The organism is Undibacterium sp. Xuan67W (assembly GCF_049340165.1).
In the GTDB taxonomy this organism is placed as follows: domain Bacteria; phylum Pseudomonadota; class Gammaproteobacteria; order Burkholderiales; family Burkholderiaceae_D; genus Undibacterium.
Genome location: NZ_JBMPPN010000026.1, coordinates 1 through 46,618, shown reverse-complemented (window position 1 = coordinate 46,618; position 46,618 = coordinate 1). Strand labels below are relative to the sequence as shown.

The 46,618-nt window shown below is 47.8% G+C and carries 42 protein-coding genes; 20 read left to right on the top strand and 22 right to left on the bottom strand.

The features are described 5' to 3' along the window. Nucleotides 1-93: 93 nt before the first annotated feature. From ACO0LE_RS18055 to ACO0LE_RS17980, 16 genes are all read right to left on the bottom strand, one after another. Nucleotides 94-849, bottom strand: a complete 756-nt coding sequence (locus ACO0LE_RS18055; RefSeq protein WP_422961729.1) for a substrate-binding periplasmic protein — start codon at nt 847-849, stop codon at nt 94-96. Nucleotides 850-913: 64 nt separating this feature from the next. After that, nucleotides 914-2,470: a sensor histidine kinase gene (locus ACO0LE_RS18050; protein ID WP_422961728.1), complete on the bottom strand. Its 1,557-nt coding sequence runs from the start codon at nt 2,468-2,470 to the stop codon at nt 914-916. A gap of 224 nt (nt 2,471-2,694) precedes the next feature. Continuing rightward, nucleotides 2,695-4,263, bottom strand: a complete 1,569-nt coding sequence (locus ACO0LE_RS18045; RefSeq protein WP_422961727.1) for a DHA2 family efflux MFS transporter permease subunit — start codon at nt 4,261-4,263, stop codon at nt 2,695-2,697. Continuing rightward, a complete protein-coding gene (locus ACO0LE_RS18040; RefSeq protein WP_422961726.1) occupies nt 4,263-5,465 on the bottom strand; it encodes an HlyD family efflux transporter periplasmic adaptor subunit in 1,203 nt (400 codons plus the stop codon). The genes ACO0LE_RS18045 and ACO0LE_RS18040 overlap by 1 nt, the downstream gene beginning before the upstream one ends. Then, nucleotides 5,465-6,988 carry an efflux transporter outer membrane subunit gene (locus tag ACO0LE_RS18035; protein ID WP_422961725.1) on the bottom strand — a complete coding sequence of 508 codons (1,524 nt, stop codon included), beginning with the start codon at nt 6,986-6,988 and terminating at the stop codon, nt 5,465-5,467. Before ACO0LE_RS18035 ends, ACO0LE_RS18040 begins: the two co-directional genes overlap by 1 nt. A 46-nt stretch (nt 6,989-7,034) precedes the next feature. Next, nucleotides 7,035-7,514: a MarR family winged helix-turn-helix transcriptional regulator gene (locus ACO0LE_RS18030; RefSeq protein WP_422961724.1), complete on the bottom strand. Its 480-nt coding sequence runs from the start codon at nt 7,512-7,514 to the stop codon at nt 7,035-7,037. 174 nt (nt 7,515-7,688) lie between these two features. Beyond that, entirely contained in the window at nt 7,689-9,404 is a 1,716-nt protein-coding gene (locus ACO0LE_RS18025) for a PhoH family protein (protein ID WP_422961723.1), read from the bottom strand. A 118-nt stretch (nt 9,405-9,522) separates the two neighbouring features. Beyond that, on the bottom strand, nt 9,523-9,999 hold the full coding sequence (locus tag ACO0LE_RS18020) for a peroxiredoxin (protein ID WP_422956819.1): 477 nt from the start codon (nt 9,997-9,999) through the stop codon (nt 9,523-9,525). Nucleotides 10,000-10,068: 69 nt separating this feature from the next. Next, on the bottom strand, nt 10,069-11,010 hold the full coding sequence (locus ACO0LE_RS18015) for a polysaccharide deacetylase family protein (RefSeq protein ID WP_422961722.1): 942 nt from the start codon (nt 11,008-11,010) through the stop codon (nt 10,069-10,071). Between the two features lie 9 nt (nt 11,011-11,019). Then, complete coding sequence (locus ACO0LE_RS18010; protein ID WP_422961721.1) at nt 11,020-12,060, bottom strand: bifunctional UDP-4-keto-pentose/UDP-xylose synthase; 1,041 nt, start codon at nt 12,058-12,060, stop codon at nt 11,020-11,022. A gap of 115 nt (nt 12,061-12,175) precedes the next feature. Next, nucleotides 12,176-13,105, bottom strand: coding sequence for a formyltransferase (locus tag ACO0LE_RS18005; protein WP_422961720.1), 930 nt, complete (start codon nt 13,103-13,105; stop codon nt 12,176-12,178). A 1-nt stretch (nt 13,106) separates the two neighbouring features. Further along, nucleotides 13,107-14,072 (bottom strand): glycosyltransferase, encoded by a 966-nt coding sequence (locus ACO0LE_RS18000; protein ID WP_422961719.1) that lies wholly within the window; start codon nt 14,070-14,072, stop codon nt 13,107-13,109. A gap of 15 nt (nt 14,073-14,087) precedes the next feature. Continuing rightward, entirely contained in the window at nt 14,088-15,215 is a 1,128-nt protein-coding gene (locus ACO0LE_RS17995) for a DegT/DnrJ/EryC1/StrS family aminotransferase (RefSeq protein WP_422961718.1), read from the bottom strand. A 144-nt stretch (nt 15,216-15,359) separates the two neighbouring features. Further along, on the bottom strand, nt 15,360-15,731 hold the full coding sequence (locus ACO0LE_RS17990) for an EamA family transporter (RefSeq protein WP_422961717.1): 372 nt from the start codon (nt 15,729-15,731) through the stop codon (nt 15,360-15,362). A 1-nt stretch (nt 15,732) separates the two neighbouring features. Continuing rightward, the gene (locus ACO0LE_RS17985) at nt 15,733-17,502 is read right to left on the bottom strand and encodes a glycosyltransferase family 39 protein (RefSeq protein ID WP_422961716.1); all 1,770 of its coding nucleotides are present in this window, start codon (nt 17,500-17,502) and stop codon (nt 15,733-15,735) included. Further along, nucleotides 17,499-17,876 (bottom strand): Mth938-like domain-containing protein, encoded by a 378-nt coding sequence (locus tag ACO0LE_RS17980; RefSeq protein WP_422961715.1) that lies wholly within the window; start codon nt 17,874-17,876, stop codon nt 17,499-17,501. Before ACO0LE_RS17980 ends, ACO0LE_RS17985 begins: the two co-directional genes overlap by 4 nt. A gap of 374 nt (nt 17,877-18,250) precedes the next feature. Between ACO0LE_RS17980 and ACO0LE_RS17975 the strand changes: the two genes are divergently transcribed. The 4 genes from ACO0LE_RS17975 (at nt 18,251) to ACO0LE_RS17960 (ending at nt 23,317) form a co-directional block, all read left to right on the top strand. After that, nucleotides 18,251-19,480 carry a pyridoxal phosphate-dependent aminotransferase gene (locus tag ACO0LE_RS17975; protein ID WP_422961714.1) on the top strand — a complete coding sequence of 410 codons (1,230 nt, stop codon included), beginning with the start codon at nt 18,251-18,253 and terminating at the stop codon, nt 19,478-19,480. 143 nt (nt 19,481-19,623) lie between these two features. Further along, on the top strand, nt 19,624-20,934 hold the full coding sequence (locus ACO0LE_RS17970; protein ID WP_422956809.1) for a homoserine dehydrogenase: 1,311 nt from the start codon (nt 19,624-19,626) through the stop codon (nt 20,932-20,934). A 302-nt stretch (nt 20,935-21,236) separates the two neighbouring features. After that, nucleotides 21,237-21,947, top strand: coding sequence for a queuosine precursor transporter (locus ACO0LE_RS17965; protein ID WP_422961713.1), 711 nt, complete (start codon nt 21,237-21,239; stop codon nt 21,945-21,947). Nucleotides 21,948-22,024: 77 nt separating this feature from the next. Next, entirely contained in the window at nt 22,025-23,317 is a 1,293-nt protein-coding gene (locus ACO0LE_RS17960; protein WP_422961712.1) for an MFS transporter, read from the top strand. A gap of 57 nt (nt 23,318-23,374) precedes the next feature. On the opposite strand, the gene ACO0LE_RS17955 is transcribed toward ACO0LE_RS17960, so the two are convergent. The 3 genes from ACO0LE_RS17955 to ACO0LE_RS17945 all read right to left on the bottom strand — a co-directional run bounded on the left by ACO0LE_RS17955 (nt 23,375) and on the right by ACO0LE_RS17945 (nt 25,666). After that, entirely contained in the window at nt 23,375-24,160 is a 786-nt protein-coding gene (locus ACO0LE_RS17955; protein ID WP_422961711.1) for an NRDE family protein, read from the bottom strand. Further along, nucleotides 24,151-24,438 carry a DUF4936 family protein gene (locus ACO0LE_RS17950; RefSeq protein WP_422961710.1) on the bottom strand — a complete coding sequence of 96 codons (288 nt, stop codon included), beginning with the start codon at nt 24,436-24,438 and terminating at the stop codon, nt 24,151-24,153. Before ACO0LE_RS17950 ends, ACO0LE_RS17955 begins: the two co-directional genes overlap by 10 nt. A 172-nt stretch (nt 24,439-24,610) precedes the next feature. Beyond that, on the bottom strand, nt 24,611-25,666 hold the full coding sequence (locus ACO0LE_RS17945; protein ID WP_422961709.1) for a YgfZ/GcvT domain-containing protein: 1,056 nt from the start codon (nt 25,664-25,666) through the stop codon (nt 24,611-24,613). 86 nt (nt 25,667-25,752) lie between these two features. Between ACO0LE_RS17945 and mltG the strand changes: the two genes are divergently transcribed. The 15 genes from mltG (at nt 25,753) to ACO0LE_RS17870 (ending at nt 42,041) form a co-directional block, all read left to right on the top strand. After that, nucleotides 25,753-26,739: an endolytic transglycosylase MltG gene (gene mltG / locus ACO0LE_RS17940; protein WP_422961708.1), complete on the top strand. Its 987-nt coding sequence runs from the start codon at nt 25,753-25,755 to the stop codon at nt 26,737-26,739. Between the two features lie 103 nt (nt 26,740-26,842). Beyond that, nucleotides 26,843-27,520, top strand: coding sequence for a dTMP kinase (gene tmk / locus ACO0LE_RS17935; protein WP_422961730.1), 678 nt, complete (start codon nt 26,843-26,845; stop codon nt 27,518-27,520). Then, complete coding sequence (locus tag ACO0LE_RS17930) at nt 27,517-28,551, top strand: DNA polymerase III subunit delta' (RefSeq protein WP_422961707.1); 1,035 nt, start codon at nt 27,517-27,519, stop codon at nt 28,549-28,551. Before tmk ends, ACO0LE_RS17930 begins: the two co-directional genes overlap by 4 nt. 10 nt (nt 28,552-28,561) lie before the next feature. After that, nucleotides 28,562-28,951 carry a PilZ domain-containing protein gene (locus ACO0LE_RS17925; protein WP_422961706.1) on the top strand — a complete coding sequence of 130 codons (390 nt, stop codon included), beginning with the start codon at nt 28,562-28,564 and terminating at the stop codon, nt 28,949-28,951. Nucleotides 28,952-29,053: 102 nt separating this feature from the next. Next, nucleotides 29,054-29,560 (top strand): GNAT family N-acetyltransferase, encoded by a 507-nt coding sequence (locus tag ACO0LE_RS17920; RefSeq protein WP_422961705.1) that lies wholly within the window; start codon nt 29,054-29,056, stop codon nt 29,558-29,560. A gap of 197 nt (nt 29,561-29,757) precedes the next feature. Further along, complete coding sequence (locus tag ACO0LE_RS17915) at nt 29,758-30,672, top strand: 23S rRNA (adenine(2030)-N(6))-methyltransferase RlmJ (RefSeq protein ID WP_422961704.1); 915 nt, start codon at nt 29,758-29,760, stop codon at nt 30,670-30,672. Nucleotides 30,673-31,072: 400 nt separating this feature from the next. Further along, nucleotides 31,073-32,725 carry a 3-(methylthio)propionyl-CoA ligase gene (locus tag ACO0LE_RS17910; protein WP_422961703.1) on the top strand — a complete coding sequence of 551 codons (1,653 nt, stop codon included), beginning with the start codon at nt 31,073-31,075 and terminating at the stop codon, nt 32,723-32,725. 117 nt (nt 32,726-32,842) lie between these two features. After that, on the top strand, nt 32,843-34,078 hold the full coding sequence (locus ACO0LE_RS17905) for a branched-chain amino acid ABC transporter substrate-binding protein (RefSeq protein WP_422961702.1): 1,236 nt from the start codon (nt 32,843-32,845) through the stop codon (nt 34,076-34,078). Nucleotides 34,079-34,173: 95 nt separating this feature from the next. Next, the gene (locus tag ACO0LE_RS17900) at nt 34,174-35,121 is read left to right on the top strand and encodes a branched-chain amino acid ABC transporter permease (RefSeq protein ID WP_422956797.1); all 948 of its coding nucleotides are present in this window, start codon (nt 34,174-34,176) and stop codon (nt 35,119-35,121) included. A 3-nt stretch (nt 35,122-35,124) separates the two neighbouring features. After that, complete coding sequence (locus ACO0LE_RS17895; RefSeq protein WP_422961701.1) at nt 35,125-36,411, top strand: branched-chain amino acid ABC transporter permease; 1,287 nt, start codon at nt 35,125-35,127, stop codon at nt 36,409-36,411. Then, nucleotides 36,408-37,184, top strand: a complete 777-nt coding sequence (locus tag ACO0LE_RS17890; RefSeq protein WP_422961700.1) for an ABC transporter ATP-binding protein — start codon at nt 36,408-36,410, stop codon at nt 37,182-37,184. Before ACO0LE_RS17895 ends, ACO0LE_RS17890 begins: the two co-directional genes overlap by 4 nt. Beyond that, a complete protein-coding gene (locus ACO0LE_RS17885) occupies nt 37,181-37,882 on the top strand; it encodes an ABC transporter ATP-binding protein (RefSeq protein WP_422961699.1) in 702 nt (233 codons plus the stop codon). The genes ACO0LE_RS17890 and ACO0LE_RS17885 overlap by 4 nt, the downstream gene beginning before the upstream one ends. Before the next feature lie 298 nt (nt 37,883-38,180). After that, nucleotides 38,181-40,262: a 3-hydroxyacyl-CoA dehydrogenase NAD-binding domain-containing protein gene (locus tag ACO0LE_RS17880; protein WP_422961698.1), complete on the top strand. Its 2,082-nt coding sequence runs from the start codon at nt 38,181-38,183 to the stop codon at nt 40,260-40,262. 9 nt (nt 40,263-40,271) lie between these two features. Next, nucleotides 40,272-40,400 (top strand): hypothetical protein, encoded by a 129-nt coding sequence (locus ACO0LE_RS17875; RefSeq protein WP_422961697.1) that lies wholly within the window; start codon nt 40,272-40,274, stop codon nt 40,398-40,400. 39 nt (nt 40,401-40,439) lie between these two features. Then, a complete protein-coding gene (locus ACO0LE_RS17870) occupies nt 40,440-42,041 on the top strand; it encodes an ABC-F family ATPase (RefSeq protein ID WP_422961696.1) in 1,602 nt (533 codons plus the stop codon). 140 nt (nt 42,042-42,181) lie between these two features. Here ACO0LE_RS17870 and ACO0LE_RS17865 read toward each other — a convergent pair whose 3' ends face one another. The 3 genes from ACO0LE_RS17865 to ACO0LE_RS17855 form a co-directional block, all read right to left on the bottom strand. Further along, nucleotides 42,182-42,763, bottom strand: coding sequence for a hypothetical protein (locus ACO0LE_RS17865; RefSeq protein WP_422961695.1), 582 nt, complete (start codon nt 42,761-42,763; stop codon nt 42,182-42,184). 417 nt (nt 42,764-43,180) lie between these two features. Next, complete coding sequence (gene feoB, locus ACO0LE_RS17860; protein ID WP_422961694.1) at nt 43,181-45,070, bottom strand: ferrous iron transporter B; 1,890 nt, start codon at nt 45,068-45,070, stop codon at nt 43,181-43,183. After that, on the bottom strand, nt 45,070-45,360 hold the full coding sequence (locus ACO0LE_RS17855) for a FeoA family protein (protein ID WP_422961693.1): 291 nt from the start codon (nt 45,358-45,360) through the stop codon (nt 45,070-45,072). The genes feoB and ACO0LE_RS17855 overlap by 1 nt, the downstream gene beginning before the upstream one ends. Before the next feature lie 526 nt (nt 45,361-45,886). Between ACO0LE_RS17855 and ACO0LE_RS17850 the strand changes: the two genes are divergently transcribed. Beyond that, entirely contained in the window at nt 45,887-46,219 is a 333-nt protein-coding gene (locus ACO0LE_RS17850; protein ID WP_422961692.1) for a hypothetical protein, read from the top strand. The last annotated feature ends 399 nt before the right edge of the window (nt 46,220-46,618 follow it).

Below are 46,618 nucleotides of genomic sequence, written 5' to 3'. Positions count from 1 at the left end.
CTCGGCCTGCTTGAGGATGGCGATGATCTGACTGTCGGTGTAACGGGAAGGCTTCATGCAGAACTTTCAAAAATCATATTTAGAAAATTCTACTCATTTCAACGCTTGTTTGCAGGGGGGATTACCAATGGTCTCTATTGCAGCATTCATTTTTTCAATAAAATCAGTTTTATACAGTGGATTGCTATGGATGCTATAGCCAATAAAAGTATCTTCGCCAGATAATTCAAGCGCCTCTTGCAACTTGAAATTCGTCAGATCAGGATCCGACTGAAGTTTTCTCGCCGTATAAAAAGCAGCACCTCTGTCTGTGGCGTAGCAGGCAATTCTCTTCAGTGCTAATTTTTTTAAATTCGCCTCGTTTCCTTTTGCTTCGGATAAGCTGATTTTTCCTGCATTGGCAGCGCTGATTAACCGTCCGGAGAGTAAAAAACCTGCGTTGACGCCAATAGTCAGACCATTAAAATCCTCAGGAAACTTTTTTCGGGAAGTTTTCATGACGTCGGAATTGCAAAACAACACGACGGTCTCGGTGTAAAGTACGACCGAATACGGCGCAATATAAGGCCTCTCTTTTTTCATCCCCGGTGGAAATAGGGCAAATGCAGTTCCGTTCTCCAGATCTGCCAGACTGCGCTTCCAGGGGCGTGGTTTGAGCTCTACCTCATAGGCTGGCTTCAATAATTCCGATGCTTTATTTAGAAGTTCCACATACATACCTTTGAATTGCCCATTCTCAACATAAGAATAGGGTGCATAGTCATCGTCACCCAATAAGACGACTTTTTCTCCCGCAAAAACTGCGGTGCTACAAAGTACGATCATGATGCATAGAAGTTGGCGTTTCATTGTCACCTCCTTGATTCAAGCTTGAGATTAAATACTGAATATAGGATATTTATTTTATAGATTATTATTTTTGCTCATTGGCATACGGCGCTACTTTAGGGAGGCGTACTATAAATCTGGTGTAAGTGTCAGTATGGCTTTGGCTCTCGACTTCGATTGTCCCGCCAAGAATATCGTGCACAATGTTGTAGACTATATTGAGTCCTAAACCGCTGCCTCCCTGGCCAAATTTAGTCGTAAAAAATGGATCGAAGATACGATTGATATTTTCCGGCGCAATACCGCTGCCGTTATCACTAAAACTAAATTCAAGTTCCTTATCCGATAAGTTACGCAGCTGAATACGGATCACGCCGGCTGCATCTGATTCAAAACCATGCGACAGTGCATTCGTAAAAAAATTGGTAATCACTTGTCCCAACGCACCAGGATAACTATCCATGATGATGTCAGCCTCTAGTTCTACCTCAATGTTATGTGGCGTTTTTTTGATCAGATGATGTAATGTCGCTAGTACTTCGTTGATAAACGATTTAGTGTCGAATCTGCGACGTTTGTCGCTAGACTGGTCAACTGCGACCTGTTTAAAGCTACTGATCAGTTCGGCCGCATTATTTAAATTTTGAATGATCAGCTGCCCTGCTTCAATCGAGTTAGCCGAATAGTCTTCGAGGCTAGAACGTTTTACTAAACCCGCCTGATACATCTCTGAGAATTTTTGGCTTCGGTCCAGGAATGATGTTGATACCAACAAGGCATTACCTATAGGTGTGTTGAGTTCGTGAGCGATACCCGCCACCAATGATCCCAGAGCAGCCAATTTTTCAGAGCGGACTAATTCACTTTGCGATTGATTTAATTCTTGGGTTCTGACTTCGACTTTACGCTCCAGCGATTCATTCAGGTCCAGTATCAGTTGCTCTGTTTTTTTTCGTTCCAATAGTTCGTGATGTAGTTGTATATTTTTTTCGGCTAGTTTTGCAAGTAATTGATTCAGCGTATTGCGGGTGACTTCCAGGCGTTCTGCGAGATAGCCTAGCTCATCGTCTCTTGCCCATCTGATCGGTGTAGAAAAATTACCCAAAGCCAGTCTGTCTGCATCGATTGCTAATTGATGTAAAGGTTTGACGAAACGATAGTAGAGCAAAATTAAAATAATGATGAGCGAGAAAATCACTTGCAGGGCAATGCTGCCGCTATAGTTTTTAATCCGTCTCAAAAAATCAGCATCCAGATAACCGCTGTCCAGCGCGACTTCGACGCGCCCAAGTAATTCACCCTGATACAGAATCGGTTGCGCTGTCGTGACGACGCTGCCTATTTTTCGACTGGACAGGTCTTTAAGGAAAATCGATTTATTTCCTTCGAAAATTTCGATTTTATTGATGTCTGGCGAAGTGAAGGCGGCTTCAACCAGGTCTTTAATTGCAGATGGATTTTTATTCCAAACAGGATCGCGTAAATTGAGTGCAAGAGTATTGGTAATTCTCTGGAGGTCGAGTTTTTGCTGTTCTACGGCGAGATGTCTTTCTTTGCCCCAAATTACTATCCAGCCACTGATCAGCGCTGGCAACGTGAGTCCGGCAAGGATTGCCAGCAAAATAGCTATCTGAATACTCAAGCGAGTTTTTTTTCATCTGAAAATTACTTTGACGTAGGTCAATCAAAAGGATAAATCAGAAGCGTAGATTGCATCATACCAATTCTATAAGCACTGAATATTAAAAAACTTACTTTTATCGAAGCAAAAAAATACCACTCATCAATCACCGGAGGTTCATAAACATATGACCTTTAGCGACAGATGAGTGGCGGGCCGGATGGTACAGGCGTCATTAGTAAAATTTAATGCGCTCCGCCGGCATCAACCGGTGCGGCTGATTTTTTCGGCTTTGTCACCCAGACCAATCCGATCAGGCTTAGAAACATAAACGACGATAGCCAAAAAATATCCGTCGCAGCCATTGTGCTTGCCTGCACCGAAATTGCTCGGTCAATCACGGCCCATGCGCCTTGCTCCGGCATTCCCTGTTGCATCAGAGATTGCACGCTCTGAACAAAAGCAGGGTAGGCACTACCGGTGCTCTCAGTTAGCTGGGCATGATGAAGACTGCTGCGGCTATCCCATAAGGTTGTCGTGATTGACGCACCCATGCCGCCACACATGATGCGTACAAAGTTAGACAATCCGGATGCTGCCGGAATCTTTTCCATAGGCTGACCGGACAGAATAATTGACGACAAAGGAATAAAGAACATCGACATTGCTGCTCCCTGGATCAAGGTCGGGATCAGCAGAGTTACCGTGTCAACGTCCGTCGTAAATTGTGCACGCATATAAAAAACCAGCGCGAACAAAATAAACGCCATCGTTGCTACTTTACGTGTATCTACTTTCGGTAAAATTTTTCCGATGATCGGTGACAACAAGATCGCAAATACGCCAACAGGTGCCATTACCTTGCCAGCCTCTGTAGCGGTGTAACTCAATTGCGTTTGTAGCCACAAAGGCATAATCACTAGACTACCGAAGAACAAACCGTAACCGATAGAAATGGCAATTACTCCTCCAGTAAAATTACGGCCCTTGAACAGGGATAAGTCGACCACAGGATGATCGTGACCCAGTTCCCAGATGACGAAGTAAATTAATCCAACGACCGCAATCACACTCAACAGAATAATCTCACCTGAATTAAACCAATCAAGCTCTTTACCCTTGTCGAGGGTCAATTGCAATGCGCCAACCCAGATGACCAGCAGTGCTAGTCCGACAGTGTCAATTGGCAGACGTTTAATTTGTGATTCTCGTTTGCGATAGATTGACCAGGTCGCCCATGCTGTAAATAAACCGACAGGAATATTGATGTAAAAAATCCATGGCCAAGAATAATTATCCGATACCCAACCGCCGAGAAGCGGCCCCATAATCGGCGCTACCAGCGTCGTCATCCCCCAAAGGGCTAACGCCATCCCACTCTTTGAAGGCGGGTAGCTACCGAGAAGCAAGGATTGAGAGAGCGGAATCATCGGTCCGGCAACGGCACCTTGCAGTACGCGCGCTGCAATTAATGTTTCGATATTGGGTGCCATGCCGCATAACATGGAAGACAGTACAAATAGCAAGATAGATGACATGAACAAGCGCACTTGTCCAAAGTGGTTTGTCAACCACCCTGTTAAAGGGACTGAAATCGCGTTCGCTACTGCAAACGAGGTAATCACCCAGGTACCTTGCTGAGGCGAGACACCCATATTGCCGGAAATAGCAGGGATCGAGACATTTGCAATCGATGAGTCGAGCACATTCATAAACACTGCCAAAGACAGTGCCAGGGTTCCCATTGCGAGCTGAGAACCTTTGAGCGGCGGCAGGGGACCTGCTCCTGTCGCTGGTTTAGATGGGGAGTTCATTACGGATTTTTGGCGATATTATTGCTAATGATTTGAGTGATACGCTGATCCGCTTCTTTACCCGCCTGCTCGAATACATTGGTCTTGAAAGCGCTAGTGTTACGAACCGGTGCTGCTGCAGTCAGGGCGCTACCTTGCTGTTGTGAGATATCGACCTTGACTTGCATTGATAGTCCGATACGCAACGGGTGAGCGATTAACTCTTTTTCATCTAGGGCGATACGGACAGGAACGCGCTGAACCACTTTGATCCAGTTGCCGCTGGCATTTTGTGAGGGTAATAATGCGAAGGCGGAACCAGTTCCGGCAGACATTCCTGCAACCTTGCCGTGATATTCAACATCCGATCCATATAAATCAGAATGCAAAGTCACATCTTGACCTATGCGCATATGCGCTAACTGTACTTCCTTAAAGTTTGCATCAACCCACAATGCATTCAGCGGGACAATCGACAATAAAGGTGCACCCGCTGCGACACGCTGCCCTACCTGAACCGAGCGCTTTGCGATATATCCTGAGATTGGCGCAACTAAGCTCGTACGGGAAAACGCCAGATATGTTTCACGCACGCGAGCTGCCGCGCGCTGGACGTTCGGATGTTGTTCTACGCTGGTGCGATCTGTCAGAACTTTGTTTGACGCGAGTTGTTCGCGTGCTGCTAATAAAGCAGATTCGGCACTTTGCAGGGCAGAGCGAGCATGCTCTACTTCCTCTGTTGAGACCGCGCCTGTGCTAATCAATTGCTGGCGACGCGCGAGATCGGCCTTTGTGCGATCAACTTCTGTACTGCGTGCAGTGACGCTCGCTTGTAAGGGGGCGTTATTCGCGAATAACACACGTACTTCGCGTACGCTTTGGGCAAGTTGTGCCTCTGCCTGTTCTAAAGCAACTTTAGCATCGGCTCTGTCGAGTTCGATCAATGGCTTACCGACTTGTATCATCTCAGTGTCATCAGCATGGATCGCGAGGACGGTTCCAGATACCTGCGGCGTTACCTGCACAACGTTACCTGCCGCATAGGCATCCTCGGTATGTTCGAAATGGCTGCCGACAGTGAACCACCAGAATGCATAAGCAAGACCGGCTATTACAAAAACGATGGTTGCGATGATCAGCAGGCCGCGGCGTTTAGAGCTGCTTTCAACGGGAGCTTGCACGATAGTTGTGTTGGAGTTTTTATTTGTATCAGGCGCGTTCATTATGCGGCCTCCGCTTTAATTAATAATTGAGTTGATGATTGAGATTGATTTCGTAACAGATTGCTTGCTTGTGGGGCTGACGGCGCCTGTATTGCTGCAGGCAAGTCATATCCACCACCCAAGGCTTTGATCAGATTGATTTGCAGATCAGTGCGGCGAATCTGAATATCCAGCAATAATTTTTGTTGGCTTATCCGGCCATTTTCTGCTGCGAGCACCGGTAACATATTGGCGGTGCCAGCCCTTTGTCGTTGCTGTGCCAGGTCAATAGTTCTGGCTGCCGCCGCATCAGCAATTCGCTGATTTTTGTCCTGTGCATCTGTAGTTTTTAGTGACTGCACCTGATCGGCGACTTCACGCAATGCGTCAGTCAGACTTTGATTGTAGGTAGCAACTGCGGCATCGTATGACGCCACTTTTCCCTTAAGCTGCGCACGCAAACGGCCGCCTTCAAAGATGGGCAGACGAATCGCCGGACCTGCGCCAATAATCGTACTGCCACTTTGAAATAGGTTGGAAACACCCAGACTCGATACGCCAGCGAATCCAATTAAATTAATGTTTGGATAAAACTGAGTTTTTGCCACGTCAATCTCACCTTGAATAGCTTCAACACGCCAGCGAGCTGCCACAATATCTGGCCTGCGTCCTAGTAATGCCAAAGGCAACTGTTCTGGCAGAGCCTGATTATTTGATGCTTTGAACACAGGCTTAGCGATTAACTGCCCGCGCTCAGGTGATTGCCCCAATAACGCAGCTAGTTGATTACGGCTTAGTACGATGGCTTCTTGCCATTGGTTGATCTCTGCCTGCAGCGTCGAGCTTTGGATCAGGCTTTGCTGTATTTCTGTACTGGTATCTAGTCCTGCTTTTACCCGCTGTTTCGTGAGGTCGTCGAGTTTATTGCGCACCGCCAGTTGACGGGTGCTTAAATCCAGTTGCTCATATTGTCGTGCCAATTGCACCCAGGCGTGTGCGATTGCTGTACTCAGCATCAGCCGGGCACTTTGCTGTTCTGCAAGCGCAACTTTTTCTTGGGATAGGGCAGAGCGCATCTCAGCCGAATGTTTGCCCCAGAAATCGAGTTCATACCCGACATTCAGGGTAATTTGATTATTGCTTTTTGTTGTTCCCGCCAGTGGAGGCGGAATCATGCCATGCTCTGTGAAGCGCTGGTAAGTGCTATCCAGACTCGCGTTGACATTCACTTTATCGTTGGCTCCAGCAACTTCTGTCAATGCTTTGGCGCTGCCAATGCGGGCGGCAGCGACCTGTAGTCCGGGATTGTCGGCAATTGCAGCATCAATCAGGTTTTGTAAATCTTTACCGCCGATTTGCTGCGCCCAATTAGCATCTTGCCAGTATGCTGGAGAAGAATTCACCTCAGCCGTTTGTGTCGGAAGTGAGCGTAACTGGGCACTACTTTGTATGCCCGTAAAATTTGCACAGCCCGAGAGCGTGAGCACCAGACTACTTGCTATCGCTAATTGCAAGCCAGTATGCCGTTTAGGTATGAGCTTCATAATTTTTATCAAAAAAGAAAAATAATAGATGTCGGGGCAATGATTGTTATGTGGATTCGATTGGTTCAAATAAGCATCGGTTCGCTAATAATTTTTTTAATAAACTTCTTAAAAAACCAATTTCTTCAGGGCTAAATCCAGTAAATGCAATATCAAGATTGCGGTTATAGATGGGGGGCAGGCATTCTGCCAATGCACGCCCCTGTTCTGTGAGTACGAGCTTTAGCAAACGTTTGTCATTCGCATCGGGCGTACGCGCCAGAATTTCTTTAGCTACCAGCCTGTCTAACATGCGTTTCATGGCGGCAGCATCAATAAATAAATCACGTGCTAACTCTGCAGCGGTACTGCATCGCCCAATCGCCAGCATCATGATCACGCTAGCCTGAGCATGTGTAATTCCAAGATCAACCAGCGAATCGTCTACGGCTTTTGATAGCATCGTTTTCGCTCTGGAGAGAAGATAACCAACGCTATCTTCGACTTGGTAGCTGGAAAAAGAAAATGGCTTAGCTTGTTGTTCCATGATTATTAAATATTAATTGCCTAGGCAATATAATATATCAAATCAAAAAATGGTGTTGACGATGCCAAAACGGATTTTTTATCAAGATATAGCGACATAAAACACAATCTAAAAAGCAATCGCACAAAGAAAAACGGCACCCTGAGGTGCCGTTCGAAGAGAGGCTGATTTTCTTTATAAAATTTCGCTAGCGTGATCTGCAAGGCGAGAACGCTCACCCCGTGCCAGCGTGACATGACCACTATGTGCCCAGCCCTTGAATTTATCTACAACATAAGTCAGGCCGCTGGATCCCTCGGTCAGATAAGGAGTATCGATCTGCGCGATATTGCCAAGACAGATGATCTTAGTGCCAGGGCCGGCACGTGTGACTAGAGTTTTGACTTGTTTTGGCGTCAGATTCTGCGCTTCATCAATGATCAGGAATTTGTTGACGAAAGTACGGCCACGCATAAAGTTCAGTGATTTGATCTTGATTTTTGAGCGTATTAAGTCTTGTGTTGCTGCACGCCCCCAATCACCGGCATCGTTATCCGATTTATTCAGAACTTCAAGATTGTCGTCAAATGCGCCCATCCACGGCGACATTTTTTCTTCTTCCGTACCAGGTAAGAAGCCGATGTCTTCACCAACAGGGACTGTCACACGCGTCACGATGATCTCGTTATAGGTTTTGGTTTCCAATACCTGAGCCAGACCAGCTGCCAGTGCAAGCAGTGTTTTGCCGGTACCGGCTTGCCCCAGCAAGGTCACAAAATCACACTCAGGATCCATCAACAAGTTCAGGGCAAAATTCTGTTCCCGGTTGCGTGAAGTCACACCCCACACACTATGCTTGGCATGTCCGTAGTCCCGTAAAGTTTGCAGTACTGCCGTTTTGCCATTGATCTGACGTACGTGACCATAGAACGAAGCTTCACCGTTCTTTGGTTCCAAATAGACAAATTGGTTGACCAGCAGACTAGGGATGATCGGGCCTGTAATCCGGTAAAACGTGGTACTCAGACCATTACGATTTTCTTGCCAGGTTTCTATGCCTTTACCATGCTTATTCCAGAAATCATCTGGTAATTGCACGATGCCGGTGTATAGAAGGTCGGAGTCTTCCAGAACATGGTCGTTGAAATAGTCTTCGGCAGGTAAGCCCAGCGCACGGGCTTTAATACGCATGTTGATATCTTTTGATACCAATACGACTGGGCGACCAGGAGATTCAGCCTCAAGTGCACGGACTACTGCCAAAATCTGGTTATCAGCCTTTCCTTGAGGAAGTCCCTGGGGCAGGGCGCCGCCTTGCAATTTTGTCTGAAAATACAGATGACCCTTTGCATCTTTATTGCCAAGCTTCGCTAAAGGAATCCCTTTTTCAATTTCGTGATGATCAATATCGCCTACCAGCGCATCCAGTGAGCGCGATACCTGGCGTGCATTGCGTGCGACCTCTGACATACCTTTTTTGTGATCATCGAGTTCTTCAAGCGTGATCATCGGCAGATAGACATCATGCTCTTCAAAGCGGAACAGCGATGTCGGGTCATGCATCAGGACGTTGGTGTCGAGAACGAATAATTTTGTTATGCCTGATTTATCGGCCGCACGACTGGTTCCTGACTTGACGCGGTTGTCATGTTTCAGGGCGGCTGGTTTTGCTGTCGGTTTTGCCGCGACTGCTGATGAGGCAAGCTTTGCCACAGGCGCGATCTTAGCGACAGGCGCAACGATATTGGCTAACTGAGAAGGTTTTGTGGGTGTAGCCACTTCAATTTTTCTTGCTGGTGCAGCTTTAACTTCAGTTCTATCTTGTTTTAAAGATTTTGATTTATCTGCTTTAGGGTAGTCCTTAGGGGACAGCAGGGCCGCTGGTTTAGTCGGCATTTTCGGCAGGGGCATTAGGACCTCTTCTAAAAGTGTGAGAGCTTAAAAGTCAAAAAGCCGCTAAGAAGGACACCGGATTAATCCGGGACACTTCCATCTGCGGCTTTTTCTCGAAGAAAATTTTAGATTTCAATTACTGGTTTGCGCTCACAAATTCCAACACTTCATCAACATGTCCAGCTACTTTTACTCCACGCCATTCTTTCACTAATTTGCCGCTGCCGTCAATCACAAACGTACTGCGCTCGACGCCACGATGTTGTTTGCCGTACATATTTTTCATCTTCATCACGTCAAACAAATTGCAGACAGTTTCTTCAGGGTCAGATATCAGCTCAAACGGCAAGCCCAATTTAGCTTTAAAACCCTCATGCGAACGCAGGCTGTCACGACTCACGCCGAATACGACGGCATTGTTTTTTTCAAATGAGGCATGGGCATCACGAAATGCCAAGCTCTCCGTCGTACAGCCTGGGGTGTTGTCTTTAGGGTAAAAATAGATGACGATAGTTTTTCCAGCGTAGTGACTAAGCTGAAACGTTTGTTCGCTGGTCATCGCAGCAGAAAATTCTGGAACCTGGCATTGCAGTGCGGATGGGCTATCGGCCACAGTAGTCTCCTGAGTAGGTGGATGGAGAAGCATTCAAGCTGTCCGCCATCCATCCGGGTCAGCTACAGCTCAGGCGGCTAATGCAAACAATTCACCGGATCTACCAGGCAATTCAACCCATTTGATCGTGTGAGCTGGTAATTTGTCGTTTTTGATGGTCTCATAAAAATCTCCCATCGAAACACAATCGTAACCTTGTTCGCGCCAACCTTTCAGCAATTCCTCGAAGATGGGGGCGAGTTTCTGCCCTTCAAGTTCTGCATGCAGGGTAAACACGTGATTTCTTGGTACTGCCGTTAATTTAAGGATTGTAGCGGCAATATTTGACCCGTTAATGACGACGCCATCAATGTCACGTCCCAGCATTTCATCCAGTGTTGGCAACGTGGTCGGCATCTGAATGCAGGACATGGATTTGCCATTAACTTTCAAGCGATAAGGACCCGCCGTGGTATTCGCCAGACTGCCGTTGTCGTTGAGCAGGGCACGTCCGTCAGACGCATATGACATACCGAACTGATCGAGCTGCTCAAACGCATGGGCATTCATCTGCCATCCTGCGGCGCCATGGGTTTTTGGTGCTGCGCCAAAAATTTCTTTGAACCGCGAATATGCCTGTTGCATCTGGTGCTGTGTCCACCCCGCGTCACGTTGACGCACATTATCTTGCCAGACGACATGATCCCAGGTGTGAATGCCGCATTCAAAGCCAGCATCCTTAACTGCACGCATTTCATTTGCACAGCCTTTACCAATATCCGGTGCCGGCAAAAAAACGCCATACATCAAGGTTTTGACACCATAGTGCTCAACGACCGAGGTGCGCGAGACTTTTTGGAAAAAACCAGGACGGAAAGCACGTCGTAACGCCCATCCGGTATGGTCTTTACCCAGAGAGAATAGAAAAGTAGCACCAGCCTGGTGCTGCTTTAACAGGCGCACCAGATTCGGTACGCCTTCTTTAGTGCCGCGAAACGTATCGACATCAATTTTTAGGACGATGCTTGGCATTGGTGCTGATTAGTCCATCAATGCGCGGGCTTCGGCTACCTGGCTGCGATAAGCATCGAAAATATTGCGCATGGTGTCTTTCATGTCCGTTGTCGGCGCCCAGCCCAGCTCTTCGCAGGTATTGGTGATTTTTGGTACGCGACTTTGAACGTCCTGATAACCTGCACCGTAATAGGCACCAGACGTGGTTTCTGTCAGTTGCACGTTTTTCGCAGTATCTGCATATTCCGGATATTCAGCAGCCAAAGTCAACATCATGTGAGCGAGTTCACGAATCGAATAGTTATTGGTCGGATTGCCGATGTTATAGATCTTACCGCTGGCAATGCCATCCTTGTTATCGATGATACGCATCAGCGCATCGATGCCATCGTCGATATATGTGAAAGCGCGTTTCTGTGCGCCGCCGTCAACCAAGGAGATATTTTCACCACGGACAATATGACCGAAAAATTGGGTTACGACACGAGAACTGCCTTCTTTTGGTGTGTGAATATTGTCCAGACCAGCGCCGATCCAGTTAAACGGGCGGAACAGCGTGAAATTCAAGCCTTCCATGCCATAGCCCCAGATGACGCGATCCATCAATTGCTTGGCGCAAGAATAAATCCAGCGGGGCTTATTGATCGGGCCGCAAATCAGTTCGGATTGCTCAGGATCGAATTCCTCGTCATGACACATGCCATATACTTCGGATGTCGAAGGAAACACCAGGTGCTTGCCGTACTTTGCGGCCGAGCGGACGATAGGCAGATTTGCTTCGAAATCCAGCTCAAAAACGCGCAGAGGTTGTTTGACATAAGTCGATGGTGTGGCGATCGCGACTAGAGGCAGAATGACATCGCACTTTTTAACATGGTACTCAACCCATTCTTTATTGATGGTGATGTCACCCTCAAAGAAGTGCATGCGCGGATGATTGATCATGTCGCCCAGACGCTCGGTTTGCATGTCCATGCCATAGACTTCCCAGTCTGTCGTTTCCAAGATGCGTTTAGACAAGTGATGACCGATAAAGCCGTTGACGCCGAGAATGAGGACTTTTTTCATGATGATTTCTTTATAATTTTTAAAAATTAATTGGTGTCTTGATGAATACTAAAGCGCTGTTTTTGACGATGCTGCCTGTCAAAAGCTGCTGATACATAATTGGGCGACGCCGAACCTAGCGAGACTTGAGTGCAGCATCAAGTGCCTTGGCAGTGACTACTTCACCATTCAACAATAATTCCATAATTGTGAGCGCACGGCCATCGCCGCAAACGCCAAGGATAGCATTATCCACTACACATAAGCCTGTCGGCAAATCTATGGTGTTTTTTGCTGTTGATGTCGTATTTAGTCGTGCTTTTCCGATAACATAAGTTTTGCCATGCAATTCAGTAAAAGCTCCAGGATATGGCGGGGCAACCGCGCGATGCAGGTTATAGACTTGCTGAGCAGTCTGCTCCCAGTTGATGCGACCATCCTCTGGTTTACGTCCCCCAAAATAACTGCCTTTAGCCAGATCATTGTTTAAGCTTGGCGCTGTTCCGGCGATCAGGCCGGGCAAGGCAGACCACAATGTTTGCTCCGAGGCGACAGTCAATTTGCCAAACACTTCAAATGCGGTGTCATCAGGCAAAATCGGTACCATGGTCTGCGCAATGATGGCACCCGCATCCGGTTTTAGCGCCATTTCATGCAAGGTGGCGCCGGTCTCGGTTTCGCCATGGAGTACCGCCCAATTGACAGGCACGCGACCACGATATTTGGGAAGTAATGAACCGTGCAGGTTATACGCGCCGCGTTTTGCCAGAGCAAGCAATTCGAGCGGCAACATGTTCCGGTAGTAAAAGCTGAAGATAAAATCTGGCGAAATGGCAGCGACTTGCGCATGCAACTCAGCAGATTTCGGGTCTGCCGGTGTAATCGTCGGTATGCCTTGCTCTTTACATAGCGCAGCTACCGATTCAAACCAGATCGTTTCAGCCGGATTGTCTTCATGGGTAACGACCAGTTCAATCGTTATACCGCGCGCCAGCAGGGTTTTAATGCAGCGGACGCCGACGCTGTGATAGGCGAATACAACCGCAGTGGTATTGGATGAAGACATCTTAGTTAGTTTCCGTCGCGTCGCCGTTAGTTTGCTCGAGAATAGCCTGCACGACATAACGTGGACGACCGCGAACTTGCTGATAAATTCGGCCAACGTATTCGCCGAGCAGGCCGATGCCGAACAAAATCACACCCATCATGAAGAAGGCAATCGCAAACAAAGTAAACAGGCCTTCCGCCTCAGCTCCCAGAACAAAGCGGCGTATCAACAGCAAAAACACCAACAATGCGGAGGCCGCTGACAGCACCATGCCCAGCATCGAAAATAGCTGCAAAGGCATGATAGAAAAGCCAGTCATCAAATCAAAATTTAAACGGATAAGGCTGTACAAGGAATACTTCGACTCACCGGCCGCACGTTCTTCATGCTCCACCGTAATTTCAGTCGGCTTGCGCGCAAACGTATAGGCCAGCGCAGGAACAAAGGTATTTACTTCGCTGCACTGATTAATTAGATCAATTACATTACGGCCGTAGGCGCGCAGCATATTTCCCTGATCTGTGATCTTAATGCGGGTAATTTTTTCGCGGATGCGATTCATCGCCTTGGAGGCGTAGGTGCGCCATGCGGAATCTTGACGCTTGCGGCGGATAGAGCCAACATAATCAAAACCCTCGCGCATTTTATCGACCAGCGCACCGATTTCTTCCGGTGGATTTTGCAAATCAGCATCCAACGTGACCACAATGTCGCCGCGTGTTGCTTGGAACCCCGCCAATATCGCCATATGCTGACCATAATTGCCGTTGAACAGCACGACACGAGTCACGTCGGGACGCAAACGGAACTGATCTGCCAGCATTGCGGCGGTGTTATCGCGGCTACCATCATTGACGAATATGATTTCATAAGGGACGCCGCGCGCTGCCAGAGAGTCGAGTGCCGGGTACAGGCGCGCGTATAGCTTCGCGAGGCCGGATTCTTCGTTATAAACGGGGATGACGACGGAGAGTTCAGGTTTCATCAAGCGTGGTCCGAATTAGGAAAGGCGAGATTTTACCGCAGTCACGACTCTTTCGACATCGGCTTCGGTCATGCTTGGAAAAAGCGGCAAGGTGACGATCTGTTTGCCGACACGCTCTGCAATCGGGAACATCCCATCTGTAAAGCCGCGTGCACGATAATAGCTGAACAAATGAATTGCGCGGTAGTGATAGCCAAGGCCGATACCGACATCCATCATATGTTGCATGAATTCACCGCGATTAATACGCTCGGGCAGAACGATGTGAAACATATGCCAGTTACTGTTGTCAAAATCAGCAATCGGCAATTCTGCGCCTGTCTGTGCCTCAAACTCGCTGCCAAACATCGTGAAGTAATGATGCGCCAATGCTTTGCGCCTGGCGTTAAATTCTGCCAGATGTTTCATCTGTCCCAGACCAATCGCAGCGGCGATATCGGTCATATTGTATTTGCCGCCGAGGACATCGACATCGATACCATCAAGACCGCTGCGGGTGACGCCTTGCAGGCGATATTTTTCTGCGAGGCGAGCTTCTTCTGCGTTATTTAAGACCAGGCACCCACCTTCACCGGTCATGATGTTTTTGTTAACCTGAAAACTAAATGAGGCAAAGTCGCCGAATGCGCCGATGCGCTGGCCTTTCCAGGTAGAGCCGATGGCTTGTGCGGCATCTTCGACTACGCGCAGATTGTGCTTCTTGGCAATCGCGTACAGTTTGTCCATATCACACGGCAAGCCACACATATGAACAGGAATAATCGCCCTGGTACGTGGCGTAATTGCGGCTTCGACCTTGTCGAGATCAATATTGTGACTACGTGCATCAATATCGACAAATACCGGCGTCGCACCGACTTCGATAATCACATTAGCGGTGGCTACCCAGGAATTTGGCGTGGTAATCACCTCGTCCCCCGCACCGATGCCGGCAATCCGTAAGGCGATTTCCATCGTGGAAGTGCCGGAATTGTAGGTGCGCACCGGACGGCCGCCGAAGTACTCGGATAACTGCGCTTCCAGCGCCTGCACATTCGGGCCGCTGGTCAGCCAGCCAGAACGTAAAACATTACCAACCGCGGCAATCGTTTCCTCATCCATGGTCGGTTTCGTGAAAGGCAGAAAGGGCAGGGCTGTAGTCATTACAAATTCCTTCTATTAATTTACTTACTTAGTTATTCATTTTTTATACTCAGGTAGAGTATTTTTAAAGCACGTTATAAAACAGACGGATTAAGGGCTATTATTGCCTATACTCCCTCTCGTTTAATAAGTTGGTTCTCGGATTCAGCTTTTCACCAGCAGGGCGACGCCAACAATAATCACCAGAATCGCCAGCATACGCTGCAAGGACATCACTTCGCCGAGGAAGTACCAGGCGCCGATCGCATTCACCACATAGCCAATCGACAGCAGCGGGTAAGCAATCGTCACATCAACACGTGACAGTCCGATGATCCAGACCACAACCGACACCACATAGCAAGTTAGTCCACCAATAATGGGCAACTGCGTAGCTAGCTGAAGAGCAATAGAAAACCAGTTTTCTGCTGTCAGATGAATTGCGCCCACCGCCTTAGTACCTATCTTAAGCAGGAGTTGTGCGCATGCATTGAGAAAAATGCCGGTCAGGATAATGCCAAAGGTGCCTATATTCATCTTATTTTGCCACTTGAGTAGTTGGTTGCTGGATTGATTGAGATGTAGCCTGATCGCCTGCGGGAGCAGTATCTGTCGCACTAGTCGTCAAAATTGTGGACACAATCACCCGTCTCGGATCTTGTCCGATCACGCGCATAGGCACTTTGTCCTCGACGAATTTTTCATAAATATCGGTACGGACAATTGCTACCGCAGCTTTGCCACTGGCGGCATCAGCCCGCCATCGAGCAACAAAGTCTTCAAGTTTGGGAATCCAGAGCTCGGGTTGCTGCTTTAGCCCAAACTCCATCTCATCCGGAAACTCAACCAGAATCAAGGTGTGCCGGAGGTAAAAAGGAAGTGCCTGTTCATAACGTCCGACTGCATATAGCGGCGTATCGGCCTTAAGCAACGCGGCACGGATAGCGGGAATATGTTCTGTGCCCGCGATATATTTGCCCCAGGGATCATGCCCCAAAAAAGCAATCTGTCCGGCAACATAGCCGCTTAATGCCAGGATAACTACCGCCCAGTCTTTGCCTACAGATGGTCTGCGCGCCATTAAGCATGCCAGGATGCCGCCGACCAGCGTTAACACTGCCGCGGCCGCCAGCCATGGGGCATAGGCTTGATATAAAGGGATCTCATACGCTAGCTTACCCATGCCAGACGCCTTGCTGACAAACGCCAGACCTACAACGCCAAGTGCCGCAAAGGAGAGGCTGGCAATCATTATTGATCTGGACGACGCGTGCTCAAGATAGCAGGCAATTAACAGTGCAATTGCCGGGAAGATAGGCAAGATATATCCGGGTAATTTTGAGCCGGAAATGCTAAAAAAGAAAAAGAAAAAGACTGCCCAAATAAGTAGCATTTTTTTGGCTTGAAAACCTTTTTCAAGACCGTTGCGATCTTGAGTGCCGGTCCACAGCCCCTGTATTAGCAGGCCAATCCAAGGAACAATCCCTAATATCAGAAATGGAAAAAAGAAATACCAGGCGCCGCCACGCTTATGCACGTTGCTGGTAAAACGATCAAAATGCTCATGAATAAAAAAGAACTGCGGATGTTCAGGATTTTTCATGGCAATTAAAATAAACCACGGTGCAGTAATAGCAAAAAAAACAATCAATCCTTTACCCATATGCAAGCGCGTCCACAATCGCCAGTCCATTGTCAGCAGGCTGTAAATCACCAGTACGCCACCGGGAAGAACGAAGCCGATCAACCCTTTCGATAAGGTAGCTAAGGCCATGCCAATCCAGCACAGCAACATATAATTGCGTTGTTCCACAGCACTTGCACCATTTCTTTGTGCCAGCAATAACCCGCACAAAGCAATTGTGAACATGCCAGATAAGCCCATATCTAGCGAATTTACATGTCCCATACCGGCCCAGTAAAAGCTGGAGCCCAATACTAGAGCTGCACTGATGCCAACCCGGCGGCTAAACATCTTATTTCCGGCAATGCCGACCAGAGCGACACCGAGCAAGCCAGTCAATCCTGTCCAAAGACGCGCCTGCCAGTCACCAAGACCAAACAATTCAAAACTGATCGCGTTCATCCAGTTTTGCAGGGGTGGCTTTTCAAAATATTTAATGCCATTCAATCGCAGGGTGATCCAGTCACCGGTCGCGACCATCTCACGCGCCATTTCTGCATAACGACCTTCATCCGTTGGCACCAGCGTGCGGGCACCCAGCATATAAAACCAGATCAACAAAAAAACTAACGCGATCAGCCAGAGTGTCGCCGGAGAATCATAAGGAGACCGGTGTTGTTTCATACGGCGTCCATGATCAGCGCCAAAGCGACTTTGCGTCCCTCAGCCATCAGAATATTGTAAGTACGGCAGGCTGCCTGATTATCCATACATTCGACACCGATACGCCTGGCTGCCAGTGAGGCGGTGAGCTTGGGATGAACGAACCGCTGCTTCAAGCCGGTGCCCAGAATGACGACGTCCGGCATCGTCGCTTCTATCTGAGCAAAGTCAGTCGTATTTAAGTCTTCAAAGCTATTTGCCGACCATTGCGCAGGTTTTGTTTCAGGCAAAACGATCAGACTGTGCTTGTAAGTAATCGCGTTGATTTCAACACTGTCCTTATCATAGGCAGTGATGGTTTGGTATTGCTGGGTGGCAGTGGAATGCAGCTTCATCTATCGTGCTCGATTAAGTGGGTAACTGATGAGTGCGGCATTGTAACTTTTTTACCGGACTCAGTCTGCATTCTGCTGCGACCCGATGATTTGCGCCAATTTAAGATCATTTTGATCCGCCACCAATTCAACTGGTGTCTTTGCAAAAATTAATCAATGGGCTTGATTTCTCCAGGCATATTCCAATTCGACTGAGATTTCCTGCAATCATGCAAAACAGTCGTAAAATCAAGACGAATGCCAGTCAGCAGCGAATAAAATTAGATTATTCGACGAAACGCATTGATAAAAACGTGCGCATTGGGCAGAATGGAACGTTCGGCAGTGCAGCATTTTTCTGCACTGCAGCCCCAATATTAGCAAGGATTGCCGCAGTGCGACCCATACAAAAATCACAAAAATTAGCAGACGTCTGTTATGACATCCGTGGCCCTGTCATGGAAAAAGCCAAACAGATGGAAGAGGAAGGCCACAAGATCATCAAGCTGAATATCGGCAATCTGGCGGTGTTCAATTTTGATCCGCCGGATGAAATCGTGCAGGATATGATCCGCAATATGCACAATGCAGCCGGTTATACCGACTCCAAAGGCATGTTTGCTCCGCGCAAATCCATCATGCACTACACCCAGGAAAAACATATTCGCGGTGTAACAATTGAAGATATTTATATCGGTAACGGCGCATCCGAATTGATTGTAATGGGCATGAATGCCTTGCTCAATAGCGGCGATGAGGTCCTTGTGCCGGCACCGGATTATCCCTTGTGGACCGCCGCAGTGAGCCTGTCTGGCGGCAAACCCGTTCATTACGTCTGCGACGAGAGCGCTGGCTGGATGCCGGATATTGACGATATCAAGAGCAAAATCACACCGAATACCAAAGCGATTGTGGTCATCAATCCGAATAATCCGACTGGTGCTTTATATCCGGTCGAAATTTTGCAGCAGATTGTTGACGTCGCACGGCAGCATCAGCTCATCGTTTTTGCGGACGAAATTTACGATAAAACTTTGTATGACGAGGCGACGCACACGTCGATCGCTTCTTTAGCTGACGATGTTTTGTTTTTGACCTTGAATGGTCTATCAAAAAATTATCGCTCCTGCGGCTATCGCGCTGGCTGGATGGTGGTCTCCGGTGAAAAACGTCATGCCAAAGACTATATTGAGGGCTTGAATATGCTAGCCTCCATGCGTCTGTGTGCGAATGCGCCCGGACAGTTTGCGATCCAGACGGCGCTGGGTGGTTATCAGAGCATCAATGATCTGGTCGGCCCCGGCGGACGTTTGCTAAAGCAGCGCGATCTGGCGCATAAGCTGTTAACCGATATACCGGGTGTGACCTGCGTCAAGCCTAAAGCCGCGCTGTATATGTTTCCGAAACTGGATCCTTTGATGTACCCGATCAAGGACGACCAGGAATTTATTCACGAACTGCTGACCGAGCAGCGCGTGTTGTTAGTACAGGGAACGGGATTCAACTGGATCAATCCCGACCATTTCCGTGTTGTGTTCCTGCCGAACACGGATGATTTGACTGAAGCATTCGGACGTATTTCGCATTTCCTTGAGGGATATCGAAAACGTCACGGTACCAATTAATTTTAGTTCGTAGAGCACGAGTGCATTCGCTGCATTGCTGTATCGCCGAGCCTTGCTGTTGTCCCTCACTGTGGGCGGCACGTACGCTTGTTCTCCTTGCTTCTGCGAACTAAAATAAAACCCATTCTTACTAGTTGAATATTATGAAACCCATCAAAGTAGGCCTGTTAGGCATAGGCACCGTCGGCTCCGGCACATTTAATGTTTTGAAGCGCAATCAGGAAGAGATTACGCGTCGCGCTGGTCGCTCGATTGAGATCGCCATGGTGGCAGATCTGAATGTTGAGCGGGCGCGTGAACTGACTCATGGTGAAGTCGAAGTCGTGAATGATGCCAATCTTGTCGTCACCAATCCAGAGATTGATATTGTCATCGAACTCATCGGCGGCTACGGCATCGCCAAGGATTTGGTATTGAAGGCGATCGCCAATGGCAAACACGTGGTTACCGCCAATAAGGCCTTGCTCGCTACGCACGGTAATGAAATTTTTGCTGCGGCACAGGCGAAAGGCGTGATGGTCGCGTTCGAGGCTGCCGTCGCAGGTGGTATTCCTATCATTAAAGCCTTGCGTGAAGGCTTGACGGCCAACCGCATCCAATGGATTGCAGGCATCATTAACGGCACCACCAACTTCATCTTGTCCGAGATGCGTGACAAAGGCTTGGATTTCGATACCGTGTTGAAAGAAGCGCAAGCACTCGGTTATGCCGAAGCTGATCCGACCTTTGATATTGAGGGTGTCGATGCGGCACACAAGGCGACCATCATGGCGTCGATTGCCTACGGTATCCCTATGCAATTCGATAAGGCTCATGTCGAAGGTATTACCAAACTCGAAGCGACAGATATACGCTATGCAGAACAATTGGGTTACCGCATCAAACTGCTTGGCATCACCAAGCGTACCGAGCAAGGCATAGAATTACGTGTCCATCCAACACTGATTCCAGAAAAACGCCTGATTGCTAACGTCGAAGGAGCAATGAATGCCGTATTAGTGCAAGGTGATGCCGTCGGTGCGACGCTGTACTACGGTAAGGGTGCCGGTGCCGAACCGACTGCCTCTGCCGTGATTGCCGACTTGGTGGACATCACACGCCTGGCAACTGCCGATCCTGAACATCGTGTACCGCATCTGGCTTTTCAGCCGAATGCCATGAGCAGTCTGCCGATTCTGCCTATGTCTGAGATCGTCACCAGTTACTACTTGCGTATGCATGTTGCAGATCAGGCCGGCGTTCTGGCCGACGTCACTAAAATTCTTGCTGACTTCTCGATTTCTATCGATGCGATGCTGCAAAAAGAACCGGGCGAAGGGGAGAAGAAGACCGACATCATCATCCTCACACATCAGACCCAGGAAAAAAATATCCTGTCTGCGATTGCAAAGATTGAAGGCCTATCTACCGTGTTTGGCTCAGTAACGAAGTTGCGGCTGGAAGAATTGAGCTAAACGAGGATACAGCGCATACGAATACGCTACTCAAAATGTATGAAAATACTGTCAGCACGTAATTGGCTATGATGTAGTTATGTCGGATGAAGCAGGATTGCCGCAAAACACAGCAAAACAGCGTGAACCTCGTTAAGTGGTCACGCTGTTTTTGTATCTACGTTACTATTTAGCACATGCAAAATGAAAATTATTGTATTGCCAAGCGTATCCAATGATGACCTTGGATAATTTGATGAATAATCGATCTGATCCGAAATTTCGACAAACTGGCACTTAACATCAAAACGGAATACTGGCCAATGACACGCCCCGTTACTCAATATAAATACTACGATTTCGTCATGACGGCTTTTGTGACGGTATTACTTTGTTCGAATCTCATCGGTGCGGCAAAGGCTGCCGAAGTGACCTTGCCAATACTTGGTGCAGTGACTTTTGGTGCCGGCGTATTGTTCTTTCCGATCTCTTATATCTTCGGTGACGTACTGACAGAAGTCTATGGCTACGGACGAGACCGGCGCGTGATCTGGGCAGGTTTTGGTGTCTTGATTTTTGCCGGCATCATGTCGGCTGTGGTGTTATCTCTGAAGCCTGCAGCGGATCCTTTCAATCGCGATTATCAGACGCATCTGGATGCCGTATTCGGTAATACACCGCGCATTGTTCTTGGATCAATGATTGCGTTCTGGTGCGGTAGTTTTGTGAACAGCTATGTCATGGCCAAAATGAAAGTAGCAATGGCCGGTCGTCAACTCTGGATGCGAACCATAGGTTCGACGATTTGCGGTGAGTTTGTCGATTCGAGTTTGTTTTATGTGATCGCGTTTTACGGCATCTGGTCAAATAATCAGCTGATCTCGGTCATCATTGCGCAATACGTGTTGAAGACGAGCTGGGAGGTGATAATGACGCCGTTCACCTATAAGGTGGTCGCATTCTTGAAGCGAAAAGAGAACGAAGATTATTACGACAAGGATACCGATTTCAATCCTTTCAAACTCAAAGCCTAGGTTGATGAACGCTGCTGGCCCAACGCTCTTGATCCTGCGCCCCCGATCGATACACATGATGCACAGTTACAGATAAGATGAGCCGATTATCGTTTTCCGGATTACTGAATTACGGCCTTTTTGGCTTGCCACTAGCTCTGGTCGCCTTGCCGATTTATGTGTATGTGCCGCAGTTTTATTCAGCACGTTTCGGCCTATCGTTAACATTGATCGGCACTGCACTTTTGCTGGCGCGCTTGCTCGATGCTTTCATTGACCCGGCAATCGGCTGGTGGATAGACCAGAACCGGCACCGCCGATCGCATGCTCGGTATATTACATTCGCTTTGCCTGCGCTGATTTTTGGTTTTCTTGCTTTATTTCATCCATTGCCAGTCGCTAATTTTGCGCCGTTTTATTGGTTTCTCAGCTCATTGATGGTGGTGTATGCGGGCTTTAGTTTGGCAACAATTGCGCACCAAAGCTGGGGCGCCGCGCTGACTCAGGCGCCATTAGAACGGACGCGGCTGACGGCAGTGCGCGAGGCTTGCGGCTTGCTTGGCGTCATTTCAGCCGCAGCATTATCACAATTAGTGAGCATTGCCTGGTTGTCGACGAGTTTCGTCTTCACACTCTTGCTAGCGAGTAGCTTGCTGATCAGCTACGCACCCAGACCCGCTGCCAGTAATCCGCCGGATGCAGCGGAGCCGGAGTTTGGCAATCAAGATGGGGGGCGCTCTGGCGTTGCGCAGATATTTGCCTCACTGACATTACCATTTCAAAATCACTATTTCCGGCATTTATTTACTGTATTTGTCGTCAATGGTATTGCGGCATCGATTCCGGCGACTTTATTCTTGTTTTTTGCTAAAGACCGTTTGCAGCTTGAACATTTATCCGGCGTATTTTTGATCGTGTATTTCGTTGCTGCAGCCTTGTCTATGCCATTGTGGGTAATGGTGGCAGGCCGGTTGGGCGAGGCGAGAGCCTGGCTGTGCGGCATGGTGTTATCGATTGTCACATTTATGTGGGTATTTGGCTTGGGCGCGGGCGCAGCGACATCATTTGGTATGGTCTGCGTCTTATCAGGATTTGCCCTCGGAGCGGATCTGGCTTTGCCGCCCGCATTACTGGCCGCAGTCATCCGGCGTGGTGGCCATAGCGGACAAAGAGAGGGCGCCTATTTTGGCGCATGGAATTGGGCAACCAAGATGAATCTGGCGCTGGCTGCAGGAGTGTCATTGCCGCTATTGGATTATCTGAGCTATATACCCGGGACTTCCGATACTCAGGGCATATTTGCTCTCGGTATCGCTTATGCGATTTTGCCGTGCCTGCTCAAGCTGATTGCTGCGGTGTTGCTGTGGCGTGCGCCTTTACGCGATGTGTGAATGAAATTGCTTGATGCGAAGATATGCGAAAAATTTTTCGTGAAATACTGAGCAGGTCTAACGCAGTAGTTTTTCGTGAAATTCAGCCGGATGATGGCTGTGGATTTTTACCAGACTCGATACACGCGTTCCATAATCTGGGGACTCTATGCATGCCGCAGATAACAATCGCTCCATCTCAAAACTCACTCCGGTATCGGGCAGGCGGCAGTCTGGCGCTGGCGTCGTATTCGACAGCATTTCAAAGTAAGCCTCCTCAGGTGCGCGCTGGCAGAGCAGGCTGGCGAACTCGGCCTTGGTCTTGACAACCTTGGGCCATGGCGTATCCAGCGCAGCGTTAGAAATTCCATAAATACCGGGTGGCAGTGCCTGACCATTGCGCGGATCGTCCCGTTTGCGATTTGAAAACCAGATCAGATCATTGTCGTCGCCAACCAGCAGATTGAATCCATTGTAGTCATCGACTTTATCTTTGATGCTGGCAATATAATCCTGTGCGGATAGGGTGCCAGTCAGATAGTCTGAGACGAGTTTGCCACGTGACGGCGCATCCGTTCTTTTCTCAGACGGTGCACGGACATTCGTGATGGCGGCAAATTTCTTCATGGCAGTTGATTGTTCACCTGTATGACTCTCGCCACCACTATTGCTACTACGGCTGCGCACTTCAGCAACGCCCATCCACGTACCACCTGACTGCAAATCACGTCCTCCAAAAACATGCGGCGAGTTTTCCCACCAGATCGCCGGTGCGGCAGGACGGTCATAGAATTCGTCACGGTTACTGGCCACGATCAGAGGAGTGTGCGGAAGCAGCTTCCAGGCAAAAACGATCAGACACATGGAATCACCTCCATAAAAAACTCAGGATGACGCTCACCATCTATCAGTGGTATTAAGCGTGTCTGCTGTACCGCCACTGTCAGGCTGGCGATGAAGCTGTCGGGAACCTGGCGATAAATTTCCATCCAGGTATGCATGCCATTACTGATCTCCGGACGTCGTTGCAGTCCACCGCTGACGCCAGTCTGAGCATGTAGTGCGGCTTGCATACCGCGTACTTGCCCCATTACCTGATCCTGAAACTCCACCGGCACTTTGTAATAAATATAGCAATCCATACTTGTCATCCTCCATCAGTCCCGACAATCTCCCTGATAGAAATCTATTTATTATGATTATTTTATAGGGGGTATAGGAATTTATCAGCGTTATCCGCTTGTTTTACCTTCGTATTGGGGTAGTTATTTGCCATACTGGGGCTGAGTATATATTTATTCATCATTTTTAAAATCATGCTGTAACGTCAATCACCGGATACGGCAAGGGGAGGAAGGTCAGCGTGGCCCCGGTGCTAGATGTGAGGTGAATAGAGCCTGCCTCCTGATCAGCGACTTTGATCTCGACCAGGCACAGGCACTCATCCTCACTTACCCACTCGGCGTTCACAATCATGCCGCAAGCTTGCGCCGCCTCTTCACTTGTGAATACTTCGGTGCCTGGCATAATCGGCTGATCACCGTCATAAACGATGCGCGCCAGCGCCATGCGGCGCTTTAACTTGCCAAGATACTGGCTACGGGCGACGATTTCCTGGCCGGGATAGCAGCCTTTTTTAAAATTCACACCACCGATTAGCTCAAAATTCACCATTTGCGGCACGAAGTGTTCTTGTGTTTTATCGATGATCTGTGGGATTCCGGCTTGAATATTGGTCAGTCGCCATGCGCTTGCATCGACAATCGCCAGTTCTTTTTGCAGCAGAGGCCATATCTCTTGCCCGATCGCATTGCTGGTGCTCCATTGATAGCGAGCGATGTTATTGGCATCGCTGACTCGAATCAAGGTGCCGAATGGCGTCTCTATTTTTGAATATGCTTCGCGCGGCAATTCCGAAAACCAGCGTGACAAAACACTTGCTGCGGCAGTGCCGCCGAGGCCCAGCACAATCTGGTCTGTGCTGATATCCTGCAATTTTGCTTTTGCCCGCAAGATAAACATCTGCAAACGCTTGTGAATCGCTGGCCTGATAGACTGATGCAGCTGCAGCACGATACCTTCACTGGTTTTCCAGTACAGAAAACTGGCAATCATCCGACCTTTCGGTGAACAATAGCAGGCAAGCTTAGCCTGATCATCTTTTAAATGCTCAACATCATTGGTCAATTGATTATGCAAAAAAGTGGCGGCATCTTCACCCGTTGCCAGCAACAATGCCTGATCCGTCAGTGCCGCAACAAAGCCCGTTTGCAATGCTTGTGCAGTAGAGCTTTGCCAGACCGGAGGGCCATTCGTTTTGCTCTGTTGCGCTAAAAAATCCTGCCAGCTCGTCATTGTTTCTGTGTTCATGAAGTCTCGGTTTAAAATACGGGTCACAATTTTGATTATAGTGCGCTCCGGCAAAATGCGTTTGCCAACCACATCTCCTCTTTAGCATGGCATTCATAAAAAAACTTTTTATACTAGTGATTCTTCTTGGCGGTGCGGCGGCAGGCGGCATGATCTACTGGACCGGCCAGCCGATTCACGGTGGAACGGAAGCGATTGACTTCAACGTCAAAAACGGCAGCAGTGTGCGTAGTGCTGGCAAACAAATGCAAGAGGCAGGCGTACCACTGAACCCTTGGCTGTTTGAAATTCTCGCGCGAGCCACTGGCAAAGCGAACAAACTCAAAGCAGGTTCCTACGATATTGAAGCGGGCAAAACGCCCATGGATCTGCTGGACAAGCTGGTCAACGGTGACTTCTCATTCGCGTCTCTGTCGATCATTGAAGGATGGACGTTTCAGCAAATGCGCAAAGTCATTAATAGTCACCCATCAATCAAACATAGCACAGCGAGCATGTCCGATCGCGAGTTGATGCGTAAGGTCGATGCTGATTTTGCGCAGCCTGAAGGCTTGTTTTTCCCCGACACCTATTTATTCGCCAAGGGGAGTAACGATATGGAAATTTATCAGCAAGCGCATGCCTCGATGCTTAAAAAATTGAATGAAGCCTGGGCGAACAGAAATACCTTGTTACCGTACAAGACTGCATACGAAGCACTGACGATGGCATCCATTATTGAAAAAGAGACGGGTCAAAAAGCAGAGCGTACCTTGATTGCATCTGTTTTTATCAACCGCTTGCGAACAGGAATGTTGTTACAGACAGATCCCACCGTGATTTACGGCATGGGAGAACAATACAAAGGTAAAATCAGAAAACATGATTTGCTGACCGATACGCCTTACAACACATACACCCGCGCTGGTTTGCCGCCCACACCGATTGCCTTACCCGGTATCGCTTCGCTAATGGCTGCATTTAATCCAGCGAAAAGTGATGCGCTGTATTTTGTCGCAAAAGGAGATGGCACCAGCCATTTTTCAGATAATCTGACCGAGCACAATCGCGCCGTGAATAAATACCAGCGATGATGCCGATGATGCTTCAAGTATATGCGTCGCTTGTGCAACGGATTAAATAACGAATTGAGTGAATTGATAAAGTAGTATGAACACAAAAATAAAAACAGATCACATGGAAAACGGCACTGCACAAGACCCGGTCAAAGGTAAAAACACGGGTAAAAGTAAAGGTAAATTTATTACCTTTGAAGGAATCGATGGTGCCGGTAAATCCACCCATATTGCTTATGTCGCCGAATTATTGAAGCAGCATGGCAAACAAGTTATTTCTTCACGCGAACCGGGCGGAACGGCCTTGGGTGAAAAATTACGCGAATTACTATTGCAAGAAAAAATGCATTTGGAAACTGAGGCATTGCTCATGTTTGCCGTGCGCAGAGAACACATTGCCCAGGTGATTGAGCCAGCACTGGCCCGAGGTGACTGGGTTATTTCTGACCGATTTTCCGATGCAAGTTTCGCCTATCAGGGCGGTGGACGTAAGTTGGCGCTCGATAAACTGACTGCATTAGAGCAGTGGGTGCATCCACATCTGCAACCGGATCTGACCTTATTGTTTGATGTGCCGCTAGAGGTTGCCCGTGCACGTCTTGATGCGACTCGCGATCTGGATAAATTCGAACAGGAAAAAACCGATTTTTTTGCTGGGACGCGGGCGGAGTATTTGCGTCGGGCGGCAGAATTCCCCGAGCGTTTCCGTATCATCGATTCAAGCTTATCTATTCCTGAAATCAGAGCGCAACTCGATATCTTAATTGCCCAGTTATGTAAGGATGCGACTTACTCATGACGCATCCTTTGTTTCACTGGCAAACAGACGCATGGCAGCAACTGAATTTGCTGCGTCAGCGCATGCCGCATGCCGTACTCTTGTATGGACCCGAGGGCATAGGAAAAACCGTATTTGCCGAACATCTAGCGCAATCCCTGTTATGTGAATCGCCAACACCGGATGGCCATGCTTGTGGAAAGTGTGCTTCTTGTGGTTGGTTTGGGCAATACAGTCATCCCGACTATCGCCGCGTCCGCCCAGAATTGCTGGATGAGGAAGATAATATCGCCAGCGAAGCGGATGCGCCGGAGCCAGAAAAAAAAGCTAAAGCGAGTAAAGCGCCGTCCAAAGAAATCGTTATCAATCAAATCCGGGCCTTATCGGATTTTATGAATATTTCTACGCATCGCCAGGGAAGGCGTGTGATCGTATTGTATCCAGCCGAGGCCTTGAATATTCCGGCCGCGAATGCCTTGCTCAAGTCGCTGGAAGAACCTAATCCGAATACCGTTTTTATTTTGGTATCCAATAGTCTCGATAAATTACTGCCGACAATTTTGTCGCGTTGTCATAAATTCGCGATGGGAGTGCCAGATACCGCACAAGCTCTGGCCTGGCTGAAAACACAACAGCTCGCCGATGCCGAAACCTGGCTGGCGCAGCAGGGCGGGGCACCGCTCTCGGCGTTGCAAATGGCACAATCAGAAGACCGTGCTGAATTCGATGATTTTTTACGACAGTTATGCAAACCCGGTGTCGAGTCGAGTTTGAAAATTGCAGAAAAAATGCAAAAATTAAATGTACCTAATACGGTGGCGTGGCTACAGCGGTGGTTGTACGATATTTTTTCTTTTAAACAAACGGGCAGAATCCGGTATCATCCACGCTATCAAAAAGAGTTGGCGGCACTGGCAACACGGGTAGACACTCCGGCGTTATTGCAGGTGATTAAAAACACGAATGAGCGGCAAGCGATAGCCAGCCATCCGTTGTCAGCCAAACTCTTTATCGAAGACATGCTGCTGGATTACTCTTCACTATTTCACTGAAAGCTTGTTTATGGCCGACTTACCAGCCGATCTTAGTGCTCCCCTGAACATGCCAACACCGGCACGTCCGTCCGTTTTATCACTGGCGATTAAAGAAAAAGCGGCGTTGTATTCTGCGTATATGCCATTTTTAAAGAACGGCGGTATTTTTGTTCCGACGAACAAAAGCTATCGTTTAGGCGAAGAAATTTACTTGATTCTGACTTTATTGGATGATCCGAATAAATATCCGATCGCTGGCAAAGTCGCTTGGATCACACCGGCAGGTGCAGGTAATAATAAGTCACAGGGAATTGGAGTTCATTTTCCTGATGATGAAAGCGGCACCCGTATTAAATTGCGTGTAGAGGAATTACTAGGTGCAGCGATTCGCTCATCCAGGGCAACGCATACTTTGTAATGCAATGCTGACCAGCGCTTTTCAGGTCACGCGCTCATATCATTGCTAAATTTATTCTTTTTATAGTTATATTATTTTTGCTATTTGTTCCCCATATTTTCCATGACCGGATTTGTCCCATCACATCGCATCGCGTCTTTTGACGATTTACCTGCTATCGTCGCCATCTACAACTCAACCGTTGCATCGCGTCAGGTAACCGCAGACACAGAGCCCGTCACCGTTGAGTCGCGCTATGCGTGGTTCAATGAGCACACCCCGGACAAGCGGCCTTTATGGGTGATTGAGCAAGACGGTCAGATCCTCGGCTGGCTGTCTTTCTCTAATTTTTATGGTCGTCCTGCGTATTCGGGTACAGCGGAATTGTCGATTTATTTGCATGAAGATGCCCGTGGCAAAGGATTAGGGCGCTACCTTTTGACGGAAGCAATCGCTTTCGCTCCGCAAATTAAAGTACATACCTTGCTCGGTTTTATTTTTGGACACAACACGCCTAGCATGAATTTGTTTGCAAGCTTCAATTTTGAAATCTGGGCCAACATGCCTAAAGTCGCCAATTTGGATGGAGTTGAACGTGACTTGATTATCATGGGCAAACGGATTGCCTGATCCTGGCAGGCTTGTTAGATATAGATATCAATGTTTCCACGGGTAACACGTGTGAAAACATAGTCTGAAGCTCTTTTAAGCCTGTACATGCGTAAAAAGAGTAAAATCCGGCATCTTATTACGCACATTACGCATCTTACTTACATGGCTTGCTTTCTTTTCAGAGGCAAGCCATCGATTTTTATAGGAATTCCACCATGCTGAGCTATCGCCACGGCTTCCATGCCGGTAATCACGCAGACGTTCTCAAGCATTTCGTCACGATTCAATTACTCAATTATTTAGGCCAAAAAGATACTGCCTACACGTATATTGACACTCATGCTGGGGCAGGTTTGTATGCGCTTGATGGCGGTTATGCGACTAAAAACGCGGAATTTGAAACTGGCATCGGTCCTCTTTGGGATCGTAAAGACTTACCAGCGTCACTTGCCGAATATGTCGATCTGGTCAAAGAGCTCAATCCCAGCGGCAAAATGCGCTATTACCCGGGTTCACCTTATTGCGCCGAGAAGATTTTGCGCGAGCAAGACCGTTTGCGTTTATTTGAATTACATCCTAGTGAAATTAAAATTCTCGCTGAAAATTTCCGCAAAATTGTTGCCCATTCAGCAGCACAGGGACATCGTCCCACCACTCGTGGCAAGCGCGTCATTATTACTGCAGGGGATGGTTTTGAGGGGTTAAAGGCTTTATTGCCACCGCCATCAAGGCGCGGTCTGGTCTTGATTGATCCGCCTTACGAGGTCAAAGACGATTACCGACGTGTCAAAGATACGGTAGAAGATGGCTTAAAACGGTTCCCAACGGGCGTATTTGCTGTCTGGTATCCAGTATTGAATCGGCCGGACTCAAAACAGTTGCCTGAGCGGCTGAAGCGCTTGCAAGCCAACGGCTGGCTGAATGTAACCTTGTCCGTCAGCGGCCCGTCTCCTGACGGATTCGGTCTACATAGCAGTGGCATGTTCATCATCAATCCGCCCTGGACTCTGGAGGCAAGTTTGCGCGAAGTGATGCCGTATTTAGTCAAGGTATTGGGTCGCGATGCGGGAGCAAGTTTTAGCATCGATTCTGGCGAAACGCAGACAATAGGGCGCGCACGTAAAAAATAAAACGTATAAAAACCGAATTTATGCGATTGTTAGTGCTCATTACATACTCATCAAGTACACATCGAAACCAAATTGCCGGAACAGAAATGTTATCGGCAATTTTTTCGTCTAAAAAAACTGTCAGAAAAAGACGGGAAAATGTCTCAAATTGTTGAATTGTTTTTGCTCTATGTTGCACTGCAATTTCAGTATCGACGATAAATTGATTGATTCCTCTAACTAGAATTTGAATGGACAACTATTTACATCAAAAAGATGGTGCCATGCAGCATAAATAAGGATTGACGAATTAGTACGGTCGTACAAAAATCGTTACAAGAAAATTTAATTTGGTAAAAAGCAGATAAAAACGATCTAATTGTTGAACTAGTTCAGATGACAACATAATTCAGGAGAACAGATGTCGGAGTATCAACAAAGCCCGGTCATGGGCCAGATGATGAGCAAGCCTTTGCTCATTTCAAGCATTATCGAACACGCAGACCGGTATTTTGGCAGCAATGAAATTGTTTCCCGCCGCGCAGAAGGTGACATCCATCGCTACAACTATCGCGAATGTCATCGTCGCTCTAAAAAACTAGCGAATGCCTTTAAAAAAATGGGTATCAAAATCGGTGACCGTATTGCTACGCTAGCGTGGAATGGCTACCGCCATATGGAAGCTTATTACGCTGTATCAGGTTCCGGTGCCGTGTTGCACACGATCAATCCTCGCCTGCATCCGGAGCAAATTGCCTACATCGTGAATCATGCAGAGGATCAGTATCTGCTGTTCGATATCACGTTCCTGCCTATCGTGAAAGCGGTCGCCAGCCATTGCCCCACCATCAAAGGTTTTATCATGATGTGTGATCGTGAACATTTGCCTGCCGATGGATCGGTTCCGAATTTGCTTTGCTATGAGGACTTGATTGACGCAAATGCCGATGATTTTGTCTGGCCCGAGTTTGACGAAAACTCTGCGTCCAGTCTTTGCTATACCTCTGGCACTACCGGTCACCCCAAGGGGGCACTGTATTCACACCGCTCGACGGTTCTGCACTCCTATGCGTCTGCCATGCCAGATGGTCTGAATGTATCAGCACGGGATTCTGTCTTGCCTGTGGTACCCATGTTCCACGTCAATGCCTGGGGCCTGCCATATTCGGCACCGCTAACCGGAGCAAAATTAGTATTTCCTGGCCCGGCGCTGGATGGTAAGTCTTTGTATGAGTTGTTTGAACAGGAGAAAGTCACTTTCTCGGCAGGAGTTCCTACCGTATGGCTAGGTTTGCTGACCTATGTCGCACAAAATAATCTCAAATTCTCGACCTTCAAACGCACGGTTATCGGCGGCTCGGCCTGCCCGCCTGCTATGATGAAAACATTACGCCACACCTACGGCGTTGAAGTCGTGCATGCCTGGGGGATGACAGAAATGTCGCCATTAGGTACCACCGGCACGCTTCAGGCCAAGCACATGACATTGTCCGACGATGCACAGCAAGCCATCCTTGAAAAACAAGGTCATGCCATTTTTGGTGTGGACATGAAGATTGTCGATGACGCAGGTAAAGAGTTGCCGTGGGACGGTAAGACTTATGGTAACTTGCTTGTCAAAGGTCCCTGGATTATCAGTAGTTATTTTAAAAACGAGGGTGGCGATATTCTCGAAAACGGCTGGTTCCCAACGGGTGACGTAGCAACAATTGATGCTGATGGCTATATGCAGATCACAGATCGCAGCAAGGACGTGATTAAGTCCGGCGGTGAATGGATAGGCACGATTGATCTGGAAAATGTAGCGGTATCGCACCCAGCCGTCCTGCAGGCAGCATGTATCGGCGTATTCCATCCGAAGTGGGATGAAAGACCCTTATTGCTGGTAGTGAAAAAACCGGGGGCAGAGATAGAAAAAGAAGAATTGCTAAAATTTTATGACGGGAAAATAGCAAAATGGTGGACACCAGATGACGTCGTTTTCATCGACGCACTGCCACTGGGAGCAACGGGGAAAATTTTGAAAAACAAGCTAAGGGATCAATTTAAAGACTACAAATTGCCAACCGCCTGATTGTGATCAAAGAAGGGAAAGTGACATGTTAGATCAACACTTTCCAACAAAAAAGCACGTAAAAAAAGTAAAAAAGTAATTTCCATAAACATCCACAAAAATACTGGAGTGAGACAAATGAAATTTCAATTACGTACATCTGTTTTAGCAATTGCCCTGGCATTGTCAGCACCGCTTGCGATGGCTGATACCATCAAGATCGCCTATATCGATCCACTGTCCGGCCCGTTTGCCCCTGTTGGTCAAAACATCCTGAATTCTTATCAGTACATTGCTGAAAAAGCCAATGCCGAAGGCTGGGCTGGCCCGCATAAATTTGAAGTCGTTGGCTTCGATAATAAAGGTAGTCCGCAAGAATCCTTGAGCGTACTGAAAACCGTGATTGACAAAGGCTTCCGTTATATCACCCAGGGCAATGGATCCGGTGTTGGCCTGGCGTTGCTTGACGCTGTCAACAAACATAATGAGCGCAATCCGGGCAAAGAAATCATTTATCTGAATCATGCTGCGGTTGATCCGGACATGACCAACGGTAAATGCAGCTTCTGGCATTTCCGTTTTGATTCCAACTCTGACATGAAGATGGAATCGCTGACCACCTACATGGCGCAGGACAAGAGCATTAAGAAGGTCTATATCATCGGCCAGAATTATTCTTTTGGTCATCAGGTTACTCGTGCCGCTAAAGAGTATCTGGCACGCAAACGTCCTGATATTCAAATTGTTGGCGACGACTTGCATCCTATCGGGCAGGTCAAGGATTTTTCTCCTTACATCGCCAAGATTAAAGCGTCTGGCGCCGACACAGTAATTACCGGCAACTGGGGCGCGGATCTGGCTTTGTTGATTAAATCAGCGAAAGATGCTGACTTAAAAGCAAATTTCTTTACTTACTACGCATCGACCACAGGTGTTCCAACAGCGATGGGTCCTGCTGGTGTCGATCATGTGAAGTACGTTGGCTACTGGAATGCTAACAACGAAACCTTTGCAGGTAAGGATATAGTTGAAGGATTCAAAGCCAAGTACAAAGACGACTACTATTCCATGGCGACCTATTCTGTTCTCGCCTATATGGGTAAGGCAGTAAAAGACGCTAAATCCATTGAACCGGCAGCAGTGGCAATTGCCTTGGAAAACTCCAAAGTTAAAAGCCTGAACGGTGACACCGTTATGCGTAAATTGGATCACCAGATTCAACAACCACTGTATATCGCTACATGGGTAAAAACTAATGGCAAAGATGTGAAATTTGACCAGGAAAATACAGGTCTGGGCTGGAAGACGAATCAAAAAATTGATGCCTTCGTTGCTACTCAGCCTTCGTCTTGTCAGATGAAACGTCCTGGTTAATCGGCAAAATCTGAGAGGGAGTTGCATTTCGATGCGCTCTCTTTTTTTTCATAAAAATAGTACGATCGTTCAAGATTTTAAAAAGGATCTTTGCTGTGGAATTCACATTGATCACCTTGCTGAACGGCGTCAGCTATGGATTGCTGTTGTTTATGCTTTCCTCTGGTTTGACGCTGATTTTCAGTATGATGGGCGTGCTTAATTTTGCTCACGCCAGTTTTTACATGTTGGGTGCCTATTTTGCTTACGGCATCAGTGTCAAATTAGGTTTCTGGCCAGCGCTGTTTCTGGCGCCGCTGATAGTCGGTTTTCTCGGTGCGATGGTGGAACGCTACGGACTGCGTTCAGTACACAAATACGGACATATCCCGGAACTGCTATTCACTTTTGGTTTGTCTTACGTGATTGTGGAACTGGTGCAGTTGATCTGGGGGCGCTCAACCGTGCCATATCCTATTCCGGCTGAGCTTGATGGTCCTTTATTCACCTTGTACACCACGACCTTCCCTATGTACCGCGGCTTCATGATGTTTGTCGCTTTGCTGATGCTGGTTGCGATCTATTTATTGCTAACCAGGACAAGGATAGGTCTTGTGATTCAGGCGGCATTGACACATCCGGATACGGTAGAAGCCCTGGGGCACAATGTCCCTCGCGTGTTTATGCTTGTGTTTGGCGGCGGTTGCGCCTTGGCCGGATTGGCAGGTGTGGTCGGTGGCAACGCCTTTGTTACCGAGCCTGGTATGGCGGCAACACTGGGTAGCATTATTTTTGTGGTCGTGGTGGTCGGTGGCATGGGGTCTCTTGCCGGTGCATTTGTCGCTTCTATCCTGATTGGCGTACTGCAAACCTTTGCCGTGGCGCTTGATTACTCTTTCGTCACAGTTTTTGCGAAATTGGGCACACAGATTTCCGCTACTGCACCCGGCTATTCGATGCTCAGCCTGACGATTGCTCAGGTCGCACCGATCATGCCTTACCTGCTATTGGTGCTTATCCTTATTTTCCGGCCAAAAGGTTTGCTGGGTACTCGCGAAGGATAAAAAATGACAAAAACATTGACTTATAAACCGCTGAATCTGGCGCGCTGGATCATCTGGCTTGGCTTCGCAACGATGTTGGTCATTGCGCCGCTGATTTTTAAATCAGGCGGATCGCTTTCACTATTGTCCCAAATTGGCACGCTGATGATTTTTGGCTTGTCCTTCAATATGCTGTTAGGGCAGGGCGGCATGCTGTCGTTCGGCCATGCCGTTTATTCTGGACTGGGCGCTTTCTTTGCGATCCACGCGATGAATCTGGTGACCGATGGAACGATCATGTTTCCCATTACACTAATCCCATTAATCGGTGGTGTTGCTGGTATGTTTTTCGGCATTTTGTTTGGTTATGTTACGACGAAAAAATCTGGCACGACCTTTTCGATGATCACTCTGGGTATGGTCGAACTGGTATTCGCCAGTTCATTAATGTTTCCAAGTTTTTTTGGTGGTGAAGGCGGCATTTCTACTAATCGCGTGATTGGCAAAGCTTTTCTGGGTATTACCTATGGACCCCAGATTCAGGTGTATTACCTGATTGCAGCGTGGCTGTTTATCAGCACGATTGGCATGTACGCCTTTACACAAACTCCGCTTGGTCGGCTCGCGAATGCGGTCAGGGATAATCCAGAGCGCGTTGAGTTTGTCGGTTACAACACGCAATGGGTTCGCTATCTGACCTTGATTTTGTCTGCTTTTTTTGCCGGCATTGCAGGTGGACTGTCGGCCATTAATTTTGAAATTGTAAGTGCTGAAAACGTCAGCGCCATTCGCTCTGGCGCTGTGCTTTTGTTCACGTTTATCGGAGGTATCGGCTTCTTCTTTGGCCCGATGATCGGCGCGGTAATCGGCGTTGTGTTGACGGTGATGCTGTCTGATTTCACCAAAGCCTGGCAACTCTATCTTGGCATTTTCTTCATCATCATCGTGATGTATGCGCCGGGTGGTATCGCCAGTATATTGATGCTGAATCTGCGGGTTGCCAAATTTGGTTTGTTCAAACGGGTCTGGCCATCCATGTGGAAACTTGTTCTGGCAACCACAATTGCTGTGTTTGGTACAGTGATCGCAATCGAAATGCTGTATCAGCGCACTTTGGAAGCATCGCAAAATTCTACCGTCAACTTATTTGGTGTAATGGTCGATACGGCACAACCTGCTGCATGGCTGACTGCCGGGGCATTGATTGCCATCGGCGTCGTGGGATTCGTTATTACCAAATCCAGCTTTACACAAAAATGGGGCGAAGTCAGCACCGAAATTGAAGATCAAATGAGGAGGGTGCAATCATGAGTGTGACTTCATTGTTCTCTCTTGAGTTAAAAGATGTCAGAAAGACTTTTGGCAAATCTGAAATCATCCGAGGTGCCAATTTGCAAGTGCCAAAGGGCGAGCGGTTTGCAATCATCGGGCCAAACGGTGCGGGAAAATCGACCTTATTCAATCTGATCTCTGGCCGTTTTCCCATCAGCTCCGGTGATATTTTATTGAATGGCGAGAGTATCTCCACATTACGTCCGTTTGAGATTAACCGTCGTGGCTTATCACGCAGTTTTCAGATTACAAATATTTTTCATCGCTTATCGGTGTACGAAAATTTACGCTGTGCGGTACTGTGGTCGCTCGGCTATAAATATTCATTCTGGCATCGACTCAATGGTTTGAAAGATGCGCATGAACGGGCTGAGGCCGTATTGGAGCAAATCGGCCTAAAACGCCGGCGTGACATCACAGCAGGCTTACTGACTTACGCGGAACAACGTGCATTGGAAATTGGTATCACTATTGCTGGCGGCGCTGACGTCATCTTGCTCGATGAACCAACTGCTGGTATGAGCCGGTCGGAGTCTGATGCTGCCGTTGAGCTGATCCGAAAAGTTACCGTCGGCAAGACGCTGTTAATGGTCGAGCATGATATGAGCGTGGTGTTTGGCCTTGCAGATAAAATCGCCGTTGTCGTATATGGCGAAGTCATTGCCTACGACACACCTGTCAATATCCGGAATAATCAAAAAGTTAAAGACGCATATCTGGGTGGTCATGCCCCGTTGGAGGCCGCAGCATGAGTACATTATTAGAAATCAAAGGCCTCAATGCTTTCTACGGTAAAAGCCATGTCCTTCATGGTGTTGATCTTGTCGTCAATCAAGGCGAAATCGTCAGTTTATTGGGGCGCAACGGTGTCGGTCGCTCAACTACCGTCAAAGCCGCGATGGGGCAGGTTGACTCAACTGGGTCGATTAAGTTTAAGGGTGAAGAGATTATCGGCCTGAAAGCTTTCCAGATCGCCCACAAAGGCTTGGGTTATGTGCCGGAGAATCGCGATATTTTTCCGACCTTAACCGTGGAACAGAATCTGATTCTGGGGGAAAAGTCAGGTAAAAAATCGCGCTGGTCGCTGGACGATATGTACAAAATGTTCCCGCGCCTGAAGGAGCGTCAACATACTGCGGCGGGCGTACTGTCTGGCGGCGAACAACAAATGCTGACCCTATGCCGTACGCTGATGGGAGATCCGGACCTGATCATGATTGATGAGCCGACTGAGGGGCTGGCACCTAAGATCGTCGAATTAGTTGCCGAATATCTCAAAGAACTTAAAAATCGTGGCATATCCGTGTTGCTGGTTGAGCAAAAACTCGCGATCGCACTAGAAATCTCGCAAAGGGTCTATGTCATGGGGCACGGCAGTATCGTGTTTGAAGGAAGTCCCGCCGATTTGCGTGCCAATGAAGCGACTCGTAAAGAGTGGTTAGAGGTATAAGAATTAGTTTAGTGTTATGCTTAATATACTACCCACCTGTATATTTTAAGACGCCATGTAATACAAGTGGTATCGGCATATTTCCCATAAAATAATGGGGAGTATGCCTTTTTTAAATGAGTAAAAAATTTCCCCTAAAAATAATACGACCGTACTTTTTTGCGGTATAGTAGAGATGACGTAAAAACTCGCAGACAGCATTCTGGTCAGCAAGCGGCATTCAATTTACCTATTTTAGTAGGGTGCCAATGAGACGCTTGTACAATCAAAAAACGTATTTCAACCCTTAGGAAGAGACATGAGCGCGGAATATCAAGTCAACGGCAATGTTGCCGTCATTACCCTCAACAATCCCCCTGTTAACGGTTTAGGTCACTCGACACGCAGCGCGATTGTCGAAGGCATGAAGCAGGCTCTAAATGACGATGCAATTAAGTCCATCATCATTACTGGCGCTGGCAAAGCGTTTTCGGGCGGCGCCGATATTAAAGAATTCAACTCACCAAAAGCATCAGCAGAACCGTCGCTGCATACCGTAATCAATATCGTTGAGGGTTCTACTAAGCCGGTTATCGCTGCGATACACAGCGTGTGCATGGGTGGCGGACTAGAACTTGCACTGGGCTGCAACTACCGCGTAGTGACGCCAGGTGCGCAAATCGCCCTGCCTGAAGTCAAGCTCGGCATTCTGCCAGGCGCCGGCGGCACACAACGGCTGCCTCGCGTACTTGGCTTGGAAATGGCATTGAATATGATCGTATCTGGCACTGCGATACCATCAGAAAAACTCGCCAAAACCGCTTTATTTAACGAACTGATCGAAGGCGACCTGATGCAAGGTGCATTGGCTTTTGCCGCCAAAGTCGCAGACGTCCGTCCGCTGCCACGCGTGCGCGACATCAAGATCGATTATCCGAATTACGAAGCCTTCCTGCAGTTCTCACGCAATACCGTTCGCGCAATGTCCGGCCAGTTCCCCGCGCCATTGAAATGCGTCGAAGCCGTTGCTGCGTCTGTCACCAAAAAATTCGATGATGGTATTAACGTAGAACGAGATCTGTTTCTCGAATTAGTACAAACCACAGAATCCAAAGCATTGCGTCACGCCTTCTTCGGCGAGCGTGCAGCGAGCAAACTGCCTGATGTGCCGGAAGATACTCCAACCCGTCCGATCAAATCGGCAGCGGTCATTGGCGCAGGAACAATGGGTGGTGGTATTGCCATGAATTTTGCGAATGCAGGCATCCCGGTACAGATTCTGGAGATGAAACAGGAGGCTCTGGACAAAGGTCTGGTAACCATTCGTAAAAACTACGAAAACACAATGAAAAAAGGCAAGTTATCGCCTGAAAAATTCGAACAACGCGTTGGTTTGATTACCGGCACCTTATCTTACGAAGCGATTGGCCAAGCTGACATCGTCGTCGAGGCGGTATTTGAAGATATGGGCGTAAAAGAGCAAGTATTCAAAAAACTGGATGAAGTGATGAAACCAGGCGCAATCCTCGCCTCCAATACCTCGACACTGGACGTCGACCAGATCGCCAGCTTTACCAAGCGCCCGGAAGACGTTGTGGGCACGCATTTCTTTAGCCCGGCCAATGTGATGAAGTTGCTGGAAATTGTACGCGGCAAAAAAACTGCCAAAGACGTGCTTGCTACGACCCTGGCCTTGTCTAAAAAAATTAAGAAAACTGGCGTCGTATCCGGTGTATGCGACGGATTCATCGGTAACCGTATGATCGAGCAATATAGCCGTCAAGCGGGTTTCCTGATCGAAGAAGGTTGCACGCCGGAGCAAGTCGATAAAGCAGTTGAGAAAATGGGCTTTGCGATGGGGCCGTTCCGTATGGGCGATCTGGCTGGCAATGATATTGGCTGGTATATTCGCAAACGTCGCTATGTTGAGAAGCCACAAATCACCTATTCAAAAACAGCCGACCTGCTGTGTGAGATGGGTCGTTTTGGTCAAAAAACCGGCGCAGGCTGGTACGACTATAAAGCGGGCGATCGCAAGGCATATCCATCGCAGGTAGTGAATGACATGATCGTCAAACATTCTGCGGATCTGGGCATTGAGCGTCGTAAAATCACCGATCAGGAAATTATAGAACGCCTGATTTACGCACTAGTCAATGAAGCCGCTTATATTCTTGAAGAAGGTATTGCAACCCGTGCATCTGACATTGATATGGTCTATCTGACTGGTTACGGTTTCCCATTGCATCGCGGTGGCCCAATGTTTTATGCCGATACCATCGGTTTGCCAAATGTTGTCATGGCAATGGAACGCTATGCCAAAGGTCGTCATGGTGACGCCTGGAAACCGGCGCCATTGCTGGCAAAACTTGCTGCAGAAGGCAAAAGCTTTAATGGCTAATTAGCATCAATGAGCATTCCAGTCAGCGATTCGCTGGACTGGAATGCTCAGCAACTCAACAAAGAGCGCAGCTTAAACACTGCGCTCTTTGCTTTTGACGCCGCAGAAATAGAGGAGGTGCCAGTGACGATGTTATAATGTAAGGCTAGTTATAACTCTATTGCAAAAGGTTTTTCCGTGCTCTCTACCGCAAATATTACGATGCAGTTTGGCCCAAAGCCACTGTTCGAAAACATCTCTGTCAAATTTGGTGATGGCAATCGCTATGGCTTGATCGGCGCCAATGGCTGTGGCAAGTCCACGTTCATGAAAATTTTGGGCGGCGATCTCGATCAATCCTCGGGAACAGTCATGCTAGACCAGAATGAGCGCCTGGGTAAGTTGCGTCAGGACCAGTTTGCGTTTGAAGATATGCGTGTTCTGGATGTCGTCATGATGGGGCACACCGAGATGTGGGCCGCCATGTCTGAGCGCGACGCGATCTACGCCAATCCTGAGGCGACTGACGACGATTACATGAAGGCTGCGGATCTTGAGGCAAAGTTTGCCGAATATGACGGCTATACCGCAGAGCCAAGGGCAGGGGAGCTACTGCTTGGCGCAGGTATTCCTATTGATCAGCATCAGGGGCTGATGAGCGCGGTCGCGCCGGGCTGGAAATTACGTGTCTTGCTAGCACAAGCCTTGTTCTCCAATCCTGACATCTTGTTGCTTGACGAACCAACCAACAATCTGGATATCAACACGATTCGCTGGCTTGAAGATACGCTGAATGACCGTAACTCGACCATGATTATCATTTCCCATGATCGTCACTTTCTGAATCAGGTCTGTACGCATATGGCCGATATGGATTATGGCACCTTAAAAGTCTACCCAGGCAACTACGATGATTACATGCTGGCGTCCTCACAAGCACGCGCACAGCAAATGGCGAACAATGCAAAGGCCAAAGAAAAAGTCGCGGAATTGCAAGATTTTGTTCGTCGCTTTTCTGCGAACAAATCCAAAGCACGTCAGGCGACTTCCCGCGCCAAGCAAATCGATAAAATCAAGATCGAAGAATTTAAGCCTTCCAGCCGCCAGAATCCTTTTGTTCGTTTTGACGGAGAAAAGAAACTGCATCGCCTTGCAGTAGAGGTTCAGGGATTGATGAAAGCCTACGACCGCACCTTGTTTAAAAATGTCGATCTGATGATTGAAGCCGGCGAGCGCATAGCGATTATCGGTGCCAATGGTATTGGCAAAACAACCTTGTTACGCTGTATTGGCGGCGATGATATCGCAGGCTTACATGCGGATCGCGGCCTGGTGAAATGGGCAGAAAATGCCAATGTTGGCTATATGCCGCAAGATCCTACCGAAGAATTTGCCTCAGACAAAAACCTGACGGACTGGATCGGCCAATGGACACAAGAGGGCGACGATGATCAGGCGGTACGTTCTATTTTAGGTCGTTTGTTGTTTGGTGGCGATGACGTGAAGAAATCGGTCAAAGTGCTGTCCGGTGGTGAAAAAGGGCGCATGATGTACGGCAAGCTGATGTTGGGTCGCCACAATGTATTGCTCATGGACGAACCGACCAATCACATGGATATGGAATCGATCGAATCTCTGAATATCGCGCTGGAAAAATATGCGGGAACATTAGTATTCGTATCGCATGACCGTGAGTTTGTATCTTCACTGGCGACGCGGGTGTTGGAAATTAAAGAGAATGAAATTATTGATTTCCGTGGTTCGTATGAAGAATATCTGACGAGCCAAGGCATTGAATAAATGAGTGAAAAATAGGCGCATTCAACCGGATTTTTATACGACGGTTGATTACAGTTTGATTGAGATATAAAAAAGCCAGGAATTTCCTAGCTTTTTTGTTTTTCGTTATACGGCTAGTCATAGTATAAATCATCGATTACTTATTCATCGTCCGGCACTATTTTATCGACAAATGCAGGATCACCCGTGAACAATAATTGATCGAGGCGATCGCGCAGACTGCGCGCCATTTCTTTACCTTTTGCCTTCAGAATTGCCTCGATATATGTATTTCTTAAGGCACGAAAATCTTCAACTGTCGCAGCGCGCTCTACTTTGAGTTGAAGTGTAAAACCGCGCAGGCCAAGCGTACTTTTAATTGTTTCATTGAAAAATGTGTGCAAGGCTTGAATGCGTTTCGATTCATCCAGCAGGTCGGCTGGATTGATCGGGATATCTATATCAGCTACCGAACTTACAGGGGCGACAGGGGCTACACCAACAACGTTGACTTCAACCGGAGGGTCTGCAAACAAAGGCGCAGTGATAAACTCCTGATCCAGCAACTCTTGAATATGCTGCCCGGTCAATCCCAAGGCACTGACTTTTTTCAGCAACTCTTCTTCGGTTTGCTTACCGTCAATCATCACGAGCAAACTTCTCATTCGGGACGCGAGCTGATACTTGCGTGTCGCAATCTCTTCACGACCTTTGTCGCTTTTATCGTAGATAGTGTTGCGCATAGTGGATTTGTAATTGTGTCTCGGATACGCACCGATAGTCGCTGAAAGGAAAATTTATTGCAGCCAGTGATGCTTATAGTTGCCAACAGGATACATCAATTAACAGTGACTTTCCATGTTAATAAATAACTAAAATGTTATCTTCTTACAAATCTGATAGGCTTTTCAGTAGGACTATTTACAATATCTATAGATTGATTTTGCTCCACACTTTTACTAGCCGATGATTCGCAAGAACCGCAGGAAGAGCAGCCGCTTCCACATCCACCAGCGGGCGCACCGAGCGCAGACGCCAGCTTAGGCGAGTATGGCGAAATCCAGACCATCAGACCTTGCTTGATAGTCGAGGGCATCCACTTAATAATAAGATAAATGGATGCAGCAACTAAAATCAACATCGTGACCACAGTTTGCATATCAGCTTCCGAGGAAAAAGCGTGAGACGTTATAAGTGACGAAGGAGGCAAAATACGCCAGACCAAATAAATATCCAGCCATCAGAAGCGGGTAGCGCAGAGTATTCGTCTCACGCCTCACCACACTAAGCGTCGCAATACACTGCGGTGCAAATACATACCAGGCCAATAAAGATAGGGCAGTGGGCAATGACCAGGAGTGCGCAATTAATGGTTCCAGACTACTGGCCAATTCCTCTCCGGACTGAGATAAAGCGTAGACGGTACCAAGTGCTGCAACTGCAACCTCGCGTGCCGCTAAGCCAGGAACCAGCGCAATACAAATTTGCCAGTTAAAACCAATCGGCGCGAAAATAAGTTCCAATCCGCGGCCTAATAAACCTGCGATGCTGTAATAAATCGCAGGGTGATTCGCATTCTCTGGCGCACTGGGAAAACTGCTAAGGAACCACAGCAATACCATCAATGCCAGAATAATCGTCCCGACCCGGGTGGTAAAAATCTTGATTCGCTCCCACAAACCTAACACCAAGTTACGCGAGTTAGGGAAGCGGTAATCCGGCAATTCAAGCATTAAAGCCTGCTGCTCGCTGGAGCCCCATTTTTTCTTTAGCACAAACGCTACCGCCATGGCTGACACAATGCCAGCAAGGTAGAGTAAAAATAAAACTAAGCCCTGTAAACTTAACCAGCCCCCAATCATCTTAGGAGGTATAAACGCAGCAATGATCAAGGCATAAACCGGCAGCCGGGCAGAGCAGGTCATTAATGGCGCAATCATGATTGTGACCAGACGATCTCGCTGATTCTGTATTGTCCGTGTCGCCATAATGCCGGGAATAGCGCAAGCAAAACTTGACAATAAAGGGATAAAAGCCCGACCAGACAAGCCTACTTTACCCATCACGCGATCAAGCAAAAACGCGGCTCTTGGCAGATAACCCGAATCTTCCATCACCAGAATGAAGAAGAATAAAATGACAATCTGGGGTAAAAACACCAACACACTACCAGCACCGCCAATGACACCCTTGACGAGCAAACCTTGCAGCATTCCTTCTTGCATATTGGCTTCAACAAACGCACCCGTAGCATCTACAGCGGACTTGATCAAGTCCATAGGCAGTTGAGCCCATGCAAAGACTGCCTGAAAAACCAGGAACATCAACACCGCAAAAATGAGTGGGCCGACTACAGGATGCAAGACGAAGCTGTCTATCTTATAACTGAAATGATGATCCGTACTGGCAGCATAAGAGACGCAACGGTCCAGAATGGCATTCGCTTCGGCTTGAATTATTTCGGGAGATATCTGACTGAAATCATGCGCTGTATTTGCGACAGTGGTGGATGGCTGTTTTAGATGCTGGGCGAATACCTCCAGCTTATCCAGCAAAAGATCGATCCCTTTATGATCCACTGCGATAGTTTCAACGACTGGAATTCCTAATGATTCTTGGAGCAAATCAATATCAATAGCAATGTGACGCTTCTTCGCGACGTCCATCATATTGACAGCCAAGATCATTGGCATGCCGATATTTTTTAATTCCAGCGCAACTCTCAGGCCGCGCTTCAGATTTGTCGCATCCACCACGCAAACCACAACGTCGGGAACAGGCTCATCAGAACGCTGCCCGGTGATCACATCTTGAGTGATTTTTTCGTCAGGAGTAATTGCATTCAAACTGTACGTACCGGGCAAATCCAGCACATTCCAGAATCGACCGGCAGGGGAGCGAAACTTTCCTTCTTTACGCTCAATCGTGACACCAGCATAGTTCGCTACTTTTTGCCGCGCACCTGTCAGACGATTAAATAAAGCTGTTTTCCCACAATTCGGATTACCAACTAAAGCGACACGTGGCACTACCAATTCGGCATGACTCATTAAACAATTCCAGCCTTAGCAACACCGATAAAGGCGGCCTCAAATCGACGCAAAGCAAAAGTAGACTGACCAATCCGCACAGCAAGCGGCTCACCACCAAAGTAACCTTTGTGCAAGATTTTGACCGATTCGCCTTTTACAAAGCCCAGTTCTTTCAAGCGGCGAATCACATCAAAGCTCGTTTTTGACTGATCAGCTTGCGATCCGACAACATCAGTAACAACAGCAAAATCCCCAACCTTGAGGCTATCCAGGGTAACGGTATCAGTTTTTGCGGAAAAACTGCTCATAGTGATTTCCTTGCAGGCTAAAGCTAAATGATAATGATAATATATATCAATATGAATTAGCATTCAAGCGATAAGCAGGTTCGCAGTTGACAATCCGAAGATTACTTGCGCAAGAACAGATATGGGTAAGTTAATGGTTGAATTAGGAAGCCTTATCTGCAAAGTAATTTGGCAAAACCATGCCCCCCCGCATGTGTCGTACATGAGAGTAAACATTCTCGGTTCCAATGTTGCGCTGTTGATCTATGGCTCTTATATGATCAATTCGCGGCTAGATACTTTGTTGAGAAAAAGACGTAAAAAAGTATATTAATTTTGTTAATTTTATTGGTAAAATTAAAATTATTTTTTGTGTCTCTTTTGACCATTTAGTTATAACTATTATTTTCGAAGTATAACCAATTTGAGCAAGGCAACATCAGGGGTTTCCAGAGAAAAGAAACCGAAGAGCTCTTGTTTTATTACCGGTTAAATTTTCTTTTTGCAGATCAGACCACGTTAGACCCAGGAATCAAAAGGAGCAGCTATGCAAATTGATGATGGTGGTTTTAGGGGCGGCGCAACCGGCCAAGAAGCGGTAGCTGAACTCGGCGTACTACTTCGAGAAAAAGAAAAGACGAAGCGTCTGCTGATAGCAGCTGCGTGTCTGCTTTTCATCGTTGCGTCAATGGTTATCGTTTTTGCCCCCGCAGGTAAGGAAACAGCCTCAGTCATCTTAGGGGTGGTGCTGATAATTTTTGCATTGGGCGCTATTGGAGCTGCAGCGTTTAAAATTAAGGCCGGAGGCGTGGAAGTCAGCACCACAAATGAAATCCAAGTCGCCCCAGCGAAAAACGGAAGCTCAAAAACTCCAGCTTAATGCACCGTAAAACAAAGTAGGTCGTTTTGCCGTGGGCACCATGCTCAGACATCCCCAATCCGTACATCGCTGCACGAACAAGAGTTCATGCTGACTCAACTTTCGAACAAGCTTCGTCGGGCATGTAGACAGGCCAATGATGGTTGAGCAGGCCGTGGCCTACATTGACGAACATTCGCACGATGGGCGTCAATGTAGGCCCACGGCCTGTACTCTGAGGGGTTCCGGCGTCAGATAACTTGGGCGTTAAACATTTGCGCCGGACAGTATCGCCGGTAATCCCCCCATTTTTAGCGCGAGCTATGAGTAGAGGCTATGCGGCAAGTGCGAGTTTCTGTTTCGGGGTGATGCCGCCGATGCCCGTGTTGGGCCGGTCGTGATTGTAAGTCCATAACCAGC

Excerpts from the sequence above, each read along its gene's own strand:
- mltG (WP_422961708.1), top strand. The coding sequence starts at position 25,753 with ATGGCATTCATAAAAAAACTTTTTATACTAGTGATTCTTCTTGGCGGT.
- ACO0LE_RS17950 (WP_422961710.1), bottom strand. The coding sequence starts at position 24,438 with ATGGATTGCTATATTTATTACAAAGTGCCGGTGGAGTTTCAGGATCAG.
- ACO0LE_RS17985 (WP_422961716.1), bottom strand. The coding sequence starts at position 17,502 with ATGAAACAACACCGGTCTCCTTATGATTCTCCGGCGACACTCTGGCTG.
- ACO0LE_RS17965 (WP_422961713.1), top strand. The coding sequence starts at position 21,237 with ATGACACGCCCCGTTACTCAATATAAATACTACGATTTCGTCATGACG.
- ACO0LE_RS17930 (WP_422961707.1), top strand. The coding sequence starts at position 27,517 with ATGACGCATCCTTTGTTTCACTGGCAAACAGACGCATGGCAGCAACTG.
- ACO0LE_RS17980 (WP_422961715.1), bottom strand. The coding sequence starts at position 17,876 with ATGAAGCTGCATTCCACTGCCACCCAGCAATACCAAACCATCACTGCC.
- ACO0LE_RS17880 (WP_422961698.1), top strand. The coding sequence starts at position 38,181 with ATGAGCGCGGAATATCAAGTCAACGGCAATGTTGCCGTCATTACCCTC.
- ACO0LE_RS17925 (WP_422961706.1), top strand. The coding sequence starts at position 28,562 with ATGGCCGACTTACCAGCCGATCTTAGTGCTCCCCTGAACATGCCAACA.
- ACO0LE_RS17945 (WP_422961709.1), bottom strand. The coding sequence starts at position 25,666 with ATGAACACAGAAACAATGACGAGCTGGCAGGATTTTTTAGCGCAACAG.
- ACO0LE_RS17915 (WP_422961704.1), top strand. The coding sequence starts at position 29,758 with ATGCTGAGCTATCGCCACGGCTTCCATGCCGGTAATCACGCAGACGTT.
- ACO0LE_RS17990 (WP_422961717.1), bottom strand. The coding sequence starts at position 15,731 with ATGAATATAGGCACCTTTGGCATTATCCTGACCGGCATTTTTCTCAAT.
- ACO0LE_RS18035 (WP_422961725.1), bottom strand. The coding sequence starts at position 6,988 with ATGAAGCTCATACCTAAACGGCATACTGGCTTGCAATTAGCGATAGCA.
- ACO0LE_RS18040 (WP_422961726.1), bottom strand. The coding sequence starts at position 5,465 with ATGAACGCGCCTGATACAAATAAAAACTCCAACACAACTATCGTGCAA.
- ACO0LE_RS17885 (WP_422961699.1), top strand. The coding sequence starts at position 37,181 with ATGAGTACATTATTAGAAATCAAAGGCCTCAATGCTTTCTACGGTAAA.
- ACO0LE_RS17905 (WP_422961702.1), top strand. The coding sequence starts at position 32,843 with ATGAAATTTCAATTACGTACATCTGTTTTAGCAATTGCCCTGGCATTG.
- ACO0LE_RS17995 (WP_422961718.1), bottom strand. The coding sequence starts at position 15,215 with ATGACTACAGCCCTGCCCTTTCTGCCTTTCACGAAACCGACCATGGAT.
- ACO0LE_RS18000 (WP_422961719.1), bottom strand. The coding sequence starts at position 14,072 with ATGAAACCTGAACTCTCCGTCGTCATCCCCGTTTATAACGAAGAATCC.
- ACO0LE_RS18005 (WP_422961720.1), bottom strand. The coding sequence starts at position 13,105 with ATGTCTTCATCCAATACCACTGCGGTTGTATTCGCCTATCACAGCGTC.
- ACO0LE_RS17920 (WP_422961705.1), top strand. The coding sequence starts at position 29,054 with ATGACCGGATTTGTCCCATCACATCGCATCGCGTCTTTTGACGATTTA.
- ACO0LE_RS17895 (WP_422961701.1), top strand. The coding sequence starts at position 35,125 with ATGACAAAAACATTGACTTATAAACCGCTGAATCTGGCGCGCTGGATC.
- ACO0LE_RS17960 (WP_422961712.1), top strand. The coding sequence starts at position 22,025 with ATGAGCCGATTATCGTTTTCCGGATTACTGAATTACGGCCTTTTTGGC.
- ACO0LE_RS18055 (WP_422961729.1), bottom strand. The coding sequence starts at position 849 with ATGAAACGCCAACTTCTATGCATCATGATCGTACTTTGTAGCACCGCA.
- ACO0LE_RS17890 (WP_422961700.1), top strand. The coding sequence starts at position 36,408 with ATGAGTGTGACTTCATTGTTCTCTCTTGAGTTAAAAGATGTCAGAAAG.
- ACO0LE_RS18030 (WP_422961724.1), bottom strand. The coding sequence starts at position 7,514 with ATGGAACAACAAGCTAAGCCATTTTCTTTTTCCAGCTACCAAGTCGAA.
- ACO0LE_RS17875 (WP_422961697.1), top strand. The coding sequence starts at position 40,272 with ATGAGCATTCCAGTCAGCGATTCGCTGGACTGGAATGCTCAGCAACTC.
- ACO0LE_RS18025 (WP_422961723.1), bottom strand. The coding sequence starts at position 9,404 with ATGCCCCTGCCGAAAATGCCGACTAAACCAGCGGCCCTGCTGTCCCCT.
- ACO0LE_RS17970 (WP_422956809.1), top strand. The coding sequence starts at position 19,624 with ATGAAACCCATCAAAGTAGGCCTGTTAGGCATAGGCACCGTCGGCTCC.
- ACO0LE_RS17850 (WP_422961692.1), top strand. The coding sequence starts at position 45,887 with ATGCAAATTGATGATGGTGGTTTTAGGGGCGGCGCAACCGGCCAAGAA.
- ACO0LE_RS17910 (WP_422961703.1), top strand. The coding sequence starts at position 31,073 with ATGTCGGAGTATCAACAAAGCCCGGTCATGGGCCAGATGATGAGCAAG.
- ACO0LE_RS17855 (WP_422961693.1), bottom strand. The coding sequence starts at position 45,360 with ATGAGCAGTTTTTCCGCAAAAACTGATACCGTTACCCTGGATAGCCTC.
- ACO0LE_RS18045 (WP_422961727.1), bottom strand. The coding sequence starts at position 4,263 with ATGAACTCCCCATCTAAACCAGCGACAGGAGCAGGTCCCCTGCCGCCG.
- ACO0LE_RS17865 (WP_422961695.1), bottom strand. The coding sequence starts at position 42,763 with ATGCGCAACACTATCTACGATAAAAGCGACAAAGGTCGTGAAGAGATT.
- ACO0LE_RS18010 (WP_422961721.1), bottom strand. The coding sequence starts at position 12,060 with ATGAAAAAAGTCCTCATTCTCGGCGTCAACGGCTTTATCGGTCATCAC.
- ACO0LE_RS17955 (WP_422961711.1), bottom strand. The coding sequence starts at position 24,160 with ATGTGTCTGATCGTTTTTGCCTGGAAGCTGCTTCCGCACACTCCTCTG.
- feoB (WP_422961694.1), bottom strand. The coding sequence starts at position 45,070 with ATGAGTCATGCCGAATTGGTAGTGCCACGTGTCGCTTTAGTTGGTAAT.
- tmk (WP_422961730.1), top strand. The coding sequence starts at position 26,843 with ATGGAAAACGGCACTGCACAAGACCCGGTCAAAGGTAAAAACACGGGT.
- ACO0LE_RS18015 (WP_422961722.1), bottom strand. The coding sequence starts at position 11,010 with ATGCCAAGCATCGTCCTAAAAATTGATGTCGATACGTTTCGCGGCACT.